This is a genomic window from Burkholderia sp. E168m15, assembly GCF_016586105.1.
GTDB lineage: Bacteria > Pseudomonadota > Gammaproteobacteria > Burkholderiales > Burkholderiaceae > Burkholderia > Burkholderia orbicola.
Genome location: NZ_BCPO01000190.1, coordinates 1 through 56,924, shown reverse-complemented (window position 1 = coordinate 56,924; position 56,924 = coordinate 1). Strand labels below are relative to the sequence as shown.

The 56,924-nt window shown below is 67.1% G+C and carries 54 protein-coding genes (1 of these 54 running past the window's edge); 17 read left to right on the top strand and 37 right to left on the bottom strand.

Annotation, left to right across the window (positions count from 1 at the left end):
• Positions 1-107 carry the 5' portion of an ABC transporter substrate-binding protein gene (locus JMF86_RS30185; protein WP_023476392.1) on the bottom strand. It extends 1,102 nt beyond the left edge of the window, so only the first 107 of its 1,209 coding nucleotides appear in the window; the start codon lies at positions 105-107; its stop codon lies off the left edge, out of view.
• A gap of 229 nt (positions 108-336) precedes the next feature.
• Here JMF86_RS30185 and JMF86_RS30180 point away from each other — a divergent pair, with 229 nt between their 5' ends.
• Complete coding sequence (locus JMF86_RS30180) at positions 337-1,194, top strand: FadR/GntR family transcriptional regulator (protein WP_011549274.1); 858 nt, start codon at positions 337-339, stop codon at positions 1,192-1,194.
• 174 nt (positions 1,195-1,368) lie between these two features.
• On the opposite strand, the gene JMF86_RS30175 is transcribed toward JMF86_RS30180, so the two are convergent.
• Genes JMF86_RS30175 through JMF86_RS30165 form a run of 3 tightly spaced genes read right to left on the bottom strand, consistent with a single transcriptional unit; the run spans position 1,369 to position 5,674 of the window.
• Entirely contained in the window at positions 1,369-2,808 is a 1,440-nt protein-coding gene (locus JMF86_RS30175; protein WP_201317243.1) for an aldehyde dehydrogenase family protein, read from the bottom strand.
• A 28-nt stretch (positions 2,809-2,836) separates the two neighbouring features.
• The gene (locus JMF86_RS30170) at positions 2,837-4,234 is read right to left on the bottom strand and encodes an aspartate aminotransferase family protein (RefSeq protein ID WP_175833315.1); all 1,398 of its coding nucleotides are present in this window, start codon (positions 4,232-4,234) and stop codon (positions 2,837-2,839) included.
• 51 nt (positions 4,235-4,285) lie between these two features.
• Positions 4,286-5,674 (bottom strand): APC family permease, encoded by a 1,389-nt coding sequence (locus JMF86_RS30165; protein WP_201317242.1) that lies wholly within the window; start codon positions 5,672-5,674, stop codon positions 4,286-4,288.
• 251 nt (positions 5,675-5,925) lie between these two features.
• Between JMF86_RS30165 and JMF86_RS30160 the strand changes: the two genes are divergently transcribed.
• Positions 5,926-7,020: an AraC family transcriptional regulator gene (locus tag JMF86_RS30160; protein ID WP_201317241.1), complete on the top strand. Its 1,095-nt coding sequence runs from the start codon at positions 5,926-5,928 to the stop codon at positions 7,018-7,020.
• A gap of 482 nt (positions 7,021-7,502) precedes the next feature.
• Here JMF86_RS30160 and JMF86_RS30155 read toward each other — a convergent pair whose 3' ends face one another.
• The gene (locus JMF86_RS30155; protein ID WP_236593036.1) at positions 7,503-7,697 is read right to left on the bottom strand and encodes a hypothetical protein; all 195 of its coding nucleotides are present in this window, start codon (positions 7,695-7,697) and stop codon (positions 7,503-7,505) included.
• On the opposite strand from JMF86_RS30155, the gene JMF86_RS30150 reads away from it, so the two are divergent.
• The 4 genes from JMF86_RS30150 to JMF86_RS30135 are packed head-to-tail and all read left to right on the top strand — an operon-like array spanning position 7,684 to position 11,148.
• Positions 7,684-8,400 carry an ABC transporter permease gene (locus JMF86_RS30150; RefSeq protein ID WP_012337081.1) on the top strand — a complete coding sequence of 239 codons (717 nt, stop codon included), beginning with the start codon at positions 7,684-7,686 and terminating at the stop codon, positions 8,398-8,400. The two genes, JMF86_RS30155 and JMF86_RS30150, sit on opposite strands and share 14 nt — an antisense overlap.
• On the top strand, positions 8,397-9,308 hold the full coding sequence (locus tag JMF86_RS30145; protein ID WP_201317240.1) for a glycine betaine ABC transporter substrate-binding protein: 912 nt from the start codon (positions 8,397-8,399) through the stop codon (positions 9,306-9,308). Before JMF86_RS30150 ends, JMF86_RS30145 begins: the two co-directional genes overlap by 4 nt.
• A gap of 11 nt (positions 9,309-9,319) precedes the next feature.
• On the top strand, positions 9,320-9,973 hold the full coding sequence (locus tag JMF86_RS30140) for an ABC transporter permease (RefSeq protein ID WP_027808151.1): 654 nt from the start codon (positions 9,320-9,322) through the stop codon (positions 9,971-9,973).
• Entirely contained in the window at positions 9,970-11,148 is a 1,179-nt protein-coding gene (locus JMF86_RS30135; protein WP_201317239.1) for an ABC transporter ATP-binding protein, read from the top strand. Before JMF86_RS30140 ends, JMF86_RS30135 begins: the two co-directional genes overlap by 4 nt.
• A gap of 155 nt (positions 11,149-11,303) precedes the next feature.
• On the opposite strand, the gene JMF86_RS30130 is transcribed toward JMF86_RS30135, so the two are convergent.
• The gene (locus JMF86_RS30130) at positions 11,304-11,681 is read right to left on the bottom strand and encodes a hypothetical protein (protein ID WP_027808149.1); all 378 of its coding nucleotides are present in this window, start codon (positions 11,679-11,681) and stop codon (positions 11,304-11,306) included.
• 293 nt (positions 11,682-11,974) lie between these two features.
• Between JMF86_RS30130 and JMF86_RS30125 the strand changes: the two genes are divergently transcribed.
• Positions 11,975-12,955, top strand: coding sequence for a helix-turn-helix domain-containing GNAT family N-acetyltransferase (locus tag JMF86_RS30125; RefSeq protein ID WP_011549284.1), 981 nt, complete (start codon positions 11,975-11,977; stop codon positions 12,953-12,955).
• A 96-nt stretch (positions 12,956-13,051) separates the two neighbouring features.
• Here the strand turns inward: JMF86_RS30125 and JMF86_RS30120 are convergent, their stop codons facing one another.
• From JMF86_RS30120 to JMF86_RS30060, 13 genes are all read right to left on the bottom strand, one after another.
• A complete protein-coding gene (locus JMF86_RS30120; RefSeq protein WP_236593034.1) occupies positions 13,052-13,609 on the bottom strand; it encodes an LOG family protein in 558 nt (185 codons plus the stop codon).
• Between the two features lie 44 nt (positions 13,610-13,653).
• Positions 13,654-14,901 (bottom strand): MFS transporter, encoded by a 1,248-nt coding sequence (locus JMF86_RS30115; RefSeq protein ID WP_201317237.1) that lies wholly within the window; start codon positions 14,899-14,901, stop codon positions 13,654-13,656.
• Positions 14,902-15,186: 285 nt separating this feature from the next.
• On the bottom strand, positions 15,187-15,516 hold the full coding sequence (locus JMF86_RS30110; RefSeq protein ID WP_011549287.1) for an H-NS family nucleoid-associated regulatory protein: 330 nt from the start codon (positions 15,514-15,516) through the stop codon (positions 15,187-15,189).
• Between the two features lie 318 nt (positions 15,517-15,834).
• Positions 15,835-17,184: a reverse transcriptase family protein gene (locus JMF86_RS30105; RefSeq protein ID WP_201317236.1), complete on the bottom strand. Its 1,350-nt coding sequence runs from the start codon at positions 17,182-17,184 to the stop codon at positions 15,835-15,837.
• A 252-nt stretch (positions 17,185-17,436) separates the two neighbouring features.
• Positions 17,437-18,009, bottom strand: a complete 573-nt coding sequence (locus tag JMF86_RS30100; protein ID WP_023476405.1) for a hypothetical protein — start codon at positions 18,007-18,009, stop codon at positions 17,437-17,439.
• A 222-nt stretch (positions 18,010-18,231) separates the two neighbouring features.
• Entirely contained in the window at positions 18,232-18,987 is a 756-nt protein-coding gene (gene hutC / locus JMF86_RS30095; protein WP_201317235.1) for a histidine utilization repressor, read from the bottom strand.
• Between the two features lie 50 nt (positions 18,988-19,037).
• Positions 19,038-20,531 carry a histidine ammonia-lyase gene (gene hutH / locus JMF86_RS30090; protein WP_200161136.1) on the bottom strand — a complete coding sequence of 498 codons (1,494 nt, stop codon included), beginning with the start codon at positions 20,529-20,531 and terminating at the stop codon, positions 19,038-19,040.
• A gap of 7 nt (positions 20,532-20,538) precedes the next feature.
• Positions 20,539-21,330 (bottom strand): ABC transporter ATP-binding protein, encoded by a 792-nt coding sequence (locus JMF86_RS30085; RefSeq protein WP_201317234.1) that lies wholly within the window; start codon positions 21,328-21,330, stop codon positions 20,539-20,541.
• Positions 21,331-21,357: 27 nt separating this feature from the next.
• Entirely contained in the window at positions 21,358-22,104 is a 747-nt protein-coding gene (locus JMF86_RS30080; RefSeq protein WP_200161135.1) for an ABC transporter permease, read from the bottom strand.
• A 12-nt stretch (positions 22,105-22,116) separates the two neighbouring features.
• The gene (locus JMF86_RS30075) at positions 22,117-22,839 is read right to left on the bottom strand and encodes an ABC transporter permease (protein ID WP_006481063.1); all 723 of its coding nucleotides are present in this window, start codon (positions 22,837-22,839) and stop codon (positions 22,117-22,119) included.
• A 100-nt stretch (positions 22,840-22,939) separates the two neighbouring features.
• Positions 22,940-23,800, bottom strand: coding sequence for a transporter substrate-binding domain-containing protein (locus JMF86_RS30070; protein ID WP_012337095.1), 861 nt, complete (start codon positions 23,798-23,800; stop codon positions 22,940-22,942).
• A 517-nt stretch (positions 23,801-24,317) separates the two neighbouring features.
• Positions 24,318-25,283 carry an SDR family oxidoreductase gene (locus tag JMF86_RS30065; protein ID WP_201317251.1) on the bottom strand — a complete coding sequence of 322 codons (966 nt, stop codon included), beginning with the start codon at positions 25,281-25,283 and terminating at the stop codon, positions 24,318-24,320.
• Between the two features lie 307 nt (positions 25,284-25,590).
• Positions 25,591-26,004, bottom strand: coding sequence for a DoxX family protein (locus tag JMF86_RS30060; protein ID WP_006481060.1), 414 nt, complete (start codon positions 26,002-26,004; stop codon positions 25,591-25,593).
• A 590-nt stretch (positions 26,005-26,594) separates the two neighbouring features.
• Here JMF86_RS30060 and JMF86_RS30055 point away from each other — a divergent pair.
• Positions 26,595-28,820, top strand: coding sequence for a LamG-like jellyroll fold domain-containing protein (locus JMF86_RS30055; RefSeq protein ID WP_201317233.1), 2,226 nt, complete (start codon positions 26,595-26,597; stop codon positions 28,818-28,820).
• 223 nt (positions 28,821-29,043) lie between these two features.
• Here the strand turns inward: JMF86_RS30055 and JMF86_RS30050 are convergent, their stop codons facing one another.
• Positions 29,044-29,886, bottom strand: a complete 843-nt coding sequence (locus tag JMF86_RS30050) for a formate/nitrite transporter family protein (protein ID WP_027808142.1) — start codon at positions 29,884-29,886, stop codon at positions 29,044-29,046.
• 370 nt (positions 29,887-30,256) lie between these two features.
• Positions 30,257-31,570 carry a nitrate regulatory protein gene (locus JMF86_RS30045; protein WP_201317232.1) on the bottom strand — a complete coding sequence of 438 codons (1,314 nt, stop codon included), beginning with the start codon at positions 31,568-31,570 and terminating at the stop codon, positions 30,257-30,259.
• Between the two features lie 464 nt (positions 31,571-32,034).
• Between JMF86_RS30045 and fliD the strand changes: the two genes are divergently transcribed.
• Entirely contained in the window at positions 32,035-33,549 is a 1,515-nt protein-coding gene (gene fliD / locus JMF86_RS30040) for a flagellar filament capping protein FliD (RefSeq protein WP_201317231.1), read from the top strand.
• A 124-nt stretch (positions 33,550-33,673) separates the two neighbouring features.
• Here fliD and JMF86_RS30035 read toward each other — a convergent pair whose 3' ends face one another.
• From JMF86_RS30035 to rbsK, 4 genes are all read right to left on the bottom strand, one after another.
• Positions 33,674-34,321, bottom strand: coding sequence for a hypothetical protein (locus JMF86_RS30035; protein WP_011549301.1), 648 nt, complete (start codon positions 34,319-34,321; stop codon positions 33,674-33,676).
• A 418-nt stretch (positions 34,322-34,739) separates the two neighbouring features.
• Positions 34,740-35,687, bottom strand: a complete 948-nt coding sequence (locus JMF86_RS30030; RefSeq protein WP_201317230.1) for a dihydrodipicolinate synthase family protein — start codon at positions 35,685-35,687, stop codon at positions 34,740-34,742.
• A 43-nt stretch (positions 35,688-35,730) separates the two neighbouring features.
• Entirely contained in the window at positions 35,731-37,050 is a 1,320-nt protein-coding gene (locus tag JMF86_RS30025; protein ID WP_034175427.1) for an MFS transporter, read from the bottom strand.
• 60 nt (positions 37,051-37,110) lie between these two features.
• Complete coding sequence (rbsK, locus tag JMF86_RS30020; RefSeq protein ID WP_077220245.1) at positions 37,111-38,037, bottom strand: ribokinase; 927 nt, start codon at positions 38,035-38,037, stop codon at positions 37,111-37,113.
• Between the two features lie 241 nt (positions 38,038-38,278).
• On the opposite strand from rbsK, the gene JMF86_RS30015 reads away from it, so the two are divergent.
• Positions 38,279-39,370, top strand: coding sequence for a LacI family DNA-binding transcriptional regulator (locus tag JMF86_RS30015; protein ID WP_201317229.1), 1,092 nt, complete (start codon positions 38,279-38,281; stop codon positions 39,368-39,370).
• Between the two features lie 95 nt (positions 39,371-39,465).
• Here JMF86_RS30015 and JMF86_RS30010 read toward each other — a convergent pair whose 3' ends face one another.
• Complete coding sequence (locus JMF86_RS30010; RefSeq protein ID WP_124677048.1) at positions 39,466-40,590, bottom strand: Fic family protein; 1,125 nt, start codon at positions 40,588-40,590, stop codon at positions 39,466-39,468.
• A 90-nt stretch (positions 40,591-40,680) separates the two neighbouring features.
• Entirely contained in the window at positions 40,681-41,598 is a 918-nt protein-coding gene (locus JMF86_RS30005) for a LysR family transcriptional regulator (protein ID WP_012337107.1), read from the bottom strand.
• Between the two features lie 129 nt (positions 41,599-41,727).
• Between JMF86_RS30005 and JMF86_RS30000 the strand changes: the two genes are divergently transcribed.
• Both JMF86_RS30000 and wrbA read left to right on the top strand, forming a co-directional pair.
• The gene (locus JMF86_RS30000) at positions 41,728-42,453 is read left to right on the top strand and encodes a pirin family protein (RefSeq protein ID WP_011549308.1); all 726 of its coding nucleotides are present in this window, start codon (positions 41,728-41,730) and stop codon (positions 42,451-42,453) included.
• A gap of 60 nt (positions 42,454-42,513) precedes the next feature.
• Positions 42,514-43,116 (top strand): NAD(P)H:quinone oxidoreductase, encoded by a 603-nt coding sequence (gene wrbA / locus JMF86_RS29995; RefSeq protein ID WP_006481047.1) that lies wholly within the window; start codon positions 42,514-42,516, stop codon positions 43,114-43,116.
• Between the two features lie 105 nt (positions 43,117-43,221).
• On the opposite strand, the gene JMF86_RS29990 is transcribed toward wrbA, so the two are convergent.
• From JMF86_RS29990 to JMF86_RS29960, 7 genes are all read right to left on the bottom strand, one after another.
• Positions 43,222-43,527, bottom strand: coding sequence for a hypothetical protein (locus JMF86_RS29990; protein ID WP_011549310.1), 306 nt, complete (start codon positions 43,525-43,527; stop codon positions 43,222-43,224).
• 228 nt (positions 43,528-43,755) lie between these two features.
• Positions 43,756-44,490: an LrgB family protein gene (locus JMF86_RS29985; RefSeq protein WP_006490940.1), complete on the bottom strand. Its 735-nt coding sequence runs from the start codon at positions 44,488-44,490 to the stop codon at positions 43,756-43,758.
• The gene (locus JMF86_RS29980; RefSeq protein ID WP_011549311.1) at positions 44,487-44,858 is read right to left on the bottom strand and encodes a CidA/LrgA family protein; all 372 of its coding nucleotides are present in this window, start codon (positions 44,856-44,858) and stop codon (positions 44,487-44,489) included. The genes JMF86_RS29985 and JMF86_RS29980 overlap by 4 nt, the downstream gene beginning before the upstream one ends.
• Positions 44,859-45,100: 242 nt before the next feature.
• Positions 45,101-46,135: an alpha/beta hydrolase gene (locus tag JMF86_RS29975; protein ID WP_201317228.1), complete on the bottom strand. Its 1,035-nt coding sequence runs from the start codon at positions 46,133-46,135 to the stop codon at positions 45,101-45,103.
• A 57-nt stretch (positions 46,136-46,192) separates the two neighbouring features.
• The gene (locus JMF86_RS29970) at positions 46,193-46,618 is read right to left on the bottom strand and encodes an organic hydroperoxide resistance protein (RefSeq protein ID WP_006481042.1); all 426 of its coding nucleotides are present in this window, start codon (positions 46,616-46,618) and stop codon (positions 46,193-46,195) included.
• A 222-nt stretch (positions 46,619-46,840) separates the two neighbouring features.
• The gene (locus tag JMF86_RS29965; RefSeq protein WP_012337111.1) at positions 46,841-47,407 is read right to left on the bottom strand and encodes a TetR/AcrR family transcriptional regulator; all 567 of its coding nucleotides are present in this window, start codon (positions 47,405-47,407) and stop codon (positions 46,841-46,843) included.
• A gap of 138 nt (positions 47,408-47,545) precedes the next feature.
• The gene (locus JMF86_RS29960; protein WP_201317227.1) at positions 47,546-48,142 is read right to left on the bottom strand and encodes a TetR/AcrR family transcriptional regulator; all 597 of its coding nucleotides are present in this window, start codon (positions 48,140-48,142) and stop codon (positions 47,546-47,548) included.
• Positions 48,143-48,289: 147 nt separating this feature from the next.
• On the opposite strand from JMF86_RS29960, the gene JMF86_RS29955 reads away from it, so the two are divergent.
• The 5 genes from JMF86_RS29955 (at position 48,290) to JMF86_RS29935 (ending at position 54,670) form a co-directional block, all read left to right on the top strand.
• A complete protein-coding gene (locus tag JMF86_RS29955) occupies positions 48,290-49,309 on the top strand; it encodes a S9 family peptidase (protein WP_200161127.1) in 1,020 nt (339 codons plus the stop codon).
• Between the two features lie 90 nt (positions 49,310-49,399).
• Entirely contained in the window at positions 49,400-51,253 is a 1,854-nt protein-coding gene (locus JMF86_RS29950; RefSeq protein ID WP_200161126.1) for an ABC transporter ATP-binding protein, read from the top strand.
• Between the two features lie 176 nt (positions 51,254-51,429).
• Positions 51,430-52,602: a porin gene (locus JMF86_RS29945; RefSeq protein WP_201317226.1), complete on the top strand. Its 1,173-nt coding sequence runs from the start codon at positions 51,430-51,432 to the stop codon at positions 52,600-52,602.
• A gap of 103 nt (positions 52,603-52,705) precedes the next feature.
• Entirely contained in the window at positions 52,706-53,350 is a 645-nt protein-coding gene (locus tag JMF86_RS29940; protein WP_201317225.1) for a glutathione S-transferase family protein, read from the top strand.
• Positions 53,351-53,512: 162 nt separating this feature from the next.
• The gene (locus tag JMF86_RS29935; RefSeq protein WP_236593033.1) at positions 53,513-54,670 is read left to right on the top strand and encodes an acyltransferase; all 1,158 of its coding nucleotides are present in this window, start codon (positions 53,513-53,515) and stop codon (positions 54,668-54,670) included.
• Between the two features lie 35 nt (positions 54,671-54,705).
• Here the strand turns inward: JMF86_RS29935 and JMF86_RS29930 are convergent, their stop codons facing one another.
• The 3 genes from JMF86_RS29930 to JMF86_RS29920 form a co-directional block, all read right to left on the bottom strand.
• Positions 54,706-55,173, bottom strand: coding sequence for a sodium:proline symporter (locus tag JMF86_RS29930; protein WP_201317223.1), 468 nt, complete (start codon positions 55,171-55,173; stop codon positions 54,706-54,708).
• A 57-nt stretch (positions 55,174-55,230) separates the two neighbouring features.
• Positions 55,231-55,899, bottom strand: a complete 669-nt coding sequence (locus JMF86_RS29925; protein ID WP_006481034.1) for a hypothetical protein — start codon at positions 55,897-55,899, stop codon at positions 55,231-55,233.
• A gap of 240 nt (positions 55,900-56,139) precedes the next feature.
• A partial coding sequence (locus tag JMF86_RS29920) for a LysR substrate-binding domain-containing protein (RefSeq protein WP_201317222.1) occupies positions 56,140-56,924 on the bottom strand: 785 nt, incomplete at its 5' end.

The following is a 56,924-nucleotide window of genomic DNA, read 5'->3' as shown; positions in this document are numbered from 1 at the left end:
AGCTGGATGGGCGCGCCCTGCGCGAACGCGACCCGGGACGACATGCTGCCGAGCGCGCCCGGCACGGCCGACAGCGCGGCCAGTTTCAACAGTTCTCGGCGATTCAAGTTGACGCTCCTCATGAGGGGGACACACGCGATACGACCGACTGCCAAACCGTGCCCACGCCACTCTTCGATGCGCGCCGCCGGTTGATCCTATTTATCATGATAAATAGAATGAACCTGATGCTAGAGTTGATCAAAATTGGTGTCAATCAGGCAAAATTCCGTACCCGCGCCGGGACCGATCGTCGACGATGACGCGGGCGCGCGGTCAGACAAAGGAGTCGTGAAGATGGTCATGGACCGAGCCAGGGCGGGCCTCGCGGTCGAAATCAAGCAGCCGAAGCGGGCCGACCTCGTCGCCGAGGAGATCAAGCGGCTGATCACCGAGAAGGACCTGAAGCCGGGCGACCGCCTGCCGCGCGAGGCCGAGCTGCAGCAGCTCTATGCGGTGAGCAAGAGCACGATCCGGGAGGCGCTGAAATCGCTCGAGGTGCAGGGGCTCATCAAGGTCACGACAGGGCCGTCGGGCGGCGGGATGGTCGTCGAGGTGCCGCTCGACCGCACGCTTCAGCTGCTGCAGAACTACCTGTTCTTCAAGGACGTGACGATCGACGACATCTATACGGTGCGCAAGCTGCTCGAACCCGAGCTCGCTGCCGGCGCCGTGCCGCACCTGACCGAGCGCGACTTCGCGGCGCTGGAATCCAACATCGCGTGCTGCGACGGCGGGTCGGGCGTGCACGATCGCGGCCACATGCTGCGTCAGCGGCAGGAGGACACGACGTTCCACGACATCCTCGCGGCCGCGAATCCCAATCCGTTCCTGCGCTTCAGTTGCGAACTGATCAACGAGATGATCCGGCAATTGATCGAGTTCCGGAACGATACGCCGCTCGCCGAGCACAAGCGCTTCGGCGAAGCGAACGTGTCGATCCACAAGGCGATCCTGCAGGCCGCGCGCGAGCGCGATGTCGAACGCGTCCGTGCGCTGATGGTCGAGCACATGACCGAAGCGCCCAAGCATGTGAAGCGGATGAAAGGCAAGCTGCGCGGGCGGCTGATCCTCGATTCCGAGATCCGCCGGCGGGCCGCCGCCGCACCCGTCGCCGAATCCGGTACGGCCGCGGCGGACCCGGAAGAACGCTGAGCGGCGGTACATGCGGCGTGGCGTCGAGGGCTGCAAGGGCCGACCGCTTCGCGGCGGCCCGAGGGCTTCTCCTGCGCCAGAGTGTCGCGATGTGCCGGGCCGGTGCCGCTGAGCGCCGCGCGCGGCACCGGCAGGAATGCACTCGCCGTGCGGTTCGCGCGGGCGATCAGATCGTCATCGCGCGTCGCCTTCCGTGTACCCGGTCGTGCCCTTCGTTTCCAGATACTCGACGAGGCCGAACTCCGCGTATTCGCGCCCGTTGCCCGAGCGCTTGTAGCCGCCGAACGGCGCGGCCGGGTTCCATGCCGGGTAGTTGATGTGGACGTTGCCGACGCGCAACCGCGCCGCGATCCGGCGTGCGCGTTCGAGGTCCGTCGACTGCACGTAGGCCGCGAGCCCGTAGACCGAATCGTTCGCGAGCGCGACGGCCTCGTCCTCGGTCCGGTAGGTCATGATCGCCAATACCGGCCCGAAGATTTCCTCGGTTGCGATCGTCATGCCCGGCGTGACGTTCGAAAACACCGTCGGCCGCACGTAGAACCCGTCCGTCAGCCCCTCCGGCCGGCCGGGGCCGCCGGCGACGAGCGTCGCGCCTTCCTCGATCCCGAGCCGGATGAAATGCTGGATGCGATCGAACTGCGTGCGGCTGACCACCGGCCCGATGCCGGTTTCCGTCGATCGCGGATCGCCGACGACGGTGCGTTCCGCTTCCCGGCGCGCCGCCTGCTCGGCCCGCGCCAGATGATCGACGTGCACGAGCATGCGCGTCGGCGCGTTGCACGACTGGCCGCTGTTGCTGAAGCAGCTACGCGCGCCGCGTGTGACGGCATCCTCGATGTCCGCATCGGGCAGGATCAGGTTCGGGCTCTTGCTGCCGAGCTCCTGGTGCACGCGCTTCACGGTATCGGCCGCCGCCTTCGCGACCTCGACGCCCGCGCGCGTCGAACCCGTGAACGACACCATGTCGACCTCCGGATGCCGCGACAGCGCGTCGCCCACTTCATGCCCGTAGCCATGCACGAGGTTGAACACACCGCGCGGCACGCCCGCTTCGTGCAGGATCTCCGCGAACAGGATCGCGCTGAACGGCGCGATTTCGCTCGGCTTGAGCACCATCGTGCAGCCGGCCGCGAGCGCCGGCGCGACCTTGCACACGATCTGGTTGATCGGCCAGTTCCACGGCGTGATCAGCGCGCACACGCCGATCGGCTCGTGCGATACCAGCAGCGAACCGGTCTGCGTGCTGAAGCGGAACGACTGCAGCGCGCGGATCGTCTGTTCGAGATGCGCGGTGCCGACCGCGGCCTGCATTGCCCGCGCGAACGCGATCGGCGCGCCCATCTCCTGGCTGATCGTCTGCGCGACTTCTTCGTAGCGACGCTGGTAGATGTCGAGGACGCGAGTCAGCAGCGCGACGCGCTCGTCCACCGACCAGCGCGAATACGTGTCGAAGGCCTGCCTCGCCGCGCCGACCGCGCGATCGACATCGGCCGCGCCGCCGATCGCGAGCCGCGCATACGGCCGCGCGGTGGCCGGGTCGATCACGTCGATCGATCGCGCGTCGGCCGGATCGAGCCACTGGCCGTCAATGTAGGACTGTTGTGACGTTCGCATCGAATGCTCCTGAAATGAAGGGTGCCGCTCAGCGCGTCGCCCGTGCGCAGGACTCGACGAGGATGTCGCGAATCTGCGCGACGAACCAGACGATCTCGTCGCGCGACATCACGAGCGGCGGCGAGAACTGCAGGATCGGCGTGCCTTCGTGGTCCACGCCCGCGCGGCACAGCAACCCCGCGTCGAAGATCGCCGGCGCGAGTATCGTCGACACGAACGCCTGCGCGCCGAGGCCCGCCGCCCAGCGGCGCGCGGCCTTGTCGGTCACGAGTTCGAGCGAGTAGTGATAGCCGTCGCCGCGCACGTCGCCGACGCACGGCAGTTCGAGCAGCCCGTCGAGCGTCTGGCGAAACACCGCTTCGTTGTCACGAACGTTCGCAAGTACGCCCTCGCGCTCCATGATCGCGAGGTTCGCGAGCGCGGCCGTGCATGCGACCGGATGGCCGCCGTACGTCGCGCCGTGCAGGAACATCTGCTGCGGCCCGTCGAGCACCGTGTCGACGACCGCGTCGCTCGCGATCACGCCGCCGAGCGGCACGTAACCCGACGCGATGCCTTTCGCGAACGTGATGATGTCCGGCTTCAGCCCGTAGCGCGCCGACCCGAAATACTCGCCGAGCCGGCCGAACCCGCAGATCACCTCGTCGGCCACGAGCAGCACGCCGTGCCGGTCGCAGATGTCGCGCAGGCCGGCCGCGTAGCCGGCCGGCGGCGTCAGGCTGCCGCCCGCGTTCTGCAGCGGCTCGACGACGATCGCGGCGACCGTGTCCGGCCCCTCCTGCACGATCAGCGATTCGATCTCGTCGAGCAGATGGCGCGTGAACTGCGCTTCCGTCTCGCCCGCCGGACGCCCGTAGCGCTTCGTGTTGCCCACATGGCGCACGCCCGACATCAGCGGCTCGAAATGCTTGCGGAAGTTCGTCATCCCGTTCAGCGCGAGCGCGCCGAACGACGTGCCGTGATACGCGACGCGCCGCGCGATGAACTTGCGCCGCTGCGGCTCGCCGCGCGACTGGTGATACTGGCGCACCAGCTTGATCGCCGACTCGTTCGACTCCGAGCCGCTCGACGTGAAGAACACGCGGTTCAAGCCTTCGGGCGCGAGCGCGGCGAGCTGGTGCGCGAGCCGGATCGCCGGTTCGTGGCCCACGCCCCAGTTGGTCGCGAACGGCAGCCGCGCCATCTGCTCGCGGATCGCATCGCCGATCTCCGCGCCGTGGCTGTAGCCGACCTGCACGCAGTACAACCCGGCGAGCCCGTCGAAATAGCGCTTGCCGTTGCGGTCGACGAGCCAGCAGCCTTCGCCGCGGTCGAACACGGTCAGCGCGTTCTCGCGGTATGCATCGGCATGCGTGAAGTGCATCAGCAGATGGCGCTTGCCGAGCGCCTGCAGGTCCGCAGCGGAATTGACGTCAACAGCGTGCATGGATCACTCCTCCTTCAGGGTTTCAAAACCGGCATCGCGCATGCCGGCCATTCAATTCATCGACAGCGTCGGCGCCGGGCGCGTGAAGCCGCGCGTCAGCCATACGAGCTGGCAGAGCCCGAGCACGAGCCAGCCGATGCCGACGTAGAACGTCTGGCGCGACAGCCCCGACCAGAGCCACACGTTCATCGCGAAGCCGATCGCCGGCATCAGGCCGTACGCGATCCAGCCCGCGGCGTGGCGATGCTCCGACCGGCCCAGATAGCTGCGCATCACGCACAGGTTCACGATCGCGAACGCGACGAGCGCGCCGAAACTGATCATCGTCGACGCAAGATCGAGCGTGATGAACAGCGCGGACAGCGACACGACGCCGACCGCGAGCGTCGCGCGCACCGGCGTGCGCAATCGCGCATGCAGATGACCGAACACGGATTCGGGCAGCACGCGGTCGCGGCCCATCGCGAACAGCACGCGCGTCACGCTCGCCTGGCCCGCCATCGCACTCGCGAAGCAGCCGGCCACGTACACCGCCACGAAGAACGCCGACAGCGTGCGGCCGCCGACTCGCCGCATCAGGTCGAGGCTCGCCGAATCGAGATCCTTGAACGCGTGCCAGTCGGGAAACACCAGTTGCCCGACATATGCGATCAGCATGAACAGCAGACCGCTCGCGAGCGTGCAGAGCAGGATGGCGCGCGGCACCGTGCGCCGCGGCTCGCGCGTTTCCTCCGACAGCGTGGTGACCGCATCGAAGCCGAGGAACGACAGGCACAGGATCGCGGAGCCGGCGAAGATCGCGCGCGCATCGCCGGACGACGGCAACGCGACGGCCATCGACAGCCCTTCGCCGGCCGCGACGTGCGCCGACGCGATCACGAAGACCGCGATGAACACGAGCTGGCTCGCGATCAGGATCAGGTTCACGCGATTGACGAGCCGGATGCCGACGATGTTCAGCCCGGTGATCAGCGCGATGCTGCCGACGATCCACACGCTGGCCGGCACCGCCGGAAAGATCTGCTTCATGTAGATGCCGATCGCGAGGTAGCTGATCATCGGGATGAACAGGTAATCCATCAGCAACGCCCAGCCGACCATGAAGCCGGCCGACGTGCCGAAGTTGCGGCTCGCGAACGTATAGGCCGACCCGGCGCTCGGCATCAGCCGCGCCATGTGGCCGTAGCTGCGCGCGGTGAACAGCATCGCGATCAGCGTGACCGCGTACGCGGCCGTCAGATGCCCGTTCGTCTCGCTCGTGACGAGGCCGTAGGTCGTGAACACCGTCATCGGCAGCATGTATGCGAGGCCGAAGATCACCAGCGTCGAGAGTCCGAGCAGATGCGGCTTGCGTGCGTCCGTGTCGCCGCGCTGCGCGTCCGCGCCGAATTCATGCATCGCGGCGGCCGATGCGGTTCGACCTGGCCTGTCGTTGTCCATGCTGTCCTCACGTGGGTGGCGTCCATGACTTCAACACGCGTGCGGCCGGCGCTGCCGGCGGGGCACGACTGGAAGAAAGTGTGGTGCGCCAAAAAATCGACGACGAATGAGAAAAGCGGACGTAATCGAGGGATATTTCCGGACATGTGGTCGCGCATCGCGCCATTCCGCCCTGCATGCTGCTGTGCCGCACTGGCGTTTTGCGGACATTCCGGCTATGTTCTGTGCGACCCCGTCACCGCATCGGCACCATGGACAGCCGTTCCCAACGAAACCAGAGTCGGGCCGAGCGCAGCCTGCGTTCGGCGCTCGGCCTCGCGCGCCCGGCCGGACGCCAGGAGGACATCCCCGCCACGGTCCATGCGATCGCGGTCGCGCTGGACGAGTGCCGCGTGCGGCACATCGCCGGCGCCGCGCTGCTCGAAGGCACCGGGCTGGGCGCGGACGAAGTCGCGTCGCCGAACCTGCACGTGAATCGCGGCCAGGAGCAACGGTGCTTCCGCAACCTGCTGCGCTGCAGCGGCGTACCGTCGATCGGGCTGTCGATCGGCGCGCGGCTGCATGTGTCGACGCTGGGTCTCGCCGGCTACGCGATGCTGATCAGCGGCTCCGTGATGCAGGCGTTCCGCTGCATGGGCCAGTTTCCGCTGTTCATGGGGCTGTATTTCGACGTGCGCATCGACGCGCACGCCGGCGGCATGAGCGTGACCATCGGCCGCTACAACGGCGAGCCCGATCTCGAGATATTCCAGGCCGACATGTGCCTGTCGAGCCTGCGCCTGATCGTGTCCGATCTCGTCGGCAAGCCGGTGTGGCCCGAGCAGGTGCAGCTCGCGCGCCGCACGCCGCGCAACGCGGCCGACTACGCGCGCCACTTCGGCTGCCCGGTCGTCTTCAATGCGGCCGACAACCGGCTCGTGTTCACGTCCGTGAACGGCACGGAGGCGCCGCGTCTCGCGAACGAAGTCAGCTTCAATGCATTGCACGGCCAGTGCGAGGTGCTCGAACGGCAGTGGGCCGCGTCGGTCGGCACGCGCTTCGCCGATCGCGCGAAGGAGTTGATGGCGCGCGACCTCGTGCGCTTCAAGTCGATGACGGCGCTCGCCGGCGCGCTGCATCTGACCGAACGCACGCTGCGTCGACGGCTCGACAAGGACGGCATCACGTTCCAGTCGTTGCTCGACGACGTGCGTCGCGACGAAGCCGTGCGGTTGCTCGACGATCACGCGTTGACGGTCGCCGCGATCGCCGAGCGGCTCGGCTACAGCGAGCCGCGCAGCTTCCGTCATGCGTATCGGCGCTGGACCGGCAAGACGCCGCGCTCGGAGTCGGACGCAGACGCGTGAACCCGATGCGCGGTATTCGTCGTTCACGCGCGTCGCGGGAATCGAAGTCGTCGAATATCGCGCGGCACTCGGCGTGTGCGGGAAGACCGCGCCGACGATCGCGCGACTGCCGACCAACGTGATCGGCACGCGTGCGCCGCGACGACGGTTTTACCTAACTGATTCGGTCTTCGAATCAATTTTTACGCACGCAGCGCTTCGCTACCGCGCTCCCGGCGACGCATCGCCGCGATCGCCCCCCGGGTAGACGCGATTTATCGATTGTTCTATACTCGCGTCAACTTCATCACAAAACGCATGATCTCGTGCGCAACGTGATGTCATTTCGCACTTCGTTGCGCATGCATCCGTTTCGCCACGTCAAAGGGGCCTCCGGCCCCAGCGGTCGGCTTCCAGCCGCCCGCATCCATGCCGTCTTCACAAGACGGTGCCCTGCTCGAACGCGCCTCGCCGTTACGGCGCCGCCGGGCTGAACCTGACAATCAGACGAACGCGTCGTTGCGTTCACCCGACCGCCAGCCGCACCTCGGTGCAGCCGGCAGCACTGTTTCCGTCAGTTCAATCGCGGCCATGCCGGGATCACGAACTTCCATCGCGACGCCATGCGGCGTCATCGCGGCGTGCGCCTGCGCGCGCCGCACCGAATCGAGGAGGCGTATCTTCATGACTCGACGCACTGTCCAGCTGGTGGGCAGCCTGGTAGCAATCATCGCCGTGGGATGGGCATTGGCGCGCGGCATCGGCGCCGAAACGTTCCATCAGCGCGCGGACGATCTCGCCTACTACGCGGGCCAGCACATGCTGCTGGTCGTCTATTCGATGACATTGGCCATCGCCGTGGGCGTGCCGGCCGGCGTGCTGCTGAGCCGGCCGCGATTCCAGCATCAGGCCGAGCGCTTCATGCAGGTCTTCAACATCGGCAACACGATCCCGTCGCTCGCGGTGCTCGCCATCGCGCTCGGCATCTTCGGCATCGGCAACGTGCCCGCGATCGTCGCGCTGTTCCTCGCGTCGCTGCTGCCCGTCACGCGCAATGCGTACGAAGGCATGAAGAACGTGCCGGCCGCGCTGCGCGAGGCCGCCAAGGGCATCGGCATGACCGGCTGGCAGTCGCTGGTTCGCGTGGAACTGCCCAATGCACTGCCGATCATCGTCGGCGGCGTGCGCACCGCGCTCGCGATCAACGTCGGGACGGCGCCACTCGCTTACCTGATCGGCGCGGACAGCCTCGGCTCGCTGATCTTCCCCGGCATCTACCTCGACAACCAGCCGCTGCTGCTGCTCGGCGCATCGCTCACCGCGATCCTCGCACTGGTGCTGGACGGCATCGTCGCGGCCGGCAGCCGCCATTGGCTCGCACGCCATGGAGGTGCCGCATGACGCTTCATCGCATCCTTCGATCGCTCGCACGCCTGTGCGCCGCCAGTGCGCTGTGCGTCGCGGCCAGCACGCCGGCATTCGCCGCGAAGCTCGTGCTCGGCGCGAAGAACTTCACCGAGCAATACGTGCTCGCGGAACTCACGTCGCAGTATCTGCGCTCGCGCGGCTACGACGTCGAAGTCCGCGCCGGGCTCGGCAGTACGCTCGCCCGCAGCGCGCTGGAGAACGGCCAGTTCGACCTGATGTGGGATTACACGGGTACCGCGGCGCTCGTCTACAACAAGATCCAGGACAAGCTGTCGCCCGAGGAAATGTACCGGCGCGTCAAGGCGCTCGACGTGCCGCGCGGGCTCGTGTGGCTCGACGCGTCGCCGCTCAACGACACCTACGCGATCGGCCTGCCGAGCCAGCTCGCGCAGGCCACCGGCATCCGGACGGTGTCGCAGCTCGCCGAGCACCTGAAGACCGATCCGGCGGCGAAGCATTACGTGTTCGGCATGGACGCGGAATTCGCGAATCGCCCCGATGGCCTCAAGCCGCTGCTCGCCGCCTACGGCATGCAGTTCAGCCGCGCGCAACTGAAACAGATGGACCCGGGGCTCGTCTATACGGCCCTGCACAACAACCAGTTGAAGATCGGCCTCGTCTACACGACCGACGGACGCGTGAAGGGCTTCGGCATCGTGCCGCTCGAGGACGACAGGCACTTCTTCCCGCCGTACAACGCGACGCCCGTGGTGCGCCAGGGCACGCTCGCGCACAACCCGAAGCTCGCGACGCAGCTCAACGCGCTGTCGGCCGCGCTCGACAACGACGCGATGCAGGCGATGGCCAAGGCGGTCGACCTCGACGGCAAATCGCCGCGCGACGTCGCCGACGAATTCCTGCGCACCCACCCGCTACCTTGAAGGAGCAACCGATGAGCGTATTCGACTATCTCGCTTCGAGCTGGCCCGAGCTGCTGCAGCTCACGCTGCAGCACATGTGGCTCGTCGCGATCGCCGTGGGCTGCGCGATCGTCGCCGGCGTACCGCTCGGCATCCTGATCAATCGCCACGACTGGCTCGCCGGGCCGCTGCTCGGCATTGCCACGCTCGTGCTCACGCTGCCGTCCATCGCGCTGTTCGGCCTGATGATCCCGTTGTTCTCGCGCTTCGGCCAGGGTATCGGCGCCGCACCCGCGATCACCGCCGTGTTCCTCTACTCGCTGCTGCCGATCATGCGCAACACGTACCTCGCGTTGCACAACGTGGATGGGGGAATCAAGGAAGCCGGCACCGGCATCGGCATGACGTCGTGGCAGCGCCTGCGCCTCGTCGAGCTGCCGCTGGCGGTGCCCGTGATTCTCGCGGGCGTGCGCACCGCGGTCGTGATGAACATCGGCGTGATGACGATCGCCGCCGTGATCGGCGCGGGCGGCCTCGGCACGCTGATCCTGCGTGCGATCGGACAGAGCAGCATGATGAAACTGCTGGTGGGCGCGGTGCTCGTGAGCCTGCTCGCGATCGTCGCCGACCGGCTGCTGCAGATGCTGCAACGTGCATTGACACCGAAGGGAGTGCAGAAGACATGATCGAACTCGACAAACTGACCAAGACCTTCACGCGCAAGGACGGCCAGGCCGTACGCGCGGTGGACTCCGTGAGCCTGTCGGTGCCCGAAGGGGAAATCTGCGTGTTCCTCGGCCCGTCGGGCTGCGGCAAGACCACCACGCTCAAGATGATCAACCGGCTGATCGCCGCGACCTCGGGCCGCGTGCTCATCAACGGCGAGGATACGGCGCAACTCAATGAAGTCGACCTGCGGCGTCACATAGGCTACGTGATCCAGCAGATCGGGCTGTTTCCGAACATGACGATCGAGGAAAACATCACCGTCGTGCCGCGCCTGCTCGGCTGGGGCAAGAAGCGCTGCGCCGAACGCGCGCGCGACCTGATGTCGATGGTCGCGCTCGACCCGAAGCTGTACCTGAAACGCTATCCGCGCGAGCTGTCGGGCGGGCAGCAGCAGCGCATCGGCGTGATTCGCGCGCTGGCCGCCGATCCGCCCGTGCTGCTGATGGACGAGCCGTTCGGCGCGGTCGATCCGATCAACCGCGAATCGATCCAGAACGAGTTCTTCCAGATGCAGCGGCAACTGAACAAGACCGTGATCATGGTGAGCCACGACATCGACGAAGCGATCAAGCTGGGCGATCGCATCGCCGTGTTCCGGCGCGGCCAGCTCGTGCAGTACGATCACCCCGACACGCTGCTGGCGCGCCCGCGCGACGAGTTCGTCGCGCAGTTCGTCGGCCAGGACAGCACGCTCAAGCGCCTGCTGCTCGTGAAGGCCGGCGACGCCGCCACGCAACCCGAAACGGCGCGCGTCGATACGCCACTCGCGCATGCCTTGGCGGTCATGGACGAAACCGACTGCCGCTATCTGACCGTGCTCGACGACGCGGGCCGGGCGCTCGGCTACGTGACGCGCCGCGCGGCACGCACCGACGGCGGCGGCGTGTGCGGCGAACGCGTGACGCCGTTCCCGGCCGGCGTCGCGGCGGACGACAACCTGCGCATCGTGCTGTCGAAGATGTATCAATACAGTGTGTCATGGATGCCGGTGCTCGACCCCGACGGTGCGTGGCTCGGCGAGATCACGCAGGATTCGATCGCCGCGTACCTCAGCTCGGGCCGATCGCGCCGGCAAACCGGCCAGCCGCCGGGCAGCCCGGCCGAGGCGGTGGCGGCGGTCGCCACGTCCTGAGTCGCGCCCGGACCGGCGCGTCGTGGCGCCGGCTTCGGGAAGCGGATCAATGCCGCGCGTTGCGGAAAAATGTCATCGCGTTCGTTCGAGCATCGCGCGTCAAAAACCGCTGCAATGACAACCGTCATCCGGTTTTCCGGCACACGCGATCCGCCTCAGCGCTGCGGCGTGCGGACTTTTCCGTCGACCTTCAACGTGCGCCGGTCGCGCGCGGCCTCGTATTCGACCGTCTGCGCCGGCGCGACCGCGCCATAGGATCGCCCGTTCACATAGACGACGCCGTCGCGCAACTCGATCCTGTCGCCGTCGACCGTCGCAGTAGCCCGGTCGCCCTGCAATACCGCGCCCGAACAACCGGCGGTCGAGAAGCTGCGGACCGAGGTGCCCGGCATCGCGCCGTTCCCGCCGGCCCGATCCGCCGCATGCGCGGCGCTGCACGGCGGCGCGTCCATCGCGCCGGCGGCATGGAGCGGCGCCGCCCCGATGCCGCTCCCGGCAAGCAACGCGATCGTCATCGGCAACAGCTTGTTCATGGTGATCTCCGTGGTCCGTGGTCCGCGTTCGTCGATCGAGGATCGGTCGATGCCCCTGCTCGCAGGCCGGCCAGCTCCGGCCAGTATGCGGCCACTTCGCCGCGCCGGGCCATCCGCTTCTGTACCAGTCGCGAGCGCGCCGTTCCGGCTGCCCCCCACGTCTCGTCGGCCTGGCCGTCCGGCCGCGCGCAAGCGCCACTGCGAAGCAATCGGTCCCGCATGAAAATCCGTCTTGCTCAAGTTGCGACTCGCAACTATTATTGATTGCGATACGCAACCTTTCAGGGGCAACCATGGACCTCATCGACGCACCGGCCAAGCCGCGCGACGCGACCATCCTCGAGCTGCGCGACTTCTCGCGCAAACTGGTGCGCGAGCTCGGCTTCATGCGTGCGACGCTGGCCGACAGCGACTGGGCGCCGTCGGCCGTGCACGCGATCCTCGAGATCGGGATGGCGCCCGGCATCAACGCGAAGGATCTCGGCGCGATCCTGCGGCTCGACAAGTCGAACACGAGCCGGCAACTCGCGCGGCTCGAAGCGGCCGGTGTCGTGGAGCGGCGCGTGTCGAGCGAGGACGCGCGCGCGATCGAGCTGTACCTGACCGCCGAAGGCAAAAAGCTTCAGAAAAGAATCGACACGTTCGCGACCGACCAGGTGTCGAATGCGCTGCGTCGCATGATTCCGGCCGACCAGCAGGCGCTGCTGCGTTCGCTCGCGCTGTATGCCGATGCGCTCGCCCAGGACAACGCGGCCAGGGCGAGCGTCGCGCCTGCCGACGCGCCGTCGATTCGCGAGGGCTATCAGCCCGGCTGCATCGGCGACATCGCGAGCCTGCATGCGCGCTTCTATGCGGAACACTGGGGTTTCGGCGCCTTCTTCGAACAACGCGTGGCGACCGAGCTGGCCGCCTTCGCGGGTGCGCTGCCGGCCGACGGCAAGGCGCTCTGGCTGTGCCAGGAAGACGGCCGGACGCTCGCGTCGCTCGCGATCGACGGCGACCCGGCGACGGGCGTCGCGCACCTGCGCTGGTTCATCGTCAACGACGCGTTGCGCGGCTCGGGCGTCGGGCGTCGGTTGATGACGCTCGCGATGCGTTTCGTCGACGAGTACCGGTTTCGCGAAACCTACCTGTGGACCTTCAAGGGGCTCGATGCCGCACGCCATCTGTACGAATCGTTCGGCTTTGCGCTGACGAGCGAAAGCGCGGGCACGCAGTGGGGGACCGAGGTCGTCGAGCAGCGCTTCAGCCGGCCCGGGCCGTCCGGCGGCTGAGATCGGCGGACGCCGTCGCTGCGCAGGTCGTCATGCGTTCTCGTCTTGAACGACACACGCGCATCCCGACGAAAGGAATCGCCTCGATCCCGTGAACTATCGGGCCGCCTGCGCCTGCTCCGCCGTAAACGCATCGTCGATGAACCGGATCACGTCGTCGAGCGACGACGTGCACACCGCGTCCGCGACAAGCGACCGAAACGCACCGTCCGGCCCGAAGCAGACTAGCGGCTTGCGCCAGCGCTGCGCGAGCGCAATTTCCTCGGCGGTACCGGGCCCGCCCGGCAGCGCGACGATCAGGTCGCTGCTCAGCACGTTCACGTAGTTGCGGTTGATCGTGTCCGGCGCGGCGCCCGGTTCGCGGCGCGGCAGCGGCGTGAGGACCGGGATGTCGACGAACGGATGCGGATAGCCGTCGAGCGGCACGAAACCCGCGACCGGATCGGCCTGCGTCGGCAGGATGCCGATCGACCGGCCGGCCCGACCGGGCACGCCGGCGAACGCGCGCGCGACCGCCAGCATCACGCCCTGCCCGCCGCCCGTCAGCAGGTTGAAGCCGGCCTGCGCGAGCCACGCGCCGAGCGGTTCCGAAAACGCGAGCCACGGCTCCTTGCCCGAGCCCATCACGCCGATCGTCCTGTTGTTCCGTTGCATCGTGGTTTCCGGTGAAATCGTGGCGGTGCATGCACGCACCGTGTTCATTCGAGCTCGACGCCCTTGAGCTCGGGGATCAGGAACAGCGTCGCGACCATGTCGAGCACGTACAGGCCGGCGAGCAGCGCGATGGCCGTCTGGAACGAGTAGTGCGCGGCGAGCGCGCCGACCGCGACCGGGCCGAAGCCGCCGACCGCGCGGCCGATGTTCCACAGCACGTTCTGCGCGGTCGCGCGTACGGCCGTCGGATAGCCTTCCGACATCAGCGTCCCGTAGCCGCCGACCATCCCGTTGACGAACATCCCCATCAGCGCGCCGGCCCACAGCATCGCCGTCGGGTCCGACAGCCGCGCATAGGCGATGACCGTCACGACCGAGCCGAGCTGGTACAGCAGGAACGTCGGCTTGCGGCCGATGCGGTCGGCCAGTTGGCCGAACACCCAGACGCCGATCATCATCCCGACGACGGTCGCCGCCGTCCACAGCCCCGATTTCGTCAGCGAGAAGCCCATCTGCTTCGACAGGAAGGTCGGCAGCCAGATCATGATCCCGTAGTAGCCGAAATTCTGGACCGAACACAGGATCACGATGCCGACGCTCGTGCGCGCGGTACGGGCGTCGGCGACGAGCATGCGGAACGCGTTGGATTTCGGCTGCGTCGCGCGCTGCACGAACGCTTCCGGCTCGTGCAGCTTGTTGCGCATCACCCACGCGAGCAGCGCGGGCAGCACGCCGACCACGAACATGCCGCGCCAGCCGATGTGAAGCAGCAGCAACGGCGTCAGCAGCGCGGCCAGCAGCACGCCGACCTGCCAGCCGAGCGCGACGTAGCACGACACGCGGGCGCGCTTGGCTGCCGGCCACGCTTCGGCCGCGAGCGCCATGCCGATCCCGAACTCGCCGCCGAGGCCGATGCCCGCGATGGTGCGATAGACGAGCAGATCCTCGAAGCCGCGCGCAAAAGCGCACAGGCCGGTGAAGATCGCGAACAGCAGGATCGTCCAGGTCAGCACCCGCACGCGCCCGTAGCGGTCGCTCAGCGCGCCGAACACGATGCCACCCGCGACCGCGCCGATCAGCGTCCACGTGACCAGGGCACCACCCTGCCCGGGTGTCAGGTGGAGCGCCGCCGTGATCGCCGGCAGCATGAAGCCGAGGATCAGCAGGTCGAAGCCGTCCATCGCATAGCCGATCGCCGAGCCGGCCAGCGCTTTCCACGCGTACGCCCCGACCTGCTCGACGCGCGGGGTCGACGGGCCGCCGAGCGCCGAAGATTTCATGTTTGCTGCCATGGTGTCCTGCCACGAATGTCCGGCGACATTCTAAGGCCTGTGCCCGCGAACGACGGGGGCGGACGCACGTCGGCCCGCGCTGGCGGGGCGGCAGGCGGAAAATGACAGGCAACGAACGGAAAAGAGAAAAAAGAAGGGAAAACGTCGATCCGGTGCGGCGGCGAGGCCGGCGATGTCGCGATCAGGCCGGACACCGGATGAAAGACAGCAGGCGGGCGGAGGATTGCCGGCCGGCCCGCCCGCGCGAACCGGGCGGCGCCGGATGGCCTTGCGATGCGACGGGCTTCAGCCCTGATCGTCCCCGGGCCACCAGGTCTTGGCCTCGCGATCGACCGCAAGCGTTTCGAGATCCTTGCCTTCGAGCCATTTCGGCCGCGGGCCGCGCCCCGACCATGAGCGGCCGGTCGACGGATCGTAGTACTTGGCAGGCGCCTTGCGCTTGCGCTGGACGATGTAGCCGAGCGCGCTCAGCACTTCCTGTTGCGAAATTCCCAGCAACTCGACCTGTTCCTTGAACGCCGCGAGCGCGGCCTGCTTCTCCTTCTGCTTCGCCTCTGACAGCTTGATGTTCAGGTCCCGAAGTTGTGCTTCGAGTTCCTGCAGGGCCTGGGTCATGTATTCATCCTCTTTGGGCATGTTTTTGCAAAAAGCTCCGATGGCCGAACCTACCACGAAGTTCAGCCGATCGGGGCTGTCAAATAGGTGAATCGTCCACCTGAGCCGGCATGATTGCGCGATGCGCACTAAACGACGTCGTGCGTCACTGACAGGCAAGGCCAGGCCGGCAAAGGCGGCGCCGCGTACGCATGCAAGGGGCGACGGCGGCGGCAAATGATCGCCGCGCGTGGCACGGGCGCGGCATGGCGCGAATGATAGCAGTGCGCGGCGTCGTGATGCAGAAGTCGCTGACCGGCGTCGCGCGGGCCCGACGGTTCAGCGATCGGCGCCGCCGGGCTCCCACGCGATCCGGTCGAACAGCGCGCGCAGCTTCGCGCCGCGCGCCGCGTTCAACGCCGCCGCATGCGCGACGCGTCCGGCCAGATGCGCACGAAAATCCGGATGCGCGTCGCGGTTCTGCGACGCCGGGCCATGCCGGATGCAATTGGTCAGGATGGCCTTCAGGCGATCGAACGCGTCGCGCGCCAGATTCGGATGACGGTTGACGACCACGCCGGCCAGTTGCTGACGCGCACCGCGCCACATCACGCGGGTCTTGCGCAATTGCAGCGCGAAACCTTCCTCGAGCGCGATCGCGGCGATCCGGATCTGCAGCCGCTCGATGTCGCGCGCGAGCGCGCCGCCGCCGGAGAACGCGAGATCGTCCGCATAGCGCGTGTAGGTCGCATCGAGCGAACGCGCGAGCGCGGCGAGCCGCAGGTCGAAGCGGAACGCGCACAGGTTCGCGAGCGCCGGCGACGTCGGCGCCCCCTGCGGCAGATGCCGTTCGCGATAGCGCTGACGGCCAATCCAGTCGAACCGGTCGCGCAGGTCCGGCGCGAGCAGCCGCGCCGACGGCACGCGATTGGTACACAGCCCGGTGAGCGTACGCGCGACTTCGGCCGGATACCCGAGCGTCGCGAACAGCGCATGGACGCGCGCGGCGCGCACCGACACGAAGAAATCCGCGAGATCGAAGCGCACGACGACATCGCGATCCGCATGCGGCGCCGCGAACGACACGATCCCGTGCCCCTTGCGAAAACCGTGTACCGCGCCGTGCGGCGCAATGCGATCGAGCAGCCCGTGCAGGATGCGGCGCTGCGCTTCGCGCAGCCGCCCTTTCGGGATTTCGACGAGGCGGCACCCGCCGCTGCGCTTGTCGACCGCGACGTACGTGTAGTGATGCAGCGGCGTGGCGCTGCTGCGCGCGTCGACACGCCAGTGATCGGCCAGCCAGTCGAGTTCCGGTGTGTTCACCCCGAGCCAGCCGGCGAGATCGCCGGGCGTCGGCCAGTGCGGCACGTCGCAGTCAGCGAGCGGCACGGGCAGCGGTCGCTGGATCAGCGGCCGCCGCACGATGCGGATCACCGCCGGCCGACGGTCGCCATACCATGCGCGCACGAACGCGGGCGCCTCGGCCAGGATTGCCGCGAGCGCGTCGGTGTCGGTATCGGCCCAGTCCGCGCCGAAGCGGGCGAGCGCGAGGTCCGCGCATTCGTGCGTCCACGGCGGTGCTTCGCCGAGCACGGCGGCCATCCGCGCGACGATGCCGTCGCGTTCGGGCGGACCGGCGAGCATCGCCTCGGCAATCGTGCGGATGGTGTCGCGCAGGGATGAGTGCATGGGAAACGGAGGCGGGACGATGAGTCAACGTGGCTGGTGCTGCGAGAGCCGTCGTTGCGCAACGCGCAACATGCGCACTTGCGACGCATCGGTGTATCGATCTGATCCACGGGGTAGCCCCGTGGTCCTGGAACATCGGCTGCCTGTTCCGGGCGTGTGCTTGACCCACCGCCCCGCGTCGCGACTTTAATCGGCGGCCGCGCCAGGTGTCAAATCGAGCCGGACGATGCGCGCCGCGCGGCGGCCTCGCGCTTATGCGCGCCGGCTGAACAGCTCGCTGAACGCGATCGGCGCCACGCCGATGCCGGCCAGGCCGTTCAGTATCGTCGCCCAGCTCGCGTCGGCCACGCTGACCGGAAACGACCGTACGCGATGGGCGAGCAGCCAGAAGGTGCGCGTCATGCCGTCGCTCATCGCGACCTCGTAGCCGCTTGCCGCCGCCCAGTAGCCGACCGAAGGCAACGTCACAGGTGCGTCGCGGCCGCTTCCGAACGCGGCGGCCGCCGTCGCGAACTTGCTGTCGAGCGACATGGCGCGGCGCGGTACGCAATCCTGCGAATTCTGTTTGGGGAACGTGGGGCTCGTCTCGAGCCAGCGGCGATAGAACGTCTCCGCGTCGATATGGACGACGAACCGCTCCGCGCCACCCGGCTCGGCCTTCAGATAGCAGTCCGCCTGGTTCGGCACGGGAACGCGCCACGTCGCGCGCTTCGCACTCAGGTCGACCAGTTCGCACGCCATCGACGGGCGCTGGGCGGGTATAGCGGCTCCGGATTCGCGCAGGTCCTGTGCGCGAAGGATGCCGTTACGAAGACGTGTCAGCATGGGCCCTCTCTCTTTCTCTCGATTTTTTCGCATGAGTCAGGGCCCGTCGTGCGATCCGCGCCGGCGCCGCGATGCGGTCGCCCGGTTCCCCGACGCTCCCGACCGAATCGGGAACCCGCGCAGTGTATCGCCTTTCGATGCAGGTACGACAGGGCTCCGTCACGCCCCATGCAGCGGCACCGGCCGGCACGGCTGACGCAGCAATCGGGCCACCCCGCTTCCCTACATGTTGCCCGCCAGATGAAACCGCGACGCCGGATGCCACAGCCTGACCGACGTGGCGACCTGATCGCCGACCCACGTACGGCGTCGCAACAGCAAGCACGGTTCGCCGATTTCCATCACGAGATGCCGACGCACCTGCGCATTGGGCTTCTCCGCGTAGATCCGGAACTCCGCGCGCTGGATCGGCGCCAGTCGCACCATGTAGTGATTCGGCGTCTCGAGCGTGAAGTCCTGTTCCAGATACGCGGGAAACAACGCCGGATTCACGTAGCGATCCTCGAACTGGATCGGTTCGTCCTCCTCGTAATGGACGATACGCGAATGAAACACGGGTCCGGCGCGCAACCCGAGCGCATCGATCGCGTCCGGGTCGACGCTGCGCTCGATCAGCAGCACGCGCGCACTGTGCCGGTGGCCGCGCTCGGCAATCTCGTCCGCGATGTTGCGGATCTCCAGCACCGTCGACTCGTAATGCCGGCGCTCGACGAACGTGCCGGCCCCCTGGATGCGGGTCAGCACGCGCTCGGCCGTCAGTTCGCGCAGCGCGCGCGACACCGTCATCCGCGCCACGCCAAATTCCTTGACCAGTTCGGCCTCGGTCGGGATCGCGCCGCCGGGCTTCCAGTCGCCCTTCGCGATCCGCTCGACGACGTAGCGCTTGATCTGCTGATAGGCCGGCAATGCCCGCGCCGGCACGGTGTCGGCCGATGCCGACGCCTGCCGGGCGTAAAGTCTGCGTTCCGTTTCGCTCATGCGCCCTCGACCGAATGAATGTAGGGTGATCGGCTCGCCGTTGACCGTCGTCATCGCAACGACGGCGGCACACCGGCGACGATGCCGGCCGCGATCGCGATATCGTCCGCGAGCGGCCGGTCGTCGTGATACGCCGGCGCACGTTCGCGCACGTGTCGCCACAGCGCGTCGGTCGATGCGGCGCGCCCCGTTTCGCCCGGCTGCAGATCGTACGCCTGCGCGGCGGCCAGCAGCTCGATCGCGAGCACGCGCGTCGTGTTCTCGATGATGTCGAGCGCTTTCAGCGCGGCCGGCGTCGCATGACACAGGTGATCTTCCTGCAGCCCCGACGTGATGCCGCCGTCGAGGCTCGCCGGCGCCGCGAGCCGCTGATTCTGCGCGACCAGCGCGACCGCCGTGTACTGCGCGATCATGAAACCCGAACAGCTGCCGCCCGGCGTGGCAAGAAACGCCGGCAGCCCGCTGACGAGCGGATTCACGAGCCGGTCGAGACGCCGCTCGGCAATCGCCGCGACCTGCGCCATCGCGCTCGCGAGGCTGTCCATCGCGAGCGCGATGCCGGCGCCGACCGCATGCGCCTGCGAATGCACGGCCGGCGCCTCGCGCGTGCCGGCGACGATCGGATTGTCGGTGACCGATGCGAGTTCGCGATCGACGACCTCCGCCGTGACGTCGAACACGTCGCGCGCCGCGCCATGCACGTGCGGAATCGTGCGCAGGCTGAGCGGGTCCTGCGTATGCCGGCCGTTCGCCGCGGCAAGCATGCCGCTGTCCGCCAGCAGCGCACGCAAACGGGCGCCGACCTGCCCGATACCGGGGGAAATCCGCAGCGCGAGCGAAGCCGGATCGAATGCGGCGAGTTGCCCGCCGAGGTTCTCGAAGCTCATCGCCGCGATCCAGTCGGCCCAGTCGAGCAACCGTTCCGCGCGGGCCAGCGCGAGCGCCGCCAGCCCCGTGACGCACGGCGTCCCGTTGACGAGGCTCAACCCTTCCTTCGCGCCGAGGACGAGCGGTTCGCGCCCGATGCGCCGCAGCGCCTCGTCGCCGCGGATGCGTTCGCCGCGATGGCGCGCACGGCCATGCCCGACGCAAACCAGCGCGACGTGCGCCATGTGGGTCAGGTACCCGACCGAGCCGTGCGCCGGCACTTCGGGAAGGCAATCGTGCTCGAGCAGCGCGACGAGCTGGTCGACGACGTCGGCACGCACGCCCGAATGCCCATGCGCATAGTTGTTGATCGCGGCCGCGATGATCGCGCGCGTTTCGGCCGCGCCGAGCGGCATGCCGACGCCCACCGCGTGACTCATCAGGATGTTGTGCGACAACGTGCTCTGCTGGGCCGGCGACACGATCACGTCGCACAGCGCGCCGACGCCGGTATTGACGCCGTAGGCGCGAATTCCGCGCGCGACGATCTCGTCGACGAGTTCGCGAGCGGCCACGACCCGCGCGCGCGTCTCGTCGGCCAATGCCAGGGGCTCGCCGGCCGCCACCGCCGCAACCTGTCGCCAGTCGAGCGGCTGCGCCGCACGGAATACGGTCATGGTAGCCTCAGTTCGTGGTGCGGTCGTGGTGGCTCGACACGAATTGCCGGAAGCGCTCGGAGGTCTGGCCGCCGAAGACTTCGTCGGGCGTCCCGTCCGTATCGACCTCGCCCTGATGCAGGAACATCGCGCGGTTCGACACGTGGCGTGCAAAGCCCATTTCGTGCGTGACGACCAGCATCGTGCGCCCCTCTTCCGCCAGCGAGCGCATCACGCGCAGCACCTCGCCGACCAGCTCCGGGTCGAGCGCCGACGTCGGTTCGTCGAACAGCATCACCTTCGGATGCATCGCCAGCGCGCGGGCAATGGCGACACGTTGCTGCTGGCCGCCCGACAGGTGCGCGGGATAGTAGCCGCGCTTGTCCGCGAGGCCAACGCGTGCGAGCAGCGCCTCGGCTTCCTCCACCGCTTCCGCGCGACTGCGCTTCTGCACCCGCAGCGGCCCTTCGACGAGGTTGTCAAGCACCGTCATGTGCGACCACAGGTTGAAGTTCTGGAACACCATGCCGAGCTGCGAGCGAATCCGGTCGACCTGGCGCCGGTCGCTCGGATGCAGCTTGCCGTCGCGTGCGCGCTTCATCGCCAGCTCTTCGCCCGCGAGCGCGACGGAGCCGTCGTCGGGGGTCTCGAGCAGGTTCAGGCAACGCAGGAACGTGCTCTTGCCCGATCCGCTCGCGCCGAGGATCGAGATGACGTCGCCCTCGTGCGCGTCGAGCGAAATGCCCTTCAGCACATGGTGATCGCCGAACGACTTGTGGATGTTTCTGACCGACAGCGCAACGGGAGCAGCGGTGTTCATCGGTTTCTCCTGGAAAGAATGGCGCGCTCAGGACGCGACGCGCCGGGCATTGCGGGTCGCCGCGGCAGGCGCGCCGGACGGCTTCGGCGCACGCAGGTGCCCCGAGAGCCGCCATTCGAGCGCGCCGAGCAGGCGCACGACGATGAAGTTCAGGCCCAGATAGATGATGGCCGCGCAGACGAACACTTCGGTCGTCCGGTAGGTTTGCTGAATGATCTGCTGCGCGACGCCCGTCACTTCCCATACCGTGACGAGGCTCGCCAGCGCGGTCGACTTGACGAGCAGCACGGCTTCGGTCGAATACGCGGGCAGACACTGGCGCAACGCGATCGGGCCGATCACGCGCCGCAGCAGCGAGAAGCCCGACAGGCCGATGGAATACCCGGCCTCGATCTGCCCGACCGGTACGGCCATCAGCCCACCGCGCAGGATCTCGGCCGTGTAGCCGGCCGTGCACAGCGCGAGCGACAGCACCGCGCAGACGTACGGCTCGCGCAGCAGCGGCCACATGAAGCTCTCGCGGATCACGCCGAACTGGCCGAGCCCGTAATACACGAGAAACATCTGGATCAGCAGCGGCGAGCCGCGAAACACGAGGATGTAGGCCCGCGCGAAGCGGTTCGGCAGCCAGCGCGGCGACACGCGCATCGTGACGATCACGAGCGACAGCAGGCCGCCGAGCACGAGCGATGCGAAGAACAGGCCGAGCGTGGTCGGCACGGCCGCGAGCAGCTGGCGCAGCGTATCGAGGAGAAAAGCGAAATCGATGGACATGCCCGTACTCCGTCAGTTGCGCGCGAAATTGCGGCGGAACGACCGGCCGACGATCGCCTCGGCCCGGTTGAACACACGGTTCGACAAGCCCGTCATCAGCAGATACAACGCACCGCCCGCGACGAAGAACACGAAGTACTGGTGAGTCGAATTGGCAGCGATCTGGCTCGTGCGCAGCAACTCGGCAAGACCGGTGACCGAGATCAGTGCGGAATCCTTCAGGCTCAGTTGCCACACGTTGCCGATACCGGGCAACGCGAAGCGCAGCACCTGCGGAACCAGGATGCGCCGCAGCACCATGCTGCGCGGCATGCCGATCGAGCGCGCCGCTTCGAGCTCGCCTTTCGACACGGCGAGCACCGCCGCGCGATAGACCTCTGCCTGATAGGCGCCCGAGATCATCCCGACCGCGAGCGCACCGATCACGAACGGCGGTACGCCGATGAAGCCTTCCGCGCCGAACCACTGGCCGACGGCCGTCACGAGCGTCGAGCCGCCGAAGTAGAACAGATAGATGACGAGCAGTTCGGGCACGCCGCGAAATACCGTCGTATACAGATCGCCGAGCAGGCGGAGGGTGCGGTAGCGCGACAGCTTCGCCGCCGCGATCGCCGCGCCGATCACGGCGCCGACCGCGAGCGCGGCGAGCGTCAGCGCGACCGTCATCAATGCGGCGAGCAGCAGCACACCGCCCCAGCCTTCGGTACCGAAGCCGAGCATTTCAAGAATCGCCATGCGTGCCTCCCTGCATGCGTTGAGTGAATCCGCTGGATGCGTGCCGCCGCGCCGCGCGTCGTTCGACGAACTTACGCGGCGGCGGCCGAACGCGCAGCGCTTACGGCGTGACGTCGGTCTTGAACCACTTGTCGGCGAGCTTCTTCACGGTGCCGTCCGCGAGCGCCGCGGCGATCGCCGTATCGAACTTCGTCTTCAGGTCGGCATCCTGCTTGCGGAACGCGAGCCCTTCGCCCGGCCCCCAGATCGGGCCGCCGAGCTTCGGCCCCGCGAGCACGATCGATGCGTTGTCCTTCTTCGCGTTGTTCGCCGCGTAGTACGTGACGTCGTCGAACGATGCATCGATGCGCCCGGCGACCAGATCGAGATCGCGTTCGGGCGACGTCTTGTACACGCGAATCGACGCGATGTCCTTGAAGCTGTCGTTGATGAATTTCGTGTAGACGGTGCCCGACTGGATACCGATCGTCTTGCCCTTCAGCTGCTTGCGCAGCGTGTCGACGGTAGGCTTGTCCGCGTTGGCGTCGCCTGTGAGCTTGACGATCGGTGCGCCGGGCGCGGCCTTCGGCAGGATCTTCGTATCGGTGACGGCGAACGTCGCCGGCGTCGCCGCATACGGACGCGAGAACAGCAGGATCTTTTCGCGCTCCGGCGTGATCGAAATGGCATCCATCAGGACATCGAACTTGCCGGCCTGCAGGCCCGGAATCATCCCGTCCCAGTCCTGCGCGACCATGTTGCACTGCACCTTGATGCGCTCGCACACGTTGGCGAGCAGCTCCGGCTCGAAACCGCCCAGCTTGCCGCCCGGCAGCGTGAGGTTCCACGGCGCGTAGCCGCCTTCGAGCGCGACCGTCACCGTCTTCCATTCCTTTGCCTGCACCGGCGCCGCGAGCGTTGCCGCCGCAGCCGCGATGACGCCGATCGTCCTGATTGCCCACTTGATGCGCTTGCCGTTCACGAGATTTCTCCTTGCGTTGAAGTTCGCCATCCCTTCGGTGCAGCAAGCCGCCTCAGGAATTTGTCTATACAAGCATGCAAGAAGAAAAACAGCGAGACAAGCGGTGATCAATAAAAACCGCGGAAACGCGGGAAATCCCCTAATTTCAAGGGTCTGGCGTGCATCGTCACGGGGAATTCCGGCACACGTTTGGTGCAATTCGAGCGGCCGAATCTCAAGGATGACTAGACAAATTTTGAATTCGACCACGAGGCCGCGCGACCCCGCGACGCATGTCTGAGGATTGGCGGCTCGCAATGCCTGCGCGTGGCCGCATCGATCGCGCCGTGCTGTGCGGCACCTGCGTCTGCATCGGCGTCGCGCGGCGCCATCGTCGGGGGGCGGATGCTTCGTTGGTCAAATGAATACCGGGCGGAAGATCGCCCGGCTGCCAGGTAGGCGGTGAACGGCGGCACGAACCTCAGCGAATCGGCTCGTTGATATCGGCGGGTGCCGCGAGCCGTGGCCGGTATCGCTCCTACAGCGCCCGCGGCGCGTCGCGCAGCACGGTCCGCAGCGCCGTATCGAACGGCGTCGCGTAATCGATCCCGAGCGCGCGCATGCGTGCGGCATCGAGATGGCAGTCGTACGGGCGCGGTGTCGCGTCGGTCGGCTGCGTGATCGGCGTGAGCGACGCGTCGATGCCGAGCGCGGTGGCAATTCGCTGCGCGATGTCGTACTTCGTCATCGGCTCCTCGCCCGACCAATGGCGAATGCCCGTGACGGATTCGCCCGCAAGATGGCGCAGCGTCAGGTCGCGGATGACCTGCGCGACGTCGGGCGTGTAAGTCGGGTAACGGATCGCCCATGCGTCCATGCCGACCGCGTCGGCGCCCGGCCGCGAAGACGCGACGACGGCCGGCACGAGGCTCGTGACGGCCGATTCGCTCCAGTCGGCGATCGGGCCGAACAGCAACGGCAGGCGCAGCACGCACGACAGCGGCGACGCGGCAAGCAGCGCGGCCTCGCCTTCGAGCTTGGTGCGGCCGTAGATGTTCAGCGGGTTCGGGGTCGCGTCTTCGCGGTAGGGCGCCGCCTTGCCGTCGAAGACGTAGTCGGTCGAAATGCCGAGCGTCCATGCGCCGTATCGCGTGGCGAGTGCGCCGATGCGGGCCGGTGCGGTGACGTTGATCGCGCGAGCCGCGGCCGGGTCGCGTTCGCAGACGTCGGGGCGGCGTTCGGCGGCGCAAAGAATCATCGCTGCCGGTCGGTGGGTTTCAAAAATGCGCTCGAGGGACGACTGGTCGAGGACGTCGAGCTCGGCGATGTTTTCCGGCGGCAACGCGAGCAGTTTTGCACCGGCGCTTTGCGGGTTCCGTATGGTGGCCAGCAGCGTCAACGACGATTCGCGAGCCAGGCAGGCGGCAACCGCACGGCCGAGCAGGCCGGAGGCGCCGATGAGGAGGACAGTGGAACGGCCCGTTGGCGAAATCTGGTTTGGCATGAGGTGGCGATCGATCACGGAAACGAAGGGATTATCGGGCCTATTGGATAACATGAACGGCTCGCATCCGGTCGCGAACATAATCGCCCCATTCTTCGCCCATTTCGCGCTGGCCAACAGCTTCGCGCAATACATGATCCGTGATGTAGATTCCGGCCGTGAGCGCATGCGCTGGCCGCCGTGCCTGGGCACGACGCCGATGCTGTCGTCGGCCCGCGCGCCGATCGCTCCGTCGCCCGCAAAAACAAAAGCCCGGCACGCTTGCGCGCACCGGGCTCCCGATACCGAACGGAAACGCCGTCCCGCGTTACTTCCGGTCAACCGAATACCGCCCCGGCCCGGTCAATGCGAGCAACAGCAGTCCACCGATGATGCTCACGTTCTTGTAGAAGTTGATCATCGCCATGTACTGCTCCATCCCCTGCAACGCCCAGTAGCGATGGCCGATCAGCGCGGTCGCGAGCGTATAGGCGGCGAACAGCAGTGCGAGCGGACGCGTATAGAAGCCGATCGCGATCAGCACGCCGCCGACCAGTTCGACCGCCACCGCGATCACGGCCGCGAGCTCGGGCGCCGGGTTCCCCGTCGACGCCATATACGCGACCGTGCCCGAAAAACCGTTCAGCTTCTGCCAGCCGAACAGCACGAACAGGATCATCATCAGCACGCGAGCCGCCAGCAGCAGCTCGTCCTTCTTCGACTCCAGCGAAACGTAACGCATGGCAAATCACCCTTGAATTGACGGTTTGATGCAGCCGGTGCCGCTGCGCGCCGAATCGGCGCGCGAAGCCGGCAACGGACCACTCTTCGCACGATCGGACGGCAAGCCGCATGGCCCGCTGCCGAAGAATCCGCCAGGCGACGCCGCGGCTGGCGGCGCACGCCGGATCGGTTCTGGCAAAGCACGGGTGCAGTCTACTGTCCCGCCAAGAATCATCAATCCTTCAAAACATGATTTGCTGTCTCGATTAAGTGGACAATCGGGAAAGCGCGACCCGTCATTCCGACGGCCGTGGTTCATCGCAAACAAAATTTGAACCGACGCAAACAAACTTGTGCCACGGCCTTTTGAGCAAAGAAAACTGCTCCATGCCGTACCGGGAAATAAAATCGTCGCCGCGCGTGGTATCGCGAAGACCGCATCAATTCCCCGCAGCGCCGGCCGTCGCAGTCACGCGATGTACCACCCTCGCGTTTGAACAGGCGATCGTCGATCGCGCGTGCAACTTCCGGAGGTGCTTTGTCACACCGACCGACTGTTGCGTAATCCATACTGTCGCGCAGTTCAACAAGACGACAGAGGAAATAAAGATGCCGAAACGGTTCGTGGAGCGTGCCAGCCTCGAGGAGTTGCCGAATCCCGCGCGTCGAGCGTTGTCGCTGGGCCTGGGGCTATTCCCAATGCTGCCGCTGCTGCCGGGACTCGGAGTCCAAGCGGCACGGGCCGCTGTTGCAGGTCCGGCGCGCGCGCCGGCTTCGGCGAGTGGTGTCTTCCGTCACCCGGGACTGCTGGTCACCGACGACGACTTCGCCCGCATCCGCGGCTACATCAAGGCCGGCCAGGAGCCGTGGGCGCACTGGTGGAGCACGCTGTGCGCCGAGCGCTTCGCTTCCCTCGACGCCCGACCTTTCCCGCTGGCGGGCGTCTACCGGGCCGATGGCAGCTCGCGGGACATGTACGTCGACATCTGGCGCGCCTGGAGCCTGGTCCTGCGATGGAAGCTGTCCGACCCGCAGGACAACCGCTATGCCGACAAGGCCGTGGAGTTCGTGGACGCCTGGGCGAACACGCTGAAGGTGGTTGGAACGGTGCCTCCCGGCTCGACCGCCCATGACGACCACACCTTCATCATCCTGGCCGGCATACAAGGCCATCAGTGGGCGCAGATCGGCGAAGTGCTGCGCACCTACCCAGGCTGGGCCCCGGCGAACCTGAAGCGATTCCAGGACATGCTGCTCAACGTCTTCGCCCCGGTATCGTCGTGGTTCCTCAGCGACGGGCGCATCGGGTCCCATGCCAACTGGGACATGGCCTCGATGGTGGGCGCCATGGCGATCGGTGTGTTCTGCGACAAGCCCGACCTGTACCGGCTGGCCTGCGACTGCTATGCGGGCAACAACCGCGGCACGCTCCGGAACTTCGGCAATGGCGCCATCGGGCATGGCGTGTACTTCATGCACCCGGGCCATTTCGGGCAGTGGGAGGAAAGCGGCCGCGACCAGGGCCACTCCACGCTGGGCATGTCGCTGGGCGGTGACCTGCTGGAGATCGCCTGGAACCAGGGCGACGATCTCTACGGGCTGTACAACAACCGCTTTCTCGCAGCGGCAGAGTATGTGGCGCGCTCGAACCTGCTCGACGAGAGCGGCAAGAACTACCCGATGCCCTATGTGCGCGAGAACAATCCGTCCCAGCCCCACCCGTCGTTCTGGACGCAAGTGAACTACGGTCAGATGGGCCGCAACTGCTGGGAGCCCATCTACAACCACTACGTCAACCGCCTGGGGCTGGCGGCGCCGAACGTCGCGCGCATGGTGAAGTTGTGCGAGCCGAAGTACGGGGGCAGCAGTGACGACGTCTGGTGGCCGACGCTTATTCATCGCCGCCCGGACTATGCCGGCTCCATGAAGCCGCCGTCTGGCCTCACGGCCTGCCTGCGCGGCAACCGCGTCGTGCTGTCGTGGTGGGGCAGCGTCGGCGCGACCTCGTACGAGATCAAGCGCGCAAGCCGGGCCAGCGGCCCCTTCAACCTGCTGGGCACGGTTTCGGCGAGCGAGGTGCTCACCTACAGCGATATACCGTCCAACGGCGTCTGGTTCTACCAGATCACGGCGCAGGGCGCTGGCGCCCCGGGAGCCGGCTCCAATGTGGTTCGTATCGCCGTTCCCGGCGAGGTCCGCCTGTCCCTGCCGCTGAACGACCCGAACGGCACCGGCACGCACGGCGCGCTGCGGACTGCCGCCGGCACCATGACCTTCATCGAGGGCAAGCTGCTGGACGGCGCGACCTGGGGCGACGGGCGCCGCAACGACGAGGCCATCGTGTTCGACGGTCTGAAGGCCGGCCTGCAGCTGCCGTCGGGCGTGTTCGGCGACCTCGACGACTTCAGCCTTTCCTTGTGGGTCTACGCGAATGGGTTGCACTGGGACAGCTGCGTGTTCTATGCAGGGCTCGACGCGAACGCAGCCATGTGCATCGCACCGCAGACCGGCTCAGGCACGCTGTGCTTCTCGATCTTTGGCGCGACATTCAAGGATTCACAGGTCGTGGCCGCGCCGTGGGCCCTGCCGATTCGACGCTGGGTCCATCTCGCGGTCACGCTGCAGGGCAATACCTGCCGCCTGTACGTCGACGGCACCGAGGCGGGGAAATCCGACGAAATCCTGCTGTCGCCGCGCCAGGTCGGCGACCAGGTCACGTTCCTTGGCCGCAATTGGGCGCATCCATCTTTCAACGGCCGCATCCAGGGCTTCCGCGTGTACGCAGGCGCATGGAGTGCCGCGGAGGTTGCAGCGATGGCCCGTGATGCGATGTGATACGACATCGCTCATCCCTGCCGGCAATGCCGGCGGGGACTGTGCGAAGTTGTTTTCGATCATGTCGTGCGCCCGGTCGGCCCCGCGCGCGACGACGCGCGTCGACGTGACCGTGATCGCGTCGTAGATCAGCCCCGACGCATCCGCCAACATGACGGTCGCGCGCCCCCCGGTGCGCATTTCAGCGCCTCGCCGGCAGTCGGTTGCGGCTTGCGCAGCGCGATCAGGCCTTGCGGGCGACGACACCCACCGGCGAAGCGGACGCGCGTTTCGGTGCGGTCTTGTAGTGCGTGCTGTACAGCGCCGCGCCGACGAACACCAGCCCGCCGACCAGGTTGCCGAGTACCGTCGGGATCTCATTCCACAGCAGATAGTCGACGACCGTGAAGTGGGCGCCGAGCATCAGGCCGGACGGGAACAGGAACATGTTCACGACCGAGTGCTCGAAGCCCATGTAGAAGAACACGAGGATCGGCATCCACATCGCGATCACCTTGCCGGGTACGGACGTCGACATCATCGCGGCGACCACGCCGGTCGACACCATCCAGTTGCACATCACGCCGCGCACGAACAGCGTGAGCATGCCGGCGGCGCCGTGCGCCGCATAACCGAGCGTGCGTGCTTCGCCGATGCCGCCGATCTTCTGTCCGATTGCGTTCGGCGCTTCCGAAAAGCCGAATGTGAAGATGATCGCCATGAACAGCGCAACCGTCAGCGCGCCCGCGAAATTGCCGAAGAACACCAGCGTCCAGTTGCGGAACACGCCACCCCAGGTCGCGCCGGGCCGGCGATCGATCACCGCGAGCGGCGCGAGCGTGAAGACGCCGGTGAGCAGGTCGAAGCCGAGCAGGTACAGCATGCAGAATCCCACCGGAAACAGCAGCGAACCGGCCAGTGCGTTGCCGGTGTTGATCGTGATGCTGACCGCGAAGGCGGCTGCGAGCGCGAGGATCGCGCCCGCCATGTACGCGCGAATCAGCGTATCGCGGGTCGACATCGACAGCTTCGATTCACCGGCATCGACCATCCTGGTGACGAATTCGTTGGGCGTGAGGTAGGCCATGGTGTGCGCTCGTAAAGTTGGACGGGCAAAAAAAACGCGCCAGGCACTCGCTCGACATGCGAGTGCCTGGCGCGGACGCTGTTATCCACGTGATCGGCCGCCACGGTTCGACATGGCGTGATCGTCAGGCCGCCATTAGCCCGACGAGCGAGATGTTCGCAATTCTCGTACCAGTGACGGGGATATCGCGATGCAGGCTGGCCGGACGCGAAATGCCGGGGAAGAAAGCCGCGGCCGATCGCAGCGAATCGCACTCGCGCGGTGCAAACTGCACCTCGCGCATGCGCTTCGGGCGCAGCCGCGGTGCGTGAAGCGCGGTGCGTTCCGGTCAGGTCGTGCCGTCGTCGTGCGGTGTGTCCGGCGCGCTTCGCTACGTACGACGTCGCACGGAAGGCTGCGCGTGCTCGTCGACGAATCGCTCGGGCGACGTCAGCGCGTCTTCCGCAATATCGGCAAGCGGCCGATTGCCGTCCATCGACGCTTTCTGCAGCATCCGATACGCTTCGTCCTCCCGAAGGCTGAAGCGCGTCATCAGCGTATTTTTCGCGCGCTGCACGAGCTTTCGTTCGTAGAGCGCGCGACGCGCCGCGTCGAGCTCGACCTCCGCGCCGGCCAGTCGCGCGGATTGCGACTCCAGCAGGGATTTCAGACTGGCGAGCGTCCCCACGTCGGAGCCGGAGAGGCGTTCCGGCAGTTCGTGAACCGCCGCGCGCGCCGACAACGGATCGCCGGCGAAGAACTGGGCGAGCGCCTGGGTATGCGGGGGCGGATTGTTCCGCAACTGCGCCATCAGGCGCTCGGAGTCGTGCAGCGTTCGGTGCGCGTCTTCGATTCGCGCGTTGCACGTTTCCTGCACCTGCAGCGTCAGCGCAATCTGAAGATGCCAGAGATCATCGATGCGGGCGCTCGCGGCGTCGAACCATGCTTCGCTCAGGACGGCGTCGAGCGCATCGCCGGCGTGCGCCGTGCACAGTACGCGGCGCAGCTTCTCGAGCGCCGCCATGTGCGGCTCCGTCATGCGGGTTTCCCACCATGCGCTTTGCGCCGTGTTTGCGAAGCTCGCGAAGACTTCGAGACTGCGCTCCTGCGCGGCTATCAGATACAGCAGGCGCTGCTGCTGATCCGCCGAAAACGTGCCCGCCGCGAACATGTGCGCGCCGACGGCACGTTCCTGTCCCGCTTCCTCCTTGCCCTCGACGACATGGACGAGGGCAATCAGCATGCGCGACACCGACGGGTCCGCCGCACTGTCGGCAAACTGGAAAATCAGCTCCACCAGGCCGCCGATCACGGTACTGAACGCCTGGACGGAATCCGGCGCCGACAGCGCAAGATGGTCGATCTGTTCGCGCAGCACATCCAGCGATTCCAGGTCGAGCAGCACCCAGGCGATCAGCGACAACAGGCGCGACGTCGAGCCGCGCGCCGGCGTCAGTTCCAGGTCCAGGCGCTCGCGCAACTGCGCGACGAGCGGCACCGATTCGCCGCGCGAAGCCGCGCGTTCGGCGACGAAGCGCTTGCCGCTCGACGCCAGATAGATGCTGGTGGCGCCGCGCTCGCGCTGCAGCGCATGGATCAGGCGGCCGAGCAGGTCGACCAATTCGATCTGCTCGGCCAGGTGGCGCAGGGACGCGATTTCCTGATGCTTGGCGAGCAGCGCGAATTGCAGGGCGGTGGCGGGCATGGTGGAGACTGACCGTCGACAGGGACTCGGTGCAGTGTAGAGCGGACAATAATCGTTATTTTTTTGACGCCTTGCATAGCAAGATCGTGACAAAGGCGCGGTCCGCAGCTTCGCTGCCAAATACTTCCCGAGCATAGGCCTGCAATGCCTCGGCAACGTTCACAAGGCGCACTGCCAATAAACGCTCTCAATCTTTTGAGCTTGCCCGCCCGTACACAACCCAAGGTTTCATGTCTGCTTCGGGCCGGCTACGATTTTCTACCCTCGGAATAACCGACTTCTTTTAGAAACCGGCTCCGCACCCATCATTCTTACGTTTTCCCGACACTCCCGCGATCCGCGGCGGCATCGGGCGAGAAGCGCGAGAAACGACACGCACGCGGATCGCCACGGACCCATCCGGATCGCCGCCGGCCGGCTCCACCGCCGTTCGCCACTGGATCGCCTTCAACCGGAGCTCACCCATGCCAACGAACACGCCCGTCAACAGCGGCGCGAACGCGAACAGCCTGATGCAACAGGCGGCGCAATCGATCATCAACGGCTCGACCGGCAATCCGGCGATGGATGTCGGCTCGCTCGTCAAGACGCTCGTGAACGCGAAAACGGCCGGCCGGGCCGCGACGCTTGCCGCATCGCAAACGACCGGCAACACGCGGATTTCCGCATTCGGCGCGCTGTCGTCCGCGCTCGGCGCGCTCGACGCGGGCCTGACGTCGCTGAAGAACGGCGCGTTGCAGTCGACGTTCAACGCGGTCGCGAGCGGCAAGGGCCTGACCGCGACGGCCGGCGCGGGCGCGGTCGCCGGCACCTACACGGTCGGCGTCACGCAGATCGCGACCGCGCAGGCGCTGTCTTCCGCCGGCTTCAACGGCAGCAAGGCGCTCGGTACCGGCACGCTGACGCTGTCGCTCGGCAGCCAGTCGTTCAAGGTCGAGGTCGGCGGCACGAACAACACGCTCGCGGGTATCGCGGCGGCGATCAACGGCGCGGCGGGCAACCCGGGGATCAGCGCGACGGTCATCAACGGCACGGACGGCGCACACCTCGTGCTGGCATCGTCGAAGACGGGCGCGGCGAACGCGATCAGCGTCGCGGTCGGCAACGTGTCCAACGACGGCGGCCTGTCGAACCTCGGCGTCACGTCGACGGCCGACCCGTCCGGCGGCGCATCGAAAATCGATTCGGCGAACGGCGCGGCCGCGTGGCGGCAGAGCACCGCCGCGCAGGATGCGAAGTTCACGCTCAACGGGATCGCATCGACCAGCGCGAGCAACGCGGTATCGGGCGTGCTGACCGGCATCACGTTGAATCTGTCGGCGGCCGCGGTCAGCGCGACCGATACGCAGACGTTGACGGTCAGCACCGACACGAAGTCGCAGGCCGCCACGATCACGAATTTCGTGAGCCTGTACAACACGGTGGTCAAGACGATGGGCGCGCTGTCGAGCTACACGGCCGGAGCCAGCTCGCAAGGCGCGCTGATCGGCGATTCGACGCTGAACACGATCCGCAACTCGCTCGCGTCGATCGTCGCGCGCGGCGTCGACAGCAGCGCCACTACCGAGAAGGGCAACGGACACGTGAACCTGTTGTCGATCGGCATCAAGCTCGAGAAGGACGGCACGCTGAACGTCGACAGCGCGAAGCTCGACAGCGCGTTGTCGGCCAATCCGTCGGGCGTCGCGCGCCTGTTCAATCCGGAGAACGGGATCGGCACGCGCCTGGCCGACCAGATCACGCAGTTCACGAAGAAGAACGGGATGATCGACGTGCGCACGACCGCACTGACCGCCGATCTGAAGCGCGTCACGCAGCAGCAGTCGGATCTGTCCGACTATGCCGCGCAACTGACGAAGCAATACCAGGCGCAGTTCACCGCACTCAACACGTTGATGGCGCGGATGAACACCAACACGCAGTACCTGACGCGATTGTTCGGGGGTGCGAACAGCAGCGGCACGCTGTCCAGCAAGTGAGCAGTCGGGTCGCGCGAGGGGCGCGGCCCGACGCTGTCGCTCATGCCCGGCGACGCGCCAGCGCTCGCCGGATGCGCATCATCACGGATAGCCGGCCCGCGGCTGTCCTTGAAGCAGGCAACGGTCAGCCGAGACCTTCCACGCGATCGGCGAACCAATCGATCGCGCGCGACACCTGACGCCCGAAATAGCCGGGCCGTTCGTGCTCGTACGCACGCAGCAGCGACGTGCATTCGCGCTCGGCCCAGCGCCACACGGGCCCCTGCTTCGCGAATACCGGATGATCGTGCAACTCGGCCGGTACCGCATGCTCATCCTCCCAACCCCAGAAATAAGCCTGGTAAGCACGGGCGAACGGCATGCCCAGCTGGTTCGCGACGGTCTCGTCGTGGCGCAGCGTGAAGTCGACGATCTCCTTGCGCGTGCGTCCGAGCGCATCGTCGTGGCGCGCTTCGATCCAGCAGTGATACCGCGCGAGCTGCGACAGATGCCGCGCGGTGCGGCGCCGCTCGCGCGTCGTGCAGAGCGCGTACAGGTTGCCGCCGCCGAAATCCATCACTTCGCCGCCCGCGAACGGCCGATAGGGCTTGCCGGTCAGCAGCGTCAGCACCCGCGCGCCGACGATCGCATAGTCGGCGCAGCGCATGTAGCCGCCGCGCGTCGTCGCTTCCGACACGCTTCGGTGGACGACTTCGTCGATCACGGCGTGCAGCATGGCATCCACCGGCGCCGCCAGGATCGGCGGCCGGCTTGTCGTCGTTACGTGTTGCATGGGCGAATGCGGCTTCAGCGGTTCGTCGTAAAAATCACTCCGCGGCATGGTATTACGAGCCGTTACAACGGATGGGCGCGGGATTGCGCAGATTTGTGCGCTTTTCTCGCGTCGCGCAAGACATGTCGACAGTCCGTCGGACATGGTCGATGCAACGCGCGGCAGGTTGGCCGGACGAGCATCGACGCCGCGCTCGCGGATCGCGGGCGGTTCGCGTTCATGATGTCGTGAATGACGGCAGGAGGAGCGCGGCGGCAGGCGTCGCCGCCATCGACGAGAGGGAAATCGCGATGAGTGCGCCGCGATTGCGACGCATCGCGCAAAGCGGGTCGTGCTTGCAGGCAATGGGCGCGCCGGCCGCGCGCACGGCACGCGATGCGATCACGTGCCACGCGACTGGCGCGGCACGCGTCGTACTTTATGACGCAGCGATCCGCCGGCGGAAGTGTTCGGTGCCGGCGACGATCTTGTCGAGCACCGCGTCGAGCGCCCAGAAGCGTTCGCGCACGTCGTAGTCGATCGCACGGCATTTGATCGACCCGAACGTGCCGATCCGCTGGTGATAGAGCTTCGCGAGCGCCGGGTAACCCAGCGCCTCCGATACCGCCGAGACGACCAGGAACGTCGACAGTTCGTCGGCCAGCGCCGGATTCGACTCGCCTTGCGTGCGCAGCCACTGGTAGAGATCGGGATGGAAGTTCGTGAACACGCCGTTGAAACCGGCGGACCCGGCCTTCATCGCGTCCCAGGCGATCGCGGCGTTCGCGTTCAGGATCTTCAGCGGCGACCCCTCGGCAAGCGCGACGCGCCGCTTCACCGTCGCGAGATCGCAACTCACGTCCTTGAGCATCACGAACCGGCCCGTGTCGATGCACGCGCGCAGTTCGTCATCCGACAGAAGCCGCCGGTAAGGCGCCGGACATTCGTACAGGCCGAGCGGGAGATCCGACGGCAGTCGTGCGAGCAGCCGGTGGAGGTGGTCGAGCAACGCGGCGCTGCCCTTGCGTTGCGGATCGAGCCGGTTGGTCACGAGCACGATGCCCTGCGCGCCCGATTCGGCCGCCGCGCACAGTTCGGTAACCTGAGCGTCGAGATCGTCGCTGATGTGGCCGGACGCGACGACCGGCACGCGCCCGGCCACCCGCTCGACCACGAAGCGCGCGAGTGCCGCGCGTTCGGCGAGGCTCAGGAACTGCATCTCGCTCGATTGCGCAACCGCGAACAACGCGTCCGAGCCGTGTGCCAGATACCATTCGATGAGCCGCTCGAGCCCGGCGTAGTCGATCGCGCCGGCGTCGTCGAACGGCGTCAGCATCACCGGTACGATCCCCTCGATGGTCACGTTCGATTGCTGCGGATGTTGCATCGGTTTCTCCTTCCTTCAGTGAATGCGAATGCAGGCTGCACGATTACGCCGGCAACGGTCCGGGCGCGGCGTTCGCGGCCTGTTCGGGAATCGGCTTGCGCACGAGCAGCAGGTAGGCCATCGCGCCGGCGAACGCGATCGCCGCCGCCGTGAGCAGCGCGGGCACGAACGACCACTTCTGCGCGATGATGCCGGTCAGGATCGGCGCCAGCGCGCCGCCGATGAAGCCGCCGAAATTCTGGATCGCGCCGAGCGACGCGATGCGGCTCGGCGGCGCGGCCGCCGTCGCGAGCGCCCACGAGCACGCCGACGCCGCGTTGGCAAGAAAGATCACCACCGAAATGCATGCGAGCGCAACCGTATTGCTCTGCACGAGCGCGGCCGGAATCGTGAACGCGACCATCCCGAGCATCGCGGCCACCACCGCGTTGCGCCGGCTCACGACCGGCGACCGGCTGCGGCGCGTGACGAGATCCGACAGCCAGCCGGCGACCAGCGAACCGACGAACCCGCACAGGAACGGCACCGATGCGGCAAAGCCCGTGCGGATCAGGCTCATGTGCCGCTCCATCGTCAGGTAGCCCGGCAGCCAGGTCAGGTAGACCCAGTTCAGGTACACGGAACCGAAGAAGCCGATCAGCATCCCCCAGGTCGTGCCGTGCGAGAACAGGCTGCGCCATTCGGCGAAGGTCAGTTTCGGCGCCGCGGCGACGCTCTGCGCATCGGCATCGAGATAATTGCGCTCGGCGGCAGATAGTTGCGCGCGCACCGGATCGCGATAGAACGCGAACCACACGACGGCGACGACGAGGCCGAGCGCGCCGGTCACGATGAACGCCCAGCGCCAGTGGAACGATGCAACGAGCACCGACAGCAGCAGCGGCGCAAGCGCGGTACCGAGCGGCGACGCGGCATTGAAAATACCGGTCGGCGTGCCGCGCGCCCGCAGCGGAAACCAGTTGCTCACCACGCGCGCCGCCGACGGGAATTGCGGCGCCTCGCCGATGCCGAGCACGATGCGCGCGACGATGAACCACCCAAACGTGGACACGAGGCCGCCCGACGCCTGCGCGAACGACCAGACGATCAGCCCGATGCCGAGCAGCCGGCGCGGACCGATGCGGTCGACCAGCCCGCCGACCGGAAACTGGCACAGCGCATAGCTCCATGAGAATGCCGACAGCAGCAGCCCCATCTGTGCGAGCGACAGGCCGAGATCGCCGCGGATCGCCGAACTCGCGACGGCCAGCGTGCCGCGATCGAGGTAGTTGACGATCCCGCTCGCCATCAACAGGGCGAGCGCGATGCGTTGACCGCGCCGAATCCGGGGCGGCGCGTGCGGAACAGGTGGGTTGTCGTTCATGTCGATTGTCTCCATGTCACTGGTAGGGGCCGGGTTCGGCCGTTCCGTCGCATGCGGAATTCAGGTATCCATAGGGTTGACTTCGTCGCGCGTCGGAATCGACGTCTGCGCGCCATGGCGCGTAACGCTGATCGCGGCCGCACGCTGGCCGAAGCCGATCGCGTCGTCCATCGACGCGCCGCCGGCCCGCGCGACCGCGAACCCGCCGACGAACGTGTCGCCGGCCGCGGTCGTATCGACGGCCGCCACCGCCATCGCACGATGGCGGCCGCTCCCTGCGCTGCCACGCCAGCACACGCCACGCGCGCCGAGCGTCACCAGCACGTTGCCGACGCCCTTCGCGCACAGCGCATCGGCGGCGCGCGCGGCCGATGCGTCGTCGCCCACGGCGATGCCGGTCAGCGACTCGGCCTCGGTTTCGTTGACGACGAGATAGTCGACCCGCGCCAGCAACGCATCGAAAAGCGGTTGCGCGGGCGCCGGGTTGAGCAGCACCGGCGTGTGGTGGGCGCTTGCGCACGCAATCGCACGCGCCACGCTGGCGACCGGCACTTCGAGCTGGCACACGAGCAGCGCGGCTCCGGCGATCGCGTCGCGCGCCGCGTCGATCCGGTCGGCATCGACGCATGCATTCGCGCCAGGCACGACGACGATGCTGTTCGCGCCGCCGTCGTCGACCGTGATCGTGGCCACGCCGGTTGCCGTGCCCGCGATCCGGTGCAGGTGCGTCACGTCGATGCGCTCCGCCGCCAGCGCGGCGTGCAAGCGCGCGCCGAACGCGTCGTCGCCGACGCAGCCGATCATCGCGACCGATGCACCGAGGCGCGCGGCCGCGACCGCCTGGTTGGCGCCCTTGCCGCCGTGAACGGTCTCGAACGTCGTGCCGAGCAGCGTTTCGCCCGGCACCGGCAGGCGCGGCGCCCGTGTGACGAGGTCGATGTTGACGCTGCCGACGACAGCGATACGCGGTGAGGTGAGATCGCTCATGCTTGAATGTAATCGCTTACATTTGAGATCGACAAAATGGCCGGAAAGGCTGTCGTCTCTGAAAATTTCGCGGTGCGGGTGTAATCCATGTCTGACATAATACGGAACAGCTTCAAGATAGCGCTTACATTCTCACAGGATCGAATGAGGATGCAAGCGCGGCCACCATGAATCGAGGGTAAACAATGACGCGACTGGCAACGCACGGCGCAGGCAGGCCTACCCCGCCGGGAGACGGCCGATGAGCACGGCCCCGCCCCGCGGCGGCGCATCGCGGGCACGCCGCGGCAGCGGCCGCTCGGTGCTGGGCGACGTCGCGAAACTGGCCGGCGTGTCGACCGCGACCGTCTCGCGCGTGTACAACGACCCCGGCAAGGTGTCGGCCGACGTGCAGCAGCGCGTGCGCGACGCGGCGCTCGCACTGAACTGGATTCCGAATGCGGCCGGCCGCGCGCTGGCGTCCACGCGTACCCACATTACCGGCGCGATCATTCCGACCCTCGACGACCAGGTGTTCGCGTCGCAGGTCGCCGGCATGCAGACGATCATGGCCGAGCACGGCATCACGCTGTTCCTCGGCTGCTCGAACTACGACCCCGCGCAGGCGCTCGCGCAAGTGCGCGCGATGCTGTCGCGCGGCGTGGAAGCGGTATCGCTGGTCGGCGAAGCGTACCCGCCCGAACTGTTCGAACTCCTTGCGATGCATCGCGTGCCGTACGTCGTCACGTATGCGTACCGCGACGACAGCCCGCACTGCTGCATCGGCTTCGACAACCGCGCGGCGTTCGCACGGCTCACCACGCACCTGCTCGACCTCGGCCATCGCGATTTCGCGATCATCATGCAGCCGTCGACGGACAACGACCGTGTCCAGGCCCGCCTGCGCGGCATTCACGACACGCTGGCCGCGCACGGGCTCGCGGTGCGCCCCGTGCATCAGCACGAAGGCGCGGCCACGATCGCGTTCGGGCGGGCCAGCCTGCGCGCGATCGCCGGCAGCGATGCGGCGACGCGGCCGACGGCCGTGATCTGCGGCAACGACGCGCTCGCGCTCGGCGCGTTGCTCGAAGCGCAGGCGCTCGGCATCGACGTGCCCGCGCAGTTGTCGATCACCGGGTTCGACGACGTCGCGCTCGCGCGCGAGATCCAGCCGCCGCTGACGACGATGTGGGTCGACACCGACGCGATCGGGCGCCAGGCCGCGCACGCGTTGCTCGACGCGCTCGAGAACGGCGCCACGGGGCCCGGCCATGCCGTCCAGCCCGAGTTGCGCATACGGGAATCCGCCGCGCCGCCGGCGCAGACGCAGGCGCGCGCGGCACGCAGGAAATAGCCGGGCAGCGCCGGCTGACTGCATCACGTCGATCGGCAGCGTCTTGTCGAGCCTGTCGTGCCACGCGTGGCTCGTTTTCGGAGCCGGCGACGACGTCACCCGTCGAACGGCACCAGCTCGTAACTCGTGCTGCGGCCGCCGGACGCCGAGCGACGCAGCATGCCCTGCTCGACGAGCTCCGTGATGTCGCGCAACGCCGTGTCCTGCGAGCATTTCGCGAGGGCCGCCCACTTGGTGGTCGTCAGCTTGCCTTCGAAGCCGTCCAGCAGGCGATTCATCACCTTGACCTGGCGTTCGTTCATCGCGACGCCCGCGCACCGCTGCCAGAAACGCGCCTTGATCAGTACCGCATCGAGCGTCGTGTGCGCATGATCGATGGCCCGGCCCAGCGTATTCAGAAACCACGCGAGCCACTCCGTGACGTCGAGCGAGCCGCGCTGCGTGCGCTCCAGCACGTCGTAATACGCGTTGCGCTCGCGCTGGATCTGCGCGGACAGGCTGTAGAAACGCTGCGGGCTTCGGTCCGCGCGCGCCAGCACCAGATCGCCGAGCGCGCGTGCGATACGACCGTTGCCGTCGTCGAACGGGTGGAGCGTGACGAACCACAGATGGGCGAGCCCGGCCCGGATCAGCAACGGTTCGGCCGGCGGCGCGTTGAGCCACGCGAGAAAACGCCCGATCTCGTCGGGCACGCGTGCGGCCGGCGGCGCCTCGAAATGCACGCGCTGGCGGCCGATCGGCCCGGAAACCACCTGCATCGGCCCGCTCGCATCCGTGCGCCAGCCGCCGACCGTGATGCGCGACAGCCCCGAGTAGCCGGTCGGAAACAGCGCGGCATGCCACCCGAACAGCCGCGCTTCGGTGACCGGCGCCGCCGAATGGGTCGTCGCATCCAGCACCATGTCGACGACACCCTCGACGTGGCGATCGACCGGCGCCAGCGCGCCGATATCGACGCCGAGCCGGCGCGCGATCGACGACCGGACCGATGCGACATTCAGGTTCTCGCCCTCGATCGCGCTGGTCTTCACGACGTCGTCCGTCAGCGCGGCCAGGCTCGCCTCGTCGCGCAACGCCAGCCCGACATCCGCCAGCCGCCCGGCCAGCATGCCTTGCGCACGGCTGACGTCGGCGAGCGGCGTGGCGAGGGCCGGGAGGTCGAAACGCCATGCCGGCCAGTCGGCCGCTTCCCAGATAAAGGTGTAATCTCCGCTCATCATGCGGAGATTATCCGCTCATTCGCCGCGCGACTCAACAATCTCCGCAAAATGTGCGGATATTAATCACCCCATTCACCGCAAAGCGGCCGGCTACCGTACCCGGCCCGCCCCGTTCCCGCCCGTGGGCGCCGGCTCCCCGAGCCGCTCCGCGAGAAACCCGATGAACGTGCGCAGCGTGACGAACCCTTCCCGGTGCTGCGGAAACACCGCATTGAGCGTGATCGGCGGCGGCACGTACGCGTCGAGCACCGGCACGAGCGCGCCGCTGTCGAGCGCCGCGCCGACGATGAAGTGCGGCAGCAGCGCGATGCCGAGCCCCGCGATCGCGGCGTCGCGCACCACTTCGCCGTTGTTCGCGACGAGCGGCCCCTGCACGTCGAACGTCCGCACTGCACCGTCGACGCGGAACTCCCAGCCGACCCGCCGCTCGCGCCCGTACAGCACACAGGTGTGGCCGGCGAGATCGGCCGGCGTCTGCGGCGTGCCGTGCCGCTTCAGGTAGGCGGGGCTCGCGCACGCGATCATCCGCCACGCGCCGAGCGGACGCGCGATCAACGTGGAATCCTCGAGCGAGCCGATCCGCAGCACGAGGTCGAAGCCCTCGCCGATCAGGTCGACGCGCCGGTCGGTCAGGTCGAGGTTCAGCCGCACGGCCGGGTGCGCGGACAGGAATTCGGCGATCAGCGGCGACACGTGCGTGATCCCGAACGACAGCGGCGCGCTGATCTTCAGCGAGCCATGCAGCTCGGTGCTGCGTACCGACATCGCCTGCTCGGCGTCGGCGATCTCCGCGAGGATGCGCTGCGCGCGCACGTAGAACTCCTGCCCCGATTCGGTCACCGCCAGATTGCGGGTATTCCGGTGCAGCAGCCGGACACCGAGCGACGCCTCCAGCGCCATCGTGCGCCGGCTGACGAACTGCTTGGACAGCATCAGCTGATCGGCCGCCGCCGTGAAGCTGCCGGCGTCCACGGTCGCGACGAAGATCCTCAGGTCGTTGATTTCCATATTGTCCACTCCATGGCGACAGTCATTATCTCTACAGCGATTTATTTGTCAAATAGATTGACCTAAGATTCATCTCAACGAACGGCCGGTCTCACTTCCGAGGTCCGGCGACTTCAAGGACAAAAAATCATGATCGATATCCGTGCAGCAAACCAACGTGGCCGTGCGGAGCATGGCTGGCTCAGCTCCCGTCATACGTTTTCGTTCGCGAATTACTACGATCCGAAGCAAGTCGGCTTCTCCGACCTGCTCGTGATCAACGACGACCGCGTCGCCCCGGGCCGCGGCTTCGGCACGCACCCGCACCGCGACATGGAAATCCTGTCGTACGTGCTCGACGGCGCGCTCGAACACAAGGACTCGATGGGCACCGGTTCGGTGATCGTGCCGGGCGACGTGCAACTGATGAGCGCGGGCACGGGCGTGCGCCACAGCGAGTTCAACCACTCGCAGGACACGCCGGTCCACTTCCTGCAGATCTGGGTCGGGCCGGCCGAAAAGGGTGCCGAGCCGCGCTATCAGCAGACCAATGTCGCGGCCGACGACAAGCGCGGCAAGCTCGCCCTCGTCGTGTCGCCGAACGGCGATGCCGGTTCGCTGAAGATCCGGCAGGACACCCGGATTTACGCGGGCCTGTTCGACGGCGACGAAAGCACGACGCTGGAACTTGATCCGAGCCGTTTTGCTTACGTCCACGTGGCACGCGGCAGCGTGACGGTCAACGGCGTGACACTCGGCGAAGGCGACGGCGCGCGCATCCGCGGCGAACAGGCACTGACGATCGCCGACGGCAAGGATGCCGAAGTGCTGGTGTTCGACCTGCGTCCGGTCGAAGTGACGGCCGAATGGGCGTGACGCCCGTTCGGGAAACCGGGCCCCGCTGAGGCGGGGCCCTTTTAATCGGAGATTCGCAACATGGCCAAGGTTCTCGTTCTTTACTACTCGTCCTACGGGCACGTCGAAACGATGGCGCAGCACATCGTGGAGGGCGCGAAATCGGTGCCCGGCGTCGAGGTCACGCTCAAGCGCGTGCCGGAAACGATCCCCGTCGATCAGGCCCGCGCGATCGGCGTGAAGGTCGACCAGGCCGCACCGGTCGCCACGGTGGACGAACTCGCCGACTACGATGCGATCATCTTCGGCACGCCGACCCGCTTCGGCAACATGGCCGGCCAGATGCGCACGTTCCTCGACCAGACCGGCGGCCTGTGGATGAAAGGCGCGCTCGTCGGCAAGATCGGCAGCGTGTTCGCGTCGACCGGCACGCAGCACGGCGGCCAGGAAACGACGATCACGTCGTTCCACACGACGCTGCTGCATCACGGGATGGTGATCGTGGGTGTGCCGTATGCGTGCAGCGGGCTCGTCAACATGAGCGAAATCACCGGCGGCACGCCGTATGGCGCGACCACGCTCGCCGGCGCGGACGGCAGCCGCCAGCCGAGCGCGAACGAGCTCGACATCGCGCGCTACCAGGGCAAGCACGTCGCGGAACTCGCGAGCAAGCTCGCGTCGTAACGCGGGGGCCTCGCCCCTCGCTGCCCCGCAGTTGTGCAGTTCCGCACATGAACGAACGGCGCCGGTTCAACCGGCGCCGTTCGTGCTGTGCAACGCTGTCGACCGTTACTGGCCCGACGCCGGCGCGGCCGGCGCCGCCTTCGTCGCGGGCGCCTTCTGCACGGCGTTCTGCGGATAGTTGCTCTGGTCGCCGGTCAACCGGTAGCCGCTGCCGGTGCCGATCGCCTTCAGGTCCGACGCGTGCCGCGCGCGGGCCGCCTTGCGCGCCGCCTTCTTCTGCGCCTTGTCGAGCTGCTTCTGCGCCGGCGCGGACGCCGGGTCCTGCGCGTATGCCGCCGGCGCGGCGGTCAACGACAGACCGAACGACGCCGCTACTGCTACTGCCACCGAAACCACGCGAGACTGCTTCATGACCGATCTCCTTGTCGATTGTTGAGTGTGGGTCGGACACCGGCGCGCACGCGACGGCCTGCGACAACGGCACCGATGCAACGTTAGCCGATCGCCGCGCAAATGTCCGTGTGCGTTCCTGAATTGTCCTGATAACGTCACCGATACATGCGCGCCGGGGGCGTCGTCCTTTCGGCATGCCGGCCGCGCCATCAGGGAAACCGATACCCGGGCGGCGTGGGCCGGCGCTCAGATCCAGCGCGACAGCACCGGCAGCAGGATCGGCACGACGAACGCCGTCAGCACGCCGTTCAGCCCCATCCCGAGCCCGGCGAACGCGCCGGCTTCCTCGCTGACCTGGAACGCGCGCGCGGTGCCGATCCCGTGCGACGCGACGCCGAGCGCGAAACCGCGCACGGCCGGCTCGTCGATCCGCAGCAGGTTGAGAATCCCGCGCGCACACACCGCGCCGAAAATCCCGGTCGAGATCACGAGCACGGCCGTGAGCGACGGAATGCCGCCGATCTCCGCGGCGACGGCCATCGCGATCGGCGTCGTCGCCGATTTCGGCGCGAGCGACGCGATCGTCTGATGGGACGCCCCGAACAGCGCGGCGATACCGACCGCCGACACGATCGCGGTCAGCGAACCCGCGAGCAGGCCGACGAGCAGCGGCAACGCGGTGCGCCGCAGCTTCGACCACTGGCGGTACAGCGGCAGTGCGAGCGCGACGGTCGCCGGGCCGAGCAGGAAGTGGACGAACTGCGCGCCTTCGAAATACGTGGGATACGGCGTATGCGTGAGCGTCAGCAGCACGACGATCACCGCGACCGCGATCAGCACCGGATTCGCCAGCGGATTGAAACGCGCCCGCGCATAGACGGCCTGCGCGAACAGATACGCGACCAGCGTGATGGTCAGGCCGAGCAGCGGGCTCGCGGCAAGATAGACCCAGATCGCGCCGAGCTTCGGGAACGCCGTCATTGCGCGCCCTCCGCGGTGCCGCCCGCGCGGCGCTGGCGCCGCAGCAGCGCGCGCGTGACGAGCGCCGTCACCGCGATCGCGAGCGTGGTGCTGACGGCCAGCGCGACGACGACCGCGACCGCGTCGCCGCGCACACGGTCGGCCGACACCATGATGCCGACGCCGGCCGGCACGAACAGCAGCGACAGGTGACGCAGCAGCTCGAGCGCGGTCGGCTCGATCGCATCGGCGACCTGCGGGCGCAGCATCACGAAGCCGAACAGCAGCAGCATGCCGATCACGGGGCCCGGCACCGGCAGGCCAAACAGATAGGACACGCCTTCCCCGAGACACTGGAAGATCAGCAAGACCGCGAATGCCTGCAACATGAACCGCTTCTCCCGAACGTGGCCGCGCGAACGGGCAGCCGCGCGGCCGATGAGCCAGCGGCGTGCGACGCCGGCGTGGACGATACGCGCGATCGTACCAACAATGACGGCGGGCGGGCGCGATCGCCATTCAACCGTTTCGCCCTGACCCGCTGCCGGGCCGGAACCAAACGCCCTCACGCAAAAACGGCGGGCACCTGCCCGCCGTCCTGTCGTTCAGGGTCGAACGACCGCCGATCGCGTTACTTCAGCCGCGTCGCGATTTCATTGGCCATCGCCTTCGTCGCGGCCTTCGTCGGCGCATCGTCGGCCAGCGCGTTCAGCAAGCCGAAATCATGGATCGTGCCGTCGTAGCGCGTGGTCGTCGCATCCACGCCGGCCGCGTCGAGCTTGCGGCCATACGCTTCGCCTTCGTCACGCAGCACGTCGAACTGCGCGACCTGGATCAGCGCGGGCGGCAAACCCTTCAGCTGCGCGACGCTCGCCCGCAGCGGCGACGCGTAGATCTCGTTGCGTTGCGCTTCGTTCTTCGTATAGGCGTCCCAGAACCACTTCATCATCGGCCGCGTCAGGAAGTGGCCTTGCTGATACGCGTTGTACGAACCCGTGTTGAAGTTGTGGTCCGTGACCGGCCACATCAGCCCCTGGAAGCGGATCGCGGGGCCGCCCTTGTCCTTCGCCATCAGCGCGACGACAGCCGACATGTTGCCGCCGACGCTGTTGCCGACCACCGCGAGGCGGCTGCCGTCGACGCCGATCTCCGCGCCGTGCGCGGCCACCCATTTCGTCGTCGCATACGCCTGGTTGATCGCGACCGGGTAACGCGCTTCCGGCGACGGCGTGTAGTTTACGAACACCGCGACGGCGCCCGACTGTACGACGAGATCGCGCACGAGCCGCTCATGCGTCGGGAAATCGCCGAGCACCCAGCCGCCGCCGTGGATGAACACGAATACCGGCAGCGTGCCCGTCACGCCTTGCGGACGCACGATCGTGACCGGCACCGACAGGCCGTCCTGCTCGATCGTGCGGCTCGACACGTCGATGCCCGACAGATCGACCTTCACGCCGTTCTGCGCGTCGACCAGCACCTGGCGCGCCTTCGCGGGGCTCAGCGTTTCGAGGCCCGGGCCCTTCTGGCCGTTCAGTGCGGCGAGAAACGCGCTCGTCTTCGCATCGGGACCGACGGCGTCGGCGCCCGCGGCGAACGCGGCAGGTGCGGTGGACAGTGCGGCTGCCACGGCGGCAGCGATCAACAGCGGCTTGACGATCTTCATGGTGCAACTCCTTGGTCAGGTCTTTGAATGGCGATGAATGGTTTGCAGTGCGATTGATCAGACGAGCGTGAGCGTGACGTCGATGTTGCCGCGCGTCGCATTCGAGTACGGGCAGACGACGTGCGCACGGTCGATCAGCGTTTGCGCGATGTCGCGATCGAGGCCCGGCAGCGAGATCTTCAGCTCGACTTCGATGCCGAAGCCGTTCGGGATCGCGCCGATGCCGACGCTGCCTTCGATCGCGGCGTCCGCGGGGATCGCGATCTTGTCGCGCGCCGCGACGAACTTCATCGCGCCGATGAAGCACGCGCTGTAGCCGGCGGCGAACAGCTGCTCGGGGTTCGCGCCCGCACCGCCCGCGCCGCCGAGTTCGCGCGGCGTGGTCAGCTTCAGGTCCAGGCCGCTTTCGGGCACCGTCGCACGGCCGTCACGGCCGCCGGTGGCTTTTGCATGGGCGCGGTACAGCACTTTTTCGATCGACATGACAGACTCCTTTTCCACAAATGAATGAAACAGCCTTTGAACCGGGTCCGCGTGCCGGCGGCTGCTCCGCCAGCCTCGCATCAATTTATCTACTCATAGATAGACAAACATCCCCAAAAAAAGCAGGCGGATACTCCACCTGCGCCAATCATCTATCTACTACATGATAGATAACGAAATCCAATAAAAGGCGGCGAACCGCCCGACTTCTTGCGCCGTCCGTCAGGACCGCGTTTTCCAGACGGCCTCGACATCCTCGAGACGCGCCCGCGTGTGAAACAACCGGCTGGCCAGCACGCTGCCCTGAAACGCCGCGTACAACGTGCGCGCCGCGGTTTCGGGTTCGCCGCTGAACTGCAGCGTGCCTTCCTTCGCGCCTTGCTTCAGCAATTCCGCGAGCCAGCGCTCGTTGGCCGTGAAGAACGCCTGCACGGCCTGCCGCACGTTCTCCGGCAGCGTTTCGATGTCGGCCGCGAGCATCCCGCACAGGCAGATCAGGTTGCCGTCGCCGAGCGTGCGGCCGAACATCTTCGTGTACAGGCTCAACTTCACGTCGGCCGGCAACGCCGGATCGATCGTCCGCATGGCCGCGAGGACTTCGTCGCTGTACGCCGCCACCGCTTCCAGCACAAGATCGTCCTTCGACGGGAAGTAGTAGTGGATGCTCGACGTCTTCACGCCCACCAGGTCGGACAGGTCTCGATAGCTGAAGCCGTTGTAACCGCGCTGCATCATCAGCGTGATCGCATGATCGAGAATCTGTTCGCGGACGGTCGGTTTCGTTTCCATGGATCGAACTTTATCTACTCATAGATAGATAGTCAAGCACTTTTTTGCGGCCCCGGCGGAAGATGTGCCGATGCCTGCCGGCCGGGCACTGCCCCGGCGGGCGGTGTACCGCGCTCGGGCGCGGGCCGCGCCCTTCCGTCACTGCGGCTTCAACATCCGCTGAATGATCGTCCGCAGCATCGCACGATGCGCGCGCGGCTTGAACCCCGGCTCGAACACGACGCGCCCGACCGCCCCTTCCGCCAGCGCGAGCAGCCAGGTCGCGACGAGATCCGGCTTCAGGCTTCCGTCGATCCGCCCTTGCGCGACACCACGCTTGATCAGCGCGACCATCCGCCCTTTCACCTGCGCCTCGTTCGCCGCGAACAACGCGGCGACGTCCGGATTGCGCGTCGCCTCCGCCGCGGTCTCGACGCAGATGCGCGCATAGACGGGATCGCTCGACAGTTCCATCAACGTCAGCGCGATCTCCTCGATCGCGGCCAGCGCATCGTCGGCGTCCGCATGCTTCGCGAACAGCTCGGCCATCTCGCGCTGATCGTCCTGCGCGATCGCCTCGATGATCGCCGCCTTGGTCGGGAAATAGTGAAACAGGTTGCCCGGGCTCATCCCGGCCGCCTTGCAGATCGCGGCTGTGGACGTCGCATGGAAGCCGTCGCGCGCAAAACAGTCGATCGCGGCATCGAGAATCTGGCGCCGCTTCGCTTCCACTCTTTCAGGATCGATCCTTCTCAACGGGAACTCCGTGCTCGACGATGGCTCAAATATTTATTAGACTGATTAGTCGATCTATTATCTCCGCGAGACGTCGGAAGCGTCAATGCAGCGTGCGCATGCATGTGCCGCCCGTGGCATTCGCTCACACAAACGATCAGAGGACCAATGAAACGCATCGTCATCGCCGGTATCTCACTCGTCCTGTTCGGCTGCGTCGCGGCGGGCGCGCTTGCGCTGCGCGGCCTGTCCGATTTCGAGCTGAAGGGCGCGAACGTATCGACACTGACGTTCCACGCGGGCGACGCCGACCTCGTCGGCACGCTCGCGCTGCCGGCGCACGCACCCGACGCGCCCATCGCGCTGCTCGTCCACGGCGACGGGCCGCGCACGCGCTTCTCGGACGACGCGATGCTGCCGCTCGTCAACAGCCTGCTCGACGCCGGCATCGGCGTGTTCGCGTGGGACAAGCAGGGCACCGGCCGCAGCAGCGGCGACTGGCTCGCGCAATCGATGCAGGACCGCGCGAACGAAACGGTCGCCGCGATGGCGCGCGTGCGCGCCGCCGCCGGCCCCACGCACAAGATCGGCCTGCTCGGTTTCTCGCAGGGCGGCTGGGTGATTCCGCGCGTGGCGAATGCGGTGCGGCCCGCGTTCTCGGTGATCGTCGGCGGCGCCGTCAGCTGGCGGCGCCAAGGCGCCTACCTGACGCGCCGGCAACTCGAGGCAACCGGCCTGCAGCCGGATCGAATCGATGCGACACTGGCCGCCGAGCGACGCAGCAACGACGCAATCTTCGGTCGAGCGGACGTGCCGGCCGATCCGGCCCGGCGCCCGGACATCGAGCCGCGCCGCTTCGGTTTCATCGCGCTGAACTACCTGGAAGACGCCTCGCAGGCGCTGGCGACGATGCAAGGGCCGGTGCTGGCCGTGTGGGGCGCGCTGGACCGCAACGTCGATGCGGCCGACGAAGCGAACGCTTACGCGCACGCATTCGGGAAGCGGGCCGACCGGCACGTCGTCGTGGTGCCGGGCGCGACGCATGCGTTGCTGCGCGGCCGCTGGTTCGACTATCAGCTCGAGTCCGACTGGCCGAAATGGAAGACGTGGCTGTACATGGCGCTCGGGCGTCACGCTTATGCGCCGGACACGCTCGGCCCGATCGAGGCGTGGATCCGGTCGCAGTAAGCGCGCGCACCGCGCGCCGCCGCACAGGTCACAGGCATCACGCAATATCGGTCGCGCCCGCCCGCGCGACCGCATCAAGGAGAGGTTTCAATGTATTCGTGGTTTGAACGGCGCCTGCCGACTTTCCCGCTCGAAGATCCCGTCACGCCGCCGAAGGGATTCTTCTCGTTCGTCTGGGCGTGCACGAAAGGCGCACGCGGCTGGATTCTGCTGATCGCGCTGACGTCGGCCGCGCTGGCCGCGTACGAAGCCGCTCTGTTCGCGATGATGGGGCACGTGGTCGACTGGCTGTCGTCATCGACACCGGCCGACTTCGGCGGCCGCCACTTCGGCACGCTCGCCGGTTTCGCGGCGATCCTCGCCGGCAGCGCGCTGCTGATCGCGCTGCATACGATGGTCAAGCATCAGGTGCTCGCGATCAACTTCCCGATGCGGTTGCGCTGGCTGTTTCACCGGCTGATGCTCGACCAGAGCCTGTCGTTCTATGCGAACGAATTCGCGGGCCGCGTGACGACCAAGATCATGCAGACCGCGCTCGCGGTGCGCGACGCGCTGTTCATGTCGGTCGACGTCGTGATCGGCGTCACCGCCTACCTGATCGGCATCCTCGTGCTCGCCGCCAGCTTCGACTGGCGGCTGATGATTCCGCTCGCGCTGTGGGCGCTCGGCTACGGCGCGGCATGCGCGTATTTCGTGCCGCGCCTCGGTGCGGTCGGCAGCCGGCAGGCCGACGCGCGCGCGCTAATGACGGGCCGCATCACCGACGCGTATTCGAACATCACGACCGTGAAGCTGTTCTCGCATACGCGGCGCGAAGCCGACCACGCGCGGCGCGCGATGGAAGCGTTCAAGGCGACCGGCGACGCACAGATGCGGCTCGTCAGTGCGTTCGAGATCGTCAACCACCTGCTGTCGACGCTGCTGCTGATCGGCTCGGCCGGGCTCGCGCTGTATCTGTGGATGCACGGCGAGGCGAGCGCGGGCGTCGTCGCAGCCGTGATCGCGATGGCGCTGCGTTTGTCGAGCTACTCGCACTGGATCATGTGGGAAATGACCGAGCTGTTCGAGAACGTCGGCACGATCCAGGACGGCATCAACACGCTGACGAAGGTGCGCAGCGTGGTCGACGCGCCCGATGCGAAGCCGCTCACGGTGCGGCGCGGCGAAATCGTGTTCGACGACGTGCAGTTCGCGCACGAGGACAACGATCGCGCGGTATTCGACGGACTGAACCTGACGATCCGCCCGGGCGAGCGAATCGGCCTGATCGGCCGCTCGGGCGCCGGCAAGTCGACGCTAGTGAACCTGCTGCTGCGTTTCTACGACGTCGGCGGCGGCACGATCCGGATCGACGGGCAGGACATCGCGCAGGTGACGCAGGACAGCCTGCGCGCCGCGATCGGGATGGTCACGCAGGATACGTCGCTGCTGCACCGGACGATGCGCGAGAACCTGCTGTACGGCCGCCCCGACGCGACCGAGCGCGAGATGCAGGATGCGGCCGTGCGCGCGGAGGCGTCCGAGTTCATCGGCCGGCTGCGCGACCGCCACGGCCGCAGCGGCTATGACGTCGAGGTCGGCGAGCGCGGCGTGAAGCTGTCGGGCGGCCAGCGGCAACGCGTCGCGATCGCGCGCGTGATGCTCAAGGATGCGCCGATCCTCGTGCTCGACGAAGCGACCAGCGCGCTCGATTCCGAGGTCGAGGTCGCGATCCAGCGCAGCCTCGACACCCTGATGAGCGGCAAGACGGTGATCGCGATCGCGCACCGGCTGTCGACGATCGCCGCGATGGACCGGCTGATCGTGCTCGACGAAGGGCGCATCGTCGAGGAAGGCACGCACCAGCAGTTGCTGCAGGCGGGCGGCATTTACGCGGCGCTGTGGGCGCACCAGAGCGGCGGGTTCCTCGGCGAGACGGCGGACGCGGAAAGCGTGGCGCAGTAGGCACTGCCCTGTCGCGATGCACGGGATGTCCGCGCGCCGCGTGTCGTTCCGTTGCGCGCGCATCCATCGCTGCCCCGCCTCATAACGATCCGACAATTAATTGGTTCCCTTGACGATGCGCGGTCCGTATCGTTCACCGATTCGTCAGACCAATCGACCAACGGGGGAATCCAACGATGAAACAGATCCGTTCATTCGCGCTGCTCGCCCTGCCGGCCGCGCTCGTCGCCGCCGGCGCGCACGCACAAAGCAGCGTCACGCTGTACGGCATCGCCGACGCGGGCATCGCATACGTCCACAACGCGCAGAACGCGAACGGCAGCAACGCGTCGAGCCTCGTGAAGTTCAGCAGCGGCAACCTGTCGGGCAGCCGCTGGGGGCTACGCGGCATCGAGGATCTCGGCAGCGGCCTGTCCGCGCTGTTCCAGCTCGAGAACGGCTTCAACATCGGCACCGGCGCGCTCGGCCAGGGCGGGCGCGAATTCGGCCGCAAGGCCGTCGTCGGCCTCGCGAGCAGCACCTACGGCACCCTGACGCTCGGCCGCCAGTACGACCCGATCGTCGATCTCGTGCAGGGCCTCACGCAGGACAACTACTTCGGCGGCGTGTTCGCGACGCCGGGCGATCTCGACAACTACGACAACAGCCTGCGCGTCAGCAACTCGGTGAAATACACGAGTCCGCTGATCTCCGGCTTCCAGTTCGAGGCGCTGTACGGCTTCGGCGGCGTCGCGGGCGCGACCGGCAGCGGCCGCACGTACAGCTTCGGCGCGAGCTATGCGAGCGGCCCGCTGTCGCTCGGCGCCGGCTACTTCTACGCGAACGGCGGCACGACGGTCGCGAACGGCGTGCGCACGTGGTCGAGCAGCTCGGACACGCTGTTCAACACCGTGATCAACCAGGGCTTCTCGAGCGCGAAGTCGATCCAGATCGTGCGCGTGGCCGGCCAGTACGTGGCCGGGCCGGCGACCTTCGGCCTCGCGTATTCGAACACGCAGTACGGCGCGGACACGCTGTCGGCATTCAGCCAGAACGCGAAGTTCAACAACGGCTCGGCATTCTTCAACTGGCAGTTCTCGCCGGCACTGCGCGCGGGCGTCGGCTACAACTACACGTCGCTGACGGGCCCGGCTTCCGCGCACTACAACCAGGTCAACCTCGGCGCGGATTACGCGCTGTCGAAGCGCACCGACCTGTATGCGCTGTTCGGCTATCAGAAGGCGAGCGGCAACACGCTCAACGCGAGCGGCGCGACCGTGAAAGCGGCCGCGTCGGTCGGCTCGTACGGCGTGAATTCCGGCACCGATACGCAGGAACTCGCGATCGTCGGCATTCGCCACAAGTTCTGATCGTCACGCTGCACGACGATCGCCGGCGGGCGCGCACCGCGGTGCGCGCCCGCCGCGTTTACACTGTCCCTCTTCACGTTCGTCACGACACAGGGAGCCCGGCATGCTGACGGTATGGGGACGACGCAACGCATTCAATGTCCAGAAAGTGATGTGGCTCGTCGACGAGCTCGCGCTCGCGCATCGCCACGTGCCGGCCGGCGGCCGGTTCGGCGTGCTCGATACACCCGCATTCCTCGCGATGAACCCGCACGGGCGCATCCCGGTGATCGACGACGACGGTACCGTCGTGTGGGAATCGCACAGCATCCTGCGCTACCTCGCCGCGCGTTACGGACGCCCCGGCTTCTGGCGCGACGATCCCGCCGAGCAGTCGCGGGCTGACCGCTGGATGGACTGGGCGCAAACCACGCTGCAGCCGGCATTCCTCAACGGCGTGTTCCGCGACTACTACCGCACGCCGCCCGAGCAGCGCGACACCGTGCGCGTCGAGCAGAGCATCGCGCAATGCGCGCAGTATTTCCGGGTGCTCGATACCGTGCTGGCCGGGCAGCCGTTTCTCGCGGGCGACGCGATCACGCTCGCCGACATCGCGGCCGGCACGCACCTTTACCGGTATTTCGAACTCGATATCGCGCGGCCCGACGTGCCGCATGTCGTGGCGTGGTACGAACGCCTGAAGGCGCGACCCGCGTATCGCACGAACGTGATGATTCCGTTCGACGATCTGCGCGGCAAGCTTGGCTGAGCGACTGATCGACTGTTGCGCCGGCAGTGGAGCGGCTTGTTGGATGGTTGTAAGAACAACCGCGTATGTTGCCGACTTGCACACCCGCCGGATAGGCATACGTCGCCGCGACGACGATCGTAGCCAAGCGGGTCATGACTGACCAACCACGCAGGCAAGATGATGAGCGCCCAGGACGTTCCGGTCGAGTTCGCTTCTCGGAAGGACAACGCAGTTGCCGTGCATCGAAACGCCGGGCTGGACGCGTTGCGGGCCTGCCTGACGCTGCTGGTGGTCTTTCACCATTGCGCGATCACGTACGGGGCAGTCGGCGGGTGGTACTACCACGAGGTGGCCGCAGGCCCGTCGGTGGCGTCCGCGCTGTTGACGCTCTTCTGCGCGATCAACCAGGCATTTTTCATGGGCCTGTTCTTTTTCCTCGCGGGCTATTACACGCCGCCATCCATCGAGCGCAAGGGCGCCGTCCGCTTCCTCGCCGACCGGTCTCTCCGGCTTGGCCTGCCGTTGCTCGTCTACGGCTTCCTGATCGGCCCCGCGACGATTGCTCTGGCTCAGTCGGGCGCGGGTCATCCGTTTCCAGATACGCTGAGACATCTGTGGCGAAAAGGCACGTTCGAAAACGGACCGATGTGGTTCGCCGAGGCATTGCTGATTTTCAGCGCGGCGGCGGCGCTGCTGCATATCGTCTTCCCGCGCACCGTGGCGCGCGATACGAACCGCGTCGCGCGCGTCCCTTCCGACACGACGCTGGCCGCCGCGGCACTGCTCACCGGTATCGCGGCACTGGCATTACGGTCGCGATGGCCGGTAGGTATCAACGTATGGGGGCTGCAGCTCGGCTACTTCGCGAGCTACGTCGTGTTGTACGCAGCGGGTTGCCGGACGGCGCGCGCGCACTGGATCGAGCATCTGCCGGCACCGCAGGTCCGACGTTGGTCACGCATCGCGCTCATGGCGTTGCCGGTCCTGCCGGTCGCCTACCTGATCGCGAAGCACGTGCCCGCGTGGCGCGGCCGTCCGCAGGACGTCATCTACGCATTCTGGGAGCCGCTGGTCGCGTGGGGCGCAATCCTGTTTCTCGTCGATCGTTTTCAACAGCGCTTCGACACATTGACGGGCGCGTGGCGGCCGCTGTCGCGACGCGCGTACGCTATCTACGTCATCCATCCGCCCGTGCTGGTCGCGGTCGCCCTCGCGTGGCGAAACGTACCGGCGTCCCCGTTCCTGAAATTCGCCGTGACCGGTAGCCTCGCCTGCGTCGCGTGCTATCTGATTGCCGGCCTCCTGCTTCGCGTGCCGCGGTTCGCGTCGATTCTGTAGACGCGTCGGCTCGCGCCGCTCGTTCGTACACGATATCAGCGGCTGGCGTCGCGCCGGGCGACGTCATAGACAGCCGCTGCCGTGATCCCGAATACCAGGTGCGCGATCAGCGTGATCGCGCCGCGCACCGCGATGAACCACGGAAAGATTGTCGTGAATCCGTACAGGTTCACGCCGTACAGGAGAAGCCCGAACGCGCCGCCCGCCAACAGCGCGGCCACGCGCGACAGATTGCGGACCAGCCGTGCCAGCACGGCCGCAGAGACCAGCGAAAGCGCCGCATGGACGAGCGTCGCCACGCCCATGACCAGCGGATCGAAGCCGCCGGACGCAGCGAGCACGCTTCGCCCCATCACGATCGCGGCCGTGAGGCGCGCGTCGCGCAACAGATTCCGGACGGCGTCATCGCCGGCAATTGCCCAGAGCAGCAGCTCGATGACGGTCGATCCGACCGCCGCGCCGAACGCTGCCCAGAGAATCGGGACCCCACTCGCTCGTTTCAATGATCGCCCTCATGGCGGGCCGGTCGATGCATCGAGCGAACCGCCGTGCAAACCGGTTTATGACGCCCCTTCGCAGTCCGACCAGTATGCAAACGGGTCGCGATGTTTCGGATAGTGCTCGTCGAGCCATTTCAGCAGCGTCGCCCGCGCATTGTCCATGTCGGCCTTCAACGACGACGTCGTCAGCTCGTGCACTTCGACGGACTTTTCCCGATCGACCACGAAGCAGTTCCAGTCGGGGCCGTCGAGATCCGGATCGTCGGACGCCTTCGACGACTTACTCCAGCCGAAACGCTTGCGCGCATCGATGTAGTAGCGCGGATGCACCTTCAGATACGACATCTCGCCGCCCTGCAGGCTGCTCTCGGCGCGCAGCACGTCGCGTTCGTCGACGATCTGCGTGACTTCCGGCAACCGGCGCGAGCGCCATCCGGCAGGCAGCGTCGCCACTGCACGAATGCTGTCGTACGTGCCCCACTCGAGGCCCCACGCTTCGGCCATGCGTTTCATGAACGCGTCGGCGCTCGGATAACCGCGCAGCTGGATGCGGGTCGACAACGTGACTTCCACCCCGCCGCGACCGCCGGATGCGCTCGACACCTCGTCGTCCGTTGCGAACGGATTGCCCGGACGCGGCGATTCGCGCTTCGCGTCCGCAGGCGCCAGGCCGGAAAAAAGTTGATCCAGCGCCGCACGCGCCTTCGACGATTTGTCTGGTCTATTCATCGGTTCCCTTTTGTACAAATTTGAACCCGTACTGCAATGGTTGGTGATTGCCCTGCCATCGGGCAAAGGCTCGATTCCGCTTCACTGCGGCGATCTCGCCGTTTTCCGCGGCTGCATTGTAACGATTTGGCGGCCGCGACTGAACGAACCGGGAGCGAGCGGCCGGCCGCAGTCGCGACGCGCGTGCTGGTGCTGGTGCTAGTGCCCAAGCGGTCACCTGCGCGAACCGCCGGGTATGCGCTACCCCAGCGCCTTCACCATCCGCTCCATCAACGCGAGGACTTCCGGCCGATTCTCGCCCTTCGCATGCACGAAGTGATAGCTGAGCAGTGAATCGACCTCGTGACGGCTCACGCGCACGAGTGCGCTGCGCCGCAGATACGCATCCGCAAGCGGCGTGCGCGCAAGCGCCACGCCCAGCCCCGCTTCGGCCGCCGCCAGCACGAGGTTGTAATCCTCGAACCGGCGATCCTGCGCACGCGGCTTGAACGGAATGCCGAGCGCGTCGAACCACGTGCGCCAGCCGGTCACGTCGGAATCGTGCAGCAACGGCATGTCGAGCAGCGCGGCATCGCCCGTTGCGCGGCGCATCCTGGCCAGTTGCGCGGCGAGCCGCGGATGCGCGACCGGATACAGCCGTTCCGGCATGAACGGGCGGGTTTCCAGCCGACGCCAGTTGCCGCGCCCGTACCGGATCGACAGATCGGCTTCGCCACCGGCGATATCCACGTTGCGCAGTTCGATGCCGAGCTCGATACGCAACGCGGGCGCTTCGCTCTCGAGCGCGGGCTGCCGCTCCAGCAGCCACAGCTGCGCGAACGCGGGCACCACGCTCATCCGCACCAGCCGCGGCGTACGCGGCGAGCGCCACTGATCGGCCGCGCCGTCGATGATCGCGAACGCCTGCTCGATCCGGCCGACGAAGCGTTGCCCGTCCGGCGTCAGGCGCACGCCGCGCGCATGCCGTTCGAACAGCGCCATCCCGAGCCAGTTTTCCACGGCGGCCACGCGTCGGCTGATCGCGC

Excerpts from the sequence above, each read along its gene's own strand:
- JMF86_RS30180 (WP_011549274.1), top strand. The coding sequence starts at position 337 with ATGGTCATGGACCGAGCCAGGGCGGGCCTCGCGGTCGAAATCAAGCAG.
- JMF86_RS30175 (WP_201317243.1), bottom strand. The coding sequence starts at position 2,808 with ATGCGAACGTCACAACAGTCCTACATTGACGGCCAGTGGCTCGATCCG.
- JMF86_RS30170 (WP_175833315.1), bottom strand. The coding sequence starts at position 4,234 with ATGCACGCTGTTGACGTCAATTCCGCTGCGGACCTGCAGGCGCTCGGC.
- JMF86_RS30165 (WP_201317242.1), bottom strand. The coding sequence starts at position 5,674 with ATGGACAACGACAGGCCAGGTCGAACCGCATCGGCCGCCGCGATGCAT.
- JMF86_RS30160 (WP_201317241.1), top strand. The coding sequence starts at position 5,926 with ATGGACAGCCGTTCCCAACGAAACCAGAGTCGGGCCGAGCGCAGCCTG.
- JMF86_RS30150 (WP_012337081.1), top strand. The coding sequence starts at position 7,684 with ATGACTCGACGCACTGTCCAGCTGGTGGGCAGCCTGGTAGCAATCATC.
- JMF86_RS30145 (WP_201317240.1), top strand. The coding sequence starts at position 8,397 with ATGACGCTTCATCGCATCCTTCGATCGCTCGCACGCCTGTGCGCCGCC.
- JMF86_RS30140 (WP_027808151.1), top strand. The coding sequence starts at position 9,320 with ATGAGCGTATTCGACTATCTCGCTTCGAGCTGGCCCGAGCTGCTGCAG.
- JMF86_RS30135 (WP_201317239.1), top strand. The coding sequence starts at position 9,970 with ATGATCGAACTCGACAAACTGACCAAGACCTTCACGCGCAAGGACGGC.
- JMF86_RS30130 (WP_027808149.1), bottom strand. The coding sequence starts at position 11,681 with ATGAACAAGCTGTTGCCGATGACGATCGCGTTGCTTGCCGGGAGCGGC.
- JMF86_RS30125 (WP_011549284.1), top strand. The coding sequence starts at position 11,975 with ATGGACCTCATCGACGCACCGGCCAAGCCGCGCGACGCGACCATCCTC.
- JMF86_RS30120 (WP_236593034.1), bottom strand. The coding sequence starts at position 13,609 with ATGCAACGGAACAACAGGACGATCGGCGTGATGGGCTCGGGCAAGGAG.
- JMF86_RS30115 (WP_201317237.1), bottom strand. The coding sequence starts at position 14,901 with ATGGCAGCAAACATGAAATCTTCGGCGCTCGGCGGCCCGTCGACCCCG.
- JMF86_RS30110 (WP_011549287.1), bottom strand. The coding sequence starts at position 15,516 with ATGACCCAGGCCCTGCAGGAACTCGAAGCACAACTTCGGGACCTGAAC.
- JMF86_RS30105 (WP_201317236.1), bottom strand. The coding sequence starts at position 17,184 with ATGCACTCATCCCTGCGCGACACCATCCGCACGATTGCCGAGGCGATG.
- JMF86_RS30100 (WP_023476405.1), bottom strand. The coding sequence starts at position 18,009 with ATGCTGACACGTCTTCGTAACGGCATCCTTCGCGCACAGGACCTGCGC.
- hutC (WP_201317235.1), bottom strand. The coding sequence starts at position 18,987 with ATGAGCGAAACGGAACGCAGACTTTACGCCCGGCAGGCGTCGGCATCG.
- hutH (WP_200161136.1), bottom strand. The coding sequence starts at position 20,531 with ATGACCGTATTCCGTGCGGCGCAGCCGCTCGACTGGCGACAGGTTGCG.
- JMF86_RS30085 (WP_201317234.1), bottom strand. The coding sequence starts at position 21,330 with ATGAACACCGCTGCTCCCGTTGCGCTGTCGGTCAGAAACATCCACAAG.
- JMF86_RS30080 (WP_200161135.1), bottom strand. The coding sequence starts at position 22,104 with ATGTCCATCGATTTCGCTTTTCTCCTCGATACGCTGCGCCAGCTGCTC.
- JMF86_RS30075 (WP_006481063.1), bottom strand. The coding sequence starts at position 22,839 with ATGGCGATTCTTGAAATGCTCGGCTTCGGTACCGAAGGCTGGGGCGGT.
- JMF86_RS30065 (WP_201317251.1), bottom strand. The coding sequence starts at position 25,283 with ATGCCAAACCAGATTTCGCCAACGGGCCGTTCCACTGTCCTCCTCATC.
- JMF86_RS30060 (WP_006481060.1), bottom strand. The coding sequence starts at position 26,004 with ATGCGTTACGTTTCGCTGGAGTCGAAGAAGGACGAGCTGCTGCTGGCG.
- JMF86_RS30055 (WP_201317233.1), top strand. The coding sequence starts at position 26,595 with ATGCCGAAACGGTTCGTGGAGCGTGCCAGCCTCGAGGAGTTGCCGAAT.
- JMF86_RS30050 (WP_027808142.1), bottom strand. The coding sequence starts at position 29,886 with ATGGCCTACCTCACGCCCAACGAATTCGTCACCAGGATGGTCGATGCC.
- JMF86_RS30045 (WP_201317232.1), bottom strand. The coding sequence starts at position 31,570 with ATGCCCGCCACCGCCCTGCAATTCGCGCTGCTCGCCAAGCATCAGGAA.
- fliD (WP_201317231.1), top strand. The coding sequence starts at position 32,035 with ATGCCAACGAACACGCCCGTCAACAGCGGCGCGAACGCGAACAGCCTG.
- JMF86_RS30035 (WP_011549301.1), bottom strand. The coding sequence starts at position 34,321 with ATGCAACACGTAACGACGACAAGCCGGCCGCCGATCCTGGCGGCGCCG.
- JMF86_RS30030 (WP_201317230.1), bottom strand. The coding sequence starts at position 35,687 with ATGCAACATCCGCAGCAATCGAACGTGACCATCGAGGGGATCGTACCG.
- JMF86_RS30025 (WP_034175427.1), bottom strand. The coding sequence starts at position 37,050 with ATGAACGACAACCCACCTGTTCCGCACGCGCCGCCCCGGATTCGGCGC.
- rbsK (WP_077220245.1), bottom strand. The coding sequence starts at position 38,037 with ATGAGCGATCTCACCTCACCGCGTATCGCTGTCGTCGGCAGCGTCAAC.
- JMF86_RS30015 (WP_201317229.1), top strand. The coding sequence starts at position 38,279 with ATGAGCACGGCCCCGCCCCGCGGCGGCGCATCGCGGGCACGCCGCGGC.
- JMF86_RS30010 (WP_124677048.1), bottom strand. The coding sequence starts at position 40,590 with ATGATGAGCGGAGATTACACCTTTATCTGGGAAGCGGCCGACTGGCCG.
- JMF86_RS30005 (WP_012337107.1), bottom strand. The coding sequence starts at position 41,598 with ATGGAAATCAACGACCTGAGGATCTTCGTCGCGACCGTGGACGCCGGC.
- JMF86_RS30000 (WP_011549308.1), top strand. The coding sequence starts at position 41,728 with ATGATCGATATCCGTGCAGCAAACCAACGTGGCCGTGCGGAGCATGGC.
- wrbA (WP_006481047.1), top strand. The coding sequence starts at position 42,514 with ATGGCCAAGGTTCTCGTTCTTTACTACTCGTCCTACGGGCACGTCGAA.
- JMF86_RS29990 (WP_011549310.1), bottom strand. The coding sequence starts at position 43,527 with ATGAAGCAGTCTCGCGTGGTTTCGGTGGCAGTAGCAGTAGCGGCGTCG.
- JMF86_RS29985 (WP_006490940.1), bottom strand. The coding sequence starts at position 44,490 with ATGACGGCGTTCCCGAAGCTCGGCGCGATCTGGGTCTATCTTGCCGCG.
- JMF86_RS29980 (WP_011549311.1), bottom strand. The coding sequence starts at position 44,858 with ATGTTGCAGGCATTCGCGGTCTTGCTGATCTTCCAGTGTCTCGGGGAA.
- JMF86_RS29975 (WP_201317228.1), bottom strand. The coding sequence starts at position 46,135 with ATGAAGATCGTCAAGCCGCTGTTGATCGCTGCCGCCGTGGCAGCCGCA.
- JMF86_RS29970 (WP_006481042.1), bottom strand. The coding sequence starts at position 46,618 with ATGTCGATCGAAAAAGTGCTGTACCGCGCCCATGCAAAAGCCACCGGC.
- JMF86_RS29965 (WP_012337111.1), bottom strand. The coding sequence starts at position 47,407 with ATGGAAACGAAACCGACCGTCCGCGAACAGATTCTCGATCATGCGATC.
- JMF86_RS29955 (WP_200161127.1), top strand. The coding sequence starts at position 48,290 with ATGAAACGCATCGTCATCGCCGGTATCTCACTCGTCCTGTTCGGCTGC.
- JMF86_RS29950 (WP_200161126.1), top strand. The coding sequence starts at position 49,400 with ATGTATTCGTGGTTTGAACGGCGCCTGCCGACTTTCCCGCTCGAAGAT.
- JMF86_RS29945 (WP_201317226.1), top strand. The coding sequence starts at position 51,430 with ATGAAACAGATCCGTTCATTCGCGCTGCTCGCCCTGCCGGCCGCGCTC.
- JMF86_RS29940 (WP_201317225.1), top strand. The coding sequence starts at position 52,706 with ATGCTGACGGTATGGGGACGACGCAACGCATTCAATGTCCAGAAAGTG.
- JMF86_RS29935 (WP_236593033.1), top strand. The coding sequence starts at position 53,513 with ATGAGCGCCCAGGACGTTCCGGTCGAGTTCGCTTCTCGGAAGGACAAC.
- JMF86_RS29925 (WP_006481034.1), bottom strand. The coding sequence starts at position 55,899 with ATGAATAGACCAGACAAATCGTCGAAGGCGCGTGCGGCGCTGGATCAA.